Here is a 57,671-nt window from a genome sequence, read left to right on the forward strand (position 1 = left end):
ATATCGCCCCTGGCGAAGAATACCAGTACACCAGCGGTGCGATTATTGAAACGCCGCTGGGCACCATGCAGGGTCACTACGAAATGATCGATGAAAACGGCGTTCCGTTCCGCATCGATATTCCCGTATTCCGACTCTCCGTTCCAATACTCATTCATTAAAATAATATGGCGACATACCTTATTGGCGATGTTCATGGCTGTTACGATGAACTGGCAGCATTGCTACACAAAATAGAATTTACCCCTGGGAAAGATACCCTCTGGCTGACGGGTGACCTGGTCGCGCGCGGCCCTGGTTCGCTGGAGGTCCTGCGCTACGTGAAATCCTTAGGCGATAGCGTGCGTCTGGTACTGGGCAATCACGATTTACATCTTCTGGCGGTATTCGCCGGAATCAGCCGCAACAAACCGAAAGATCGCCTGACTGCGCTACTGGAAGCGCCTGATGCCGATGAGCTGCTTAACTGGCTGCGCCGTCAGCCTTTGCTGCAAATCGATGAAGAAAAAAAACTGGTGATGACCCACGCGGGGATCACGCCGCAGTGGGACTTAGAGACTGCCAAAGAGTGTGCTCACGACGTAGAAGCGGTGTTGTCGAGTGACTCCTATCCTTTCTTCCTTGACGCCATGTACGGCGACATGCCGAATAACTGGACGCCAGAGTTACGTGGTCTGGCGCGACTGCGTTTTATCACCAATGCCTTTACCCGTATGCGCTTTTGCTTTCCGAACGGCCAACTGGATATGTACAGCAAAGAGTCGCCGGAAGAAGCCCCTGCCCCACTGAAACCGTGGTTTGCGATTCCTGGCCCTGTCGCTGAAGAATACAGCATCGCCTTTGGTCACTGGGCATCGCTGGAAGGCAAAGGTACGCCGGAAGGTATTTACGCGCTGGATACCGGCTGCTGCTGGGGTGGGTCATTAACCTGCCTGCGCTGGGAAGATAAGCAGTATTTTGTCCAGCCGTCGAACCGACATAAGGATTTGGGTGAGGGAGAGGCGGTCGCGTCTTAACTAATTACCATTCAGGGAGGAATAATGGCTGACTATTTTGAAATATGTGCTGATTACAATCAGCACACCATCACGGTTTATCAGGCTTACAATGATGCAATCGCTGACGTCGCCGTACGTAACGGGCGATTTGGCGCACCTTTTTCATTCAACCGCATGACCTGGATTAAACCCTCTTTTATGTGGATGATGGAGCGTAGCAACTGGGGACTGAAAAAAGATCAACAACGCATTCTCGCAATCCGAATCAAACGCACCTTCTTTGATACATTGCTGGAACAATCGGTGCTAACCACGCCGGAAGCCCATGTCTATCCACATGCAGGAATTTGGGAAACGTTATTTGCACAAGCAAATGTGTATGTTCAGTGGGATCCAGAACGCAGCATAAATGGTAAAAAACTGGAGCACCGATCATTACAGCTTGGTATTTCTCGTAACTTGATCAGTCAATTTAACGAAGACGCGATTGTTGCCATTGATGATCTGACGCCGCTGGTGCGAAAGTGTCATAACCTTTTGATAAACGGCAAAACAACACAGGCGAAATCCTTCCTGCCGCCAGAAAAAATTTACCCTGTTAGTGCAGCTGCGAGAAAGGCTTTGGGAATGAAAAATTCCTGAGACAAATACGCGCCTATTTAGCGGAAAATATCTAAGTGCGAGAAATCAACAGCGGGCTTAATACCAGAGAAATTATTCTGGCAATGATTGACGAAGCAGATGAACCCCCATTTGCTGAGCAGCGGACCTGGCATCGCAGGCGAATCGCTTTTCTATGTGATTGCATCAGCGTTGCAGTCGACTACGGCTTCTTCTGTTCTGTCTCTCAGCAGTCAATAATGAACATAACCAGGATGGCTGACGATGTATGGATAACAGAAAGTAAAACGACCCAACTCATTGATATTTGGCAACAACTTAAGCAGCTTTATCCGCCAGAAACTATTCCCTACGCCCAGAAGTTACCCACTAAAGAATTGCTTGAACTGCTACTTTCGAGTCCTGATGATCTTCGAATAATTGAAATTCCTGACATCATCGGTGATGTTTTTGATGACCAAACCTGGATTCGGTTATTCAAAAAACACTTTGCTGATGTTATTCAACTACGATGTGATCTGTAACAATCCAAAATACATCGCCAGACGATAGACCAAAAAGTAAGTATTTAGCAGATACTCAACATTCTGACCTCTTTACAGAAATAGCAGAGTTTAAAAACTTAAAACTTCCGGTACTCATCAGAGAAACATCCTGTTTCTTCTGCAAGTTCATTTAATGCCGAGATGGCATCCTCGTTTACTTCATTCCACTGTAGAGTGGCTTGAGGGTTTAGACCTACGCAATGAGCGCGACTCACAAAATCGCGCTCACTGGTAAAATCAAACGTCTTATCGTTCAATTTGTAGTCCTGGCAAAAACTTACCGCCGCTCCAGAATCTCAAAGCAATAACTATGAGAGTTCTGCGCATCGGCGTCGTGGAATTCGCTGAATACCGATTCCCAGTCATCCGGCTCGTAATCCGGGAAATGGGTGTCGCCTTCCACTTCCGCGTCGATATGCGTCAGATACAGTTTTTGCGCTTTCGGCAGGAACTGCTCATAAACGCGACCGCCACCAATCACCATAATTTCCGGAACATCACCGCATGCCGCGATGGCTTCATCAACTGACGTCACCCACGTTACGCGATCGTCCGTCCCCGGCTGGCTGCTAATGACAATATTCTTGCGTCCAGGTAGCGGGCGGCCGATGGATTCCCAGGTATGGCGGCCCATAATCACAGGTTTATTTAAGGTGTTACGTTTAAACCAGGCGAGATCGGCAGGCAGATTCCAGGGCATGGCGTTTTCCATGCCGATAACGCGATCTACCGCTAGCGCCGCAATCAAACTGATCATTGAAATTTCCCGATATAAAAAATTGTCGTCACTATACGTAAAGCGTAAACCTTCGTCGACTGGCGAGAGGATGATGTTGAGGAAAATTTTTATTTTGCTGGCGAGTCCATAATCTGTTCGTGGACTCGCCGCATTACAATGAAATAAAAACAAATAGTTAGCTGTAAAGCGTGATTTACGTCACTCTTTATTAGGATAAGGGTTTAGTTTCCGGTTCATCCGCCATATTACCGGTATGTTTCCCTTCTTCGGTTCCCTGCCAGCCATGCCGTTGAATTAATGACAGATGTTCGCGATCCTCAGTGATGATTTCGCTCAACATCGCGCTGGTGCGTTTATAAACCGCCGCGCGGGCTTTGGTGTCGTTTTCGCCCATCGCCATCTCTTCCACCATCTGAATATTAAAGCGGCGGAACACATCCGCACGTTCTCGCGCTTCATATGGCCCCAGCCCTAAACTTTCCAACGCCAGGCGCCCGGTTTTCAACGCGCCTTCAAAGGTTTCACGCTCCGGCTTTTCAACACCAGCCTGGCGCAAACGGATGTAGTGGTCGACATCGCGGGCGCGGGCAATAATCTGCAAATGCGGGAAATGCTCCTTCACCATCTCGGTCAGTTGCAGGTTAGTTTGCGGATCGTCAATGGCGTTAATCAGCACTTCCGCTTTCGCCGCACCCGCAGATTCCAGTAAATCCATCCGCGTGGCATCGCCGTAAAACACTTTCATGCCAAATTTACGCAAGGTTTCTATATGGTCCGGGTCGTGATCGAGTACCACCATTTTCACCCCGCTGGAGAGCAGTAAACGTCCGGTGATCTGCCCAAAACGCCCGAATCCGGCAATGATTACCCGCGGCTGTTCTTCGTCGATCTCATCGGCTTCGCGCTCCTCTTCAGTAGAAGATTGCTCAAGGCGATTGAGGATCACCAGCAGAATCGGTGTTGCCGCCATCGACAGCGCCACCGCCAGAGTCAGTGATTTCGCCCACTCCGGCTCCAGCACATTCGCCATCTGCGCCGCACCAAATACCACAAAGGCAAACTCACTGCCCTGCCCTAACAACACTGCAAACCAGCGACGCTGTTTATTCGGCACCTGCAACGGTCGGGCAATCAGCCACAACATGGCGATTTTGATGATGAGGAAGCCGAGCAAAAGAATCACAATACGCAACGGATTTTCAATCAGCGTACCAAAGTCTATCGACATGCCAACGCCAATGAAAAACAGTCCCAGCAGCAAGCCCTTGAACGGTTCAATATCGCTTTCCAGTGCATGACGATATTCCGAGCTTGCCAGCAATACGCCCGCCAGAAACGCGCCCATCGCCATCGACAGGCCGACCTCTTCCAGCAGCAAACCAAAGCCAAACACGAGGAATAATGCCACGGCGCTGAACACTTCCCGCAAGCCAGAGCGCGCGACAAAGCGCAGCGCCGGACGCGTGACATAACGCCCCAGCAATACCACCAGCACCAGCGCGCCCACCACTTTTAATGCCGACAGGGCAAATGCGCCCAGCGTGGTCGAGGCACTGCTCGCCGCCAGTAGCGGGATCATCGCCACCAGCGGGATCGCGGCGATATCCTGGAACAGCAGCACCGCAAAGGCGCTGCGGCCCATCTGTGTTACCGTCAGGTTGCGCTCATTCATCGCCTGCATGGCAATCGCTGTTGAGGAGAGCGCCAGGGTCATGCCAATCAGTTCCGCTATCTGCCAGCGCATGCCGAGGAACATGCAGAACAGCCCCAGCAGGCCACCGCAAATCAGCATCTGCAATGCGCCACCGCCGAACACTGCCGCACGCAGCTTCCACAACCTTTGTGGATCGAGTTCGAGGCCGATAATAAACAGCATCAGCACCACGCCGATTTCGGCAAAGTGGAGGATAGATTCGGCATCAGTCACCAGCCGCAGCCCCCACGGGCCAATAATGCAGCCTGCAATCAGGTAGCCAAGTACCGAGCCAAGCCCAAGGCGTACCGCAATGGGTACAATCAGCGCCGCCGAACCGAGATAAATCAGCGCCTGAATAAGCGTATGGCTATCCATGATGTGCCTCCTGCCATTCCAGCAGACGTTGCTTATAGTGGCGCGCCTGCCCTTCGAGAGTTTCGTCGTCATAAATAAAGGTGCAGTGCATGGCAAACGGTGGCAGCCAGTTCAGGCCGCAGTAGATTGCCGTCGCCTGTAGTGGCTGTGACAGCACATCAAAACCCGGATGCGCGCCAATCTCAAAATGGCTTTCCCCACCGCCGGTCGTCACCGCCCACAGCAAATGTTTGCCATGCAGCGCCGTGCCACCGTGACCGTAAGCCCAGCCGTGCGAGAAAACTTTATCGATCCACAATTTGAGGAGCGGTGGAATGCTGTACCACTGCATCGGGTGTTGCCAGACAATCAGATCGGCGCGAGACAGCGCCTCCTGCTCGGCGGCAATATCGATATTGAAGTCAGGATAGAGTTGATAAAGAGAGCGAATTTCGACGCCTTCCAGCGTCCTTGCCTGTTCAAGCATCCGTCTATTCGCATGGGAATGATGCGGATACGGATGCGCATAAATTATTAGGATCATAGTTAGCCTGCGCAATTACGCCTTTGTTTTCCCACAAAGTGTAGTCACATATTCACGCGGCTTATAGTCAATAATATTGATTCAGAAAAGAGAGAAATCTGAATAAATTACCCCGCTCGCTGCCTGCGAATCGTCATATTGCTGGTCTGCGCCAGTGACATCCCACGCGTTTCCGGGGCAAATGCTATAGAAATCAGCAGGCCAAATAGCGAGATACCCGCGCCCATCAGCATCGTGTTACTGATGCCGTAATTATTGATAAAGATCGGCAGCGCCCAGGTCGAAATAATCGTACCGATACGGCTCAGAGACATAATCACGCCCACGGCAGAGGCGCGGATATCCGTCGGGAAGAGTTCATTAGGATAGAGCCACTGCAAATTACCCGGCCCGCCGGAGAAAAAGGCGTACACCGCAAAGGCCATCACTACCAGCCAGATCCCCATATCCGGGATCAGCCCCAAAACCGCCAGCGCCAGCGTCATCATGGCAAAGCTGCCAATCAACAATGGACGCCGTCCGGCAGTGTTAAGCCACAGCATCGGCGGAATACAGCCGAGCATAAAGAACAGGCTAATCACCACGTTTCCCAGCGCCGCGTTTTTGCCGACGCCCAGCCCCAGAAGACCGACGATTTGCGGACCAAAGGTGTAAATGGCGAACATCGGAATCACCTGGCAGGTCCAGATGGCGGCAACAAACAGGACAAACGGAAAGTGGCGGCGATTAAACAGATCGCGAAAACGAGTTTGCTGCGGTTGCTCTTCATCGAAAGCCACCGGTTCGCCAAACAGTTTGATCATCATCTCTTCGCACTCTTTCACTCGCCCTTTGCGTAGCAACCAGCGGGGAGATTCAGGCAGTTCAAATCGACCAATCAAAATCAACAAACACGGGATTGCCGCGCTACCCAGCATCCAGCGCCAGCCGCCTTCCACGTCATACAGCCAGTAACCGACCAGATCGGCGCAGGTCGCGCCGACATACCACATAGCGGCGATAAAGCTGATAGAGAACGCCCGCTGACGGGTACTGGAGAATTCGGTGATCATTGAGGTGGCGATGGGATAATCCGCACCGATAACAATGCCGATGAGTACCCGCATCACCAGCAGTTCGACGGGGGATGAGACAAACATCGTCGCTACCGATATCACGCCGATGGCGATGATATCGATGAGAAACATTTTACGCCGTCCGACTTTATCGGAGATATAGCCAAACAGCGATGTGCCAACGAAAAGCCCGGCGAGCGTTCCCGCGCCCAGCAGGCCAATCCAGTCAGCGTCCAGTTTCAGCGCCGGAGTCAGTTGCTCCAGCGCCACGCCAATCATTACCAGTACATAACCATCCAGAAACGGACCACCGCTTCCCCACAGCAAAATGCGGCGGTGAATAGAGGAGAATTTGAGATCGTCAAAGTTTCTGGACGGTTGCATGGGTTATTCCTGTTTTTGCAATGAGAGTCAGTACGGCGTTACTTATCAAACCAACATCAGCCGTAACGAAACTCCACACCAAAGGTGCCGCGCGGGTATTCCCACTGCTCCAGCGCTGACCCCAGTCCCAGAATGCGACAGGTGCCGCACTCCAGACATCCGGCGTAATCGAAGCGTACGCTGCCGTCATCCTGCTTCTTGTACAGACCTGCGGGGCACGCTTTCACCAGCAGCTCCAGCGCCTGTTTATCGGCATCGGCCTTCACAACAATGTGCGGATGCTCTTCATCGACATTGAATTTATTGACGCCCAGTTTGACGTCCACATTGACGGGAGAAGTCATAAAACGGTCACTCCTTTCATGCCATCCTTGAGCAGATTGATGAAACCTACTTTCTTGCCGTGGCGGAGGATTTTCTTGCGCATCAGTTCCGGCGCACTGCCGTTAATGGTGAACAGGTCACGCGCCACACCCACCGCCAGTTCCGGGTAGCCGCTAAACATGCGTGGGTTATCAAGGAACGCCGGTAGTTTTTGGTACATGCGCATATCGCGCAGCGGGCCACTCTCCAGATGCTGACGATATTCCGCCAGTTTCTGCTTACTGAAATCGTCGCTTTTCATCGCTGAAAGCACAGTTTTTGCTGCCGCTTCCCCGGCGGCAATCGCCAGATCCATACCGCGAATGGTAAAACCGAGGTTCATACACATTCCGGCGGCATCACCGGCAATCAGCACGCCGTCACCGACCAGCTCCGGCAGCATGTTGATGCCTGCTTCCGGCACTACGTGAGCGGAATATTCCACCAGCTTGCCGCCCGCGATCAGCGGTGCAACTGCCGGATGCTGTTTGAAATCTTCCAGCATTTGCGGCACCGATTTTTTCGCGTCATGCAGATGATGCAGACCACAAACCAGCCCCAGCGACAGGGTATTTTCATTGGTATAAAGGAAGCCGCCGCCCATCAGGCCATCGGTGGGAGAACCCGCAAACAGGCAAGCCGCGCCCTGATTACCCTGCAACTGAAAACGGTCTTCGATAACTGACTTCGGTAACTCAATCAATTCCTTCACGCCAACCGCTACATCCGTCGGTTTAACGCGTTTTGCCATCCCCAGCTTTTCGGCAAGAATAGAGTTCACCCCGTCGGCAAGGATCACCGTTTTCGCTTCAATCACATCGCCATCGGCTTCTACGCCGACAACTTTGCCATCACGCTGCACGAGGTTATCGACGCGAATCCCGGTAATTACCTGCGCGCCGGCCTCTTCGGCCTGCTCCATCAGCCAGGCATCAAATTTACTGCGCAAAACAGAGTAAGAACGCTGGGATGGTGAGGTTTCGTCGCCATTGCAGTAGTCCATGGTCATCGCTGACTTTTCCGTCATAAACGCGAGTTTTTCATGAGTGATCAGGCGTTCAACAGGCGCGCTTTCGGCGAAACCAGGAATAATGTGTTCCAGACTGTGGGCATAGAGACGCCCGCCAGTAACGTTCTTGGCACCTGCGGAATTGCCTCGCTCGATAACTAACACTTGCGCCCCTTCGCGGGCGAGCACCAGTGCGGCAACCGAACCGGCAAGCCCAGCACCGACGATGATGGCGTCAAAGATATCTTCGGACATAAGAGCTCCCTGTCAGCGGCAGGGCCGAAATACAGCCCTGCCAGAGTGGATCAACGCGCTAAAGCTGCGGTCAGCGCCGGAAGGATCTTCACGGCGTCGCCAACAATGCCGTAATCCGCGTACTGGAAGATCGGCGCATTTTTATCTTTATTGATGGCGAAAATGGTTTGCGACGCGTTAGCGCCCACCATGTGCTGGATCTGCCCGGAGATCCCCACCGCCAGGTACAGCTCAGGTTTCAACATCAGGTTGGAGATACCGACATAGCGTTCGTGCTCCATCCATTTTTCGTTTTCCGCCACCGGTCGAGAACAGGCCAGCTCCGCGCCTATCGCCTGGCAAAGTTGCTCTGCCAGCGCAATGTTTTCTTTGCTGCCAATACCGCGACCGACGCTGACCACCAGACGGGCTTTGTCGAGATCGACACTGTTGCTCTGGCGCGCCTGCGTTGCCGTGCGGGTAACCGCCACAGCCGGAGCCTGCCACTCAACGGTGTGCGTTTCGCCAGTACGTGATGCATCCGGCTGAGTCGCATCGAACGTGCCGCTGCTAATGGTCAGTACCGCATACGGTGTGGCAATCCGCTCTTCGCCAATCGCCAGACCGCCGTAAACCATGTGTTTCACCGTCGCTTTACCATCCTGCACGCTGACGGTGCTGGCATCGTTAGAAACCGCCGCTTTAAGGCGATAACCCAGTTTCGCCGCCAGTAATTTGCCACGACGAGTGTTCGGTAGCAGCACCAGGCCGTCCGCGCCGTTCTGGCGAATGGTGTCCGCCATCACTCCTGCGTAATCTTCGATCATCCGATCGTCCGGCTTACCGCTTAATTTCCAGACATGATTAGCGCCGAGCTGGATTGCCAGTGCGCCGTCGGCATCACTCAGGACAAAAGTATTGATTTGATTAGCTAAAGCCTGCGCACCGTTCATCAGTTCCGGCAGACGAGAAGGGGTATCGCTGAATACCCAGACTTGAGAAAACGTGTTCATAGCATCCCCTGTAATTAAATGACTTTGCGAAGATTTTCAGCAAATGCGGCGATCTGTTCTTCGCCGTCGCCTTCAATCACGATGCGCTGACGCTCGCGCTGTTTCGGTGCGGCAACCTGTTGTTCTGACCAGGCTGCCTGCGCGTTAAAACCGATATCCGCCGCCGACCACACCTGGACTGGCTTTTTCGCCGCACCGAGAATGGCTTTCATCGAAGGAATTTGTGGGGAGTTGATATCAGTGGAAACAGCAACAACCGCAGGCAGCGGAATGCTTAAAGTTTCTGTTTCATCTTCCAGTTCGCGCTCAACGGTGAGGGTATCTGCCGTCAGGGCGAGAATTTTGCTGACACCGTTAACTGCTGGAATGTTGAGGATTTCGCCCACCAGCAAACTAACCTGCTGGGCATAAAGGTCAGAAGAACCATCGCCGCAGAGGATCAGATCAAAGCCTGCTTTCTGGGCAGCCGCAGCCAGTGCGGTCGCAGTTTGTTGCGGCAGTGCCTGCTCGAACTGATCATCAATCACTACAATCAGTTCATCCGGGCCGCGCGACAACACATCTTTACGCCCTTTGGCGTTGGTCAGAGCTTTACCGCCCACACTTAAGGCCGTCACCTGCGCCTCTGCCGCCTGCTGTTTTAACTGGCAAGCCGCTTCAATAGCGTTCAGATCGTATTGGCTTATTTTCGCATCGGCTTTGCTGAAGTCTAATGAACCATCAGCATTATTGATCGCAATATCCTGTTCATCAGGCACGCACTTATAGCAAGTAATAATCTTCATTGCATCTCCAGAAATCATGAAGGAAACGTCGTTCATATCGGTGGTGTTAATTACAGATATCACGTCCTTTAATTCGGGAATAAAACTTTAATCACCAATATTGAAAATGTCACACGCAGATAAATTCAACTTTCAATATTGTTAAGTTCCTCACCAATATTGAAAACACGACGTAGCAAAAAGAAATTTTCAATATTGTTTTATGGATCACCAATATTGAAAGTCAGATGCTATTTTTTTACTCAAAAATAGCGATATTCAATTGATTAATAATGAATATTCACATCGATATTCGCTATTTTCAGCCAATAACAAAACGTGATAGGCATCACAGAACACAGCCAATTGAATACCCATTATGAGTTAGCCATTAACGCGTCAACGAGGTTAATAATAATTATATTAAATGTTAACAAAAATAAAACAAACGGGAACGCAAAATAAATATTCGTTTTCACAGTGGAATTAACTCATGAAGAATGAAAAGAGAAAAACGGGAATAGAACCGAAGGTATTCTTTCCGCCGTTAATAATTGTTGGCATACTCTGTTGGCTTACAGTCAGAGATCTGGATGCGGCTAATGTCGTTATTAATGCCGTATTCAGTTACGTCACCAATGTATGGGGATGGGCGTTTGAATGGTATATGGTGGTGATGCTTTTCGGCTGGTTCTGGCTGGTGTTTGGCCCGTATGCCAAAAAGCGTTTAGGTAACGAACCACCCGAGTTCAGCACCGCCAGTTGGATCTTTATGATGTTCGCCTCCTGTACGTCTGCTGCCGTACTGTTCTGGGGATCAATTGAGATCTACTACTACATCTCCACGCCGCCATTTGCTTTAGAACCAAACTCTACTGGTGCAAAAGAACTGGGGCTGGCTTACAGCTTGTTCCACTGGGGACCTCTGCCGTGGGCCACTTACAGCTTCCTTTCAGTCGCCTTCGCTTACTTCTTCTTTGTCCGCAAAATGGATGTGATTCGCCCCAGCTCTACCCTCGTACCACTGGTTGGCGAAAAACACGCCAAAGGGCTGTTTGGTACTATCGTCGATAACTTCTATCTGGTGGCGCTGATCTTCGCAATGGGCACCAGCCTGGGTCTTGCCACACCGCTGGTAACCGAGTGTATGCAGTATCTGTTTGGTATTCCGCATACTCTGCAACTGGACGCCATCATCATTACCTGCTGGATCATCCTCAACGCTATCTGCGTAGCCTGTGGTCTGCAAAAAGGGGTAAAAATCGCCAGCGACGTGCGCAGCTATCTGAGTTTCCTGATGCTCGGCTGGGTATTCATCGTCAGCGGTGCCAGCTTCATCATGAACTACTTCACCGACTCGGTGGGGATGTTGCTGATGTATCTGCCGCGCATGTTGTTCTATACCGATGCCGTTGGCAAAGGTGGCTTCCCGCAGGGTTGGACCGTGTTCTACTGGGCGTGGTGGGTAATTTACGCCATCCAGATGAGTATTTTCCTGGCCCGTATTTCCCGTGGACGTACCGTGCGTGAACTGTGCTTTGGTATGGTGATGGGCCTGACAGCATCCACCTGGATCCTGTGGACCGTGCTCGGCAGTAACACTCTGCTGTTGATGGATAAAAACATCATCAACATTCCAAACCTGATCGAACAGTACGGTGTGGCGCGCGCCATCATCGAAACCTGGGCCGCTCTCCCACTCAGCACCGCCACCATGTGGGGCTTCTTTATTCTCTGCTTTATTGCCACCGTTACCCTGATTAACGCCTGCTCTTACACCCTGGCGATGTCTACCTGTCGCGAAGTGCGCGACGGTGAAGAACCGCCGCTGCTGGTGCGTATCGGCTGGTCAATTCTGGTAGGCATTATCGGCATTGTTCTACTGGCGCTCGGCGGCCTGAAACCGATTCAAACCGCCATTATCGCCGGAGGATGCCCGCTGTTCTTCGTCAACATTATGGTGACGCTCTCCTTTATTAAAGACGCGAAACAGAACTGGAAAGATTAATTAACCCCCAAAATATCAAGAGGTTGAAAGATGGATTTTAATTTGAATGATGAGCAGGAACTGTTTGTCGCCGGTATCCGCGAGTTGATGGCCAGCGAAAACTGGGAAGCCTATTTTGCCCAGTGCGACCGTGACAGCGTCTACCCGGAACGTTTTGTCAAAGCACTGGCAGATATGGGTATCGATAGCCTGCTGATCCCGGAAGAGCACGGTGGTCTGGATGCGGGATTCGTCACTCTTGCCGCTGTGTGGATGGAACTGGGTCGTTTGGGGGCGCCAACCTACGTGCTGTACCAGCTGCCGGGCGGGTTTAACACCTTCCTGCGTGAAGGCACCCAAGAGCAGATCGACAAGATTATGGCGTTTCGCGGCACCGGTAAGCAGATGTGGAACTCAGCGATTACCGAACCGGGCGCGGGCTCCGACGTGGGTAGCCTGAAAACGACTTATACCCGTAGAGATGGTAAGATTTACCTCAATGGTAGTAAGTGTTTTATTACCAGTAGCGCCTACACCCCGTACATCGTGGTGATGGCGCGCGACGGGGCTTCTCCGGACAAACCTGTCTACACCGAATGGTTTGTTGATATGAGCAAACCGGGCATCAAAGTGACCAAACTTGAGAAGCTCGGCCTGCGTATGGATAGCTGCTGTGAAATCACCTTTGACGACGTGGAACTGGACGAGAAAGACATGTTCGGTCGGGAAGGTAATGGCTTTAACCGCGTCAAAGAAGAGTTCGACCACGAACGTTTCCTGGTAGCCCTCACCAACTACGGTACTGCGATGTGCGCCTTTGAAGATGCGGCGCGCTACGCCAACCAGCGTGTGCAGTTTGGCGAGGCTATTGGCCGTTTCCAGTTGATTCAGGAAAAATTCGCCCATATGGCGATCAAATTAAACTCCATGAAAAACATGCTGTATGAAGCAGCGTGGAAAGCAGACAACGGCACCATCACCTCTGGCGATGCGGCGATGTGTAAATACTTCTGCGCCAACGCGGCGTTTGAAGTGGTGGACAGCGCAATGCAGGTGTTGGGCGGTGTCGGGATTGCGGGCAACCACCGCATCAGCCGCTTCTGGCGTGACCTGCGTGTAGACCGCGTCTCCGGGGGATCTGACGAAATGCAGATCCTGACGTTGGGTCGCGCGGTGCTGAAGCAATACCGCTAAGTCCGTGCGCTGCCTGATGCGCTTCGCTTATCAGGCCTACAGGACCATGCGTATTTTCACGCAAGGTGCGGTGTTCGTAGGCCGGATAAGGTGTTTATACCGCATCCGGCAACCGTGCGCCGCTGCCTGATGCGACGCATGCCGCGTCTTATCAGGCCTACGGGACCATGCGTATTTTCACGCAAGGTGCGGTGTTCGTAGGACGGATAAGGTGTTTACACCGCATCCGGCAACCGTGCGCCGCTACCTGATGCGACGCTTGTCGCGTCTTATCAGGCCTACAGGGCCATGCGTATTTTCACGCAAGGTGCGGTGTTCGTAGGCCGGATAAGGCGTTTACGCCGCATCCGGCAATCATGCGCTACATAAATTTTTCAGGAGCTAATATGGATCATCTACCGATGCCGAAATTCGGACCGCTGGCTGGATTACGGGTTGTCTTCTCCGGTATTGAAATCGCCGGGCCGTTCGCCGGGCAAATGTTCGCAGAATGGGGGGCGGAAGTTATCTGGATCGAAAACGTCGCCTGGGCCGACACCATTCGTGTTCAACCGAACTACCCACAGCTTTCCCGCCGCAATTTGCACGCACTGTCGTTAAATATCTTCAAAGATGAAGGCCGCGAAGCGTTTCTGAAACTCATGGAAACCACCGATATCTTCATCGAAGCCAGTAAAGGTCCGGCCTTTGCCCGTCGTGGCATTACCGATGAAGTCCTGTGGCAGCACAACCCGAAACTGGTTATTGCTCACCTGTCCGGTTTTGGTCAGTACGGCACCGAGGAGTACACCAATCTTCCGGCCTATAACACCATCGCCCAGGCCTTTAGTGGTTACCTGATTCAGAACGGTGATGTTGATCAGCCAATGCCAGCTTTCCCGTATACCGCCGATTACTTTTCTGGCCTGACCGCTACCACTGCGGCGCTGGCAGCACTGCATAAAGTGCGTGAAACCGGTAAAGGCGAAAGTATCGACATCGCCATGTACGAAGTGATGTTGCGTATGGGTCAGTACTTCATGATGGATTACTTCAACGGCGGCGAAATGTGTCCGCGCATGACCAAAGGTAAAGATCCCTACTATGCAGGTTGCGGTCTGTACAAATGTGCCGACGGCTACATCGTAATGGAACTGGTGGGCATTACTCAGATTGCAGAGTGCTTTAAAGATATTGGCCTCGCGCATCTGCTTGGTACGCCGGAAATCCCGGAGGGCACCCAGCTTATCCACCGTATCGAATGCCCTTACGGTCCGCTGGTAGAAGAGAAACTCGATGCCTGGCTGGCGGTACACACCATCGCGGAAGTAAAAGAACGCTTTGCCGAGCTGAATATCGCCTGCGCCAAAGTGCTGACTGTACCGGAACTGGAAAGCAATCCACAGTACATCGCCCGTGAATCAATCACCCAGTGGCAAACGATGGATGGTCGCACCTGCAAAGGCCCGAACGTGATGCCAAAATTCAAAAATAACCCTGGCCAAATCTGGCGCGGAATGCCGTCGCACGGCATGGACACGGCGGCCATTTTGAAAACCATCGGCTACAGCGAAAACGACATTCAGGAGTTGGTCAGCAAAGGTCTGGCCAAAGTTGAGGACTAAACGCGTGGCGCCAGTCGGCTTGCCTGACTAGCGCCCGCCCAATTACAAACGAACAAAATGGATAGAGGTGCAATGGATATCATTGGCGGACAACATCTACGTCAAATGTGGGACGATCTGGCGGACGTTTACGGTCATAAAACGGCGCTGATTTGTGAATCCAGCGGTGGAGTCGTTAACCAGTACAGTTATCTTGAGCTAAATCAGGAAATTAACCGTACCGCAAACCTGTTTTATGCGCTGGGGATCCGCAAAGGCGACAAGGTCGCGCTACATCTCGACAACTGCCCGGAATTTATCTTTTGCTGGTTCGGGCTGGCGAAAATTGGCGCGATTATGGTGCCGATTAACGCCCGCCTGCTGCGCGAAGAGAGCGCGTGGATCCTGCAAAATAGCCAGGCGTGCCTGCTGGTAACCAGTGCGCAATTTTATCCTATGTATCGACAGATTCAGCAGGAAGATGTCACGCAGCTGCGACATATTTGCCTGACAGATGTGGCGCTTCCCGCTGAAGATGGCACGAGTTCGTTTATTCAACTAAAAGATCAACAACCTGCCACTTTGTGCTATGCACCGCCGCTATCAACCGACGATACGGCGGAAATCCTCTTTACCTCCGGCACCACCTCCCGACCGAAAGGGGTGGTGATTACCCATTACAACCTGCGCTTCGCCGGATACTACTCAGCCTGGCAGTGCGCCCTGCGTGACGATGACGTCTACCTGACGGTGATGCCTGCGTTTCATATCGATTGCCAGTGTACTGCGGCGATGGCGGCGTTTTCTGCCGGAGCCACCTTTGTGCTGGTCGAGAAATACAGCGCCCGCGCCTTCTGGGGACAGGTACAGAAGTACCGTGCCACCGTCACCGAATGTATTCCGATGATGATCCGTACGTTGATGGTGCAGCCGCCTTCTGCGAACGATCGACAACACTGCCTGCGGGAAGTGATGTTTTATCTCAACCTGTCGGAGCAGGAAAAAGACGCCTTTTGTGAACGCTTCGGCGTTCGCTTGCTGACGTCTTATGGGATGACGGAAACCATTGTTGGCATTATCGGCGATCGCCCCGGCGATAAGCGTCGCTGGCCGTCAATTGGTCGTGCAGGTTTTTGCTACGAAGCGGAGATCCGCGACGATCACAATCATCCGCTCCCGGCGGGAGAGATCGGCGAAATCTGCATTAAAGGCGAACCGGGGAAAACCATCTTCAAAGAGTACTTTCTCAACCCGCAAGCCACAGCCAGAGTCCTGGAAGCCGATGGCTGGCTGCATACTGGCGATACAGGATACCGCGACGAAGAGGGCTTTTTTTACTTCGTCGATCGTCGCTGCAATATGATTAAACGCGGTGGGGAGAATGTCTCCTGCGTGGAGCTGGAAAATATTATCTCCGCCCATCCGAAAATTCAGGACATTGTGGTTGTTGGTATTAAAGATTCTATTCGCGATGAAGCTATCAAGGCCTTTGTGGTGCTGAATGAAGGTGAAACATTGAGTGAGGAAGAATTTTTCTGCTTCTGTGAACAAAATATGGCGAAATTTAAAGTGCCATCTTATCTGGAGATCAGAAAAGATCTGCCACGTAATTGCTCGGGGAAAATAATCAGAAAGAATCTGAAATAAACATAATGGCAGGGAATTATCCTGTCAGACAATAATCACGCTCTAAAATAATATGCATTTTTTTGCAGGGATGTCGTCGTCCCTGAAAAAGTAAAAATGGAGAAAAGGAATGAGTGAATCATTACATCTGACCCGCAATGGATCAATTCTGGAAATTACCCTTGATCGCCCAAAAGCGAATGCTATTGATGCAAAAACCAGCTTTGAGATGGGCGAAGTATTTCTTAATTTCCGTGACGATCCGCAATTGCGTGTCGCTATTATTACCGGAGCCGGAGAGAAATTCTTCTCTGCCGGCTGGGATTTAAAAGCGGCAGCAGAAGGCGAAGCGCCGGATGCTGACTTTGGGCCTGGCGGTTTTGCAGGATTAACCGAAATTTTCAATCTGGATAAACCGGTCATCGCTGCCGTGAACGGCTACGCTTTTGGCGGCGGCTTTGAACTGGCGTTGGCGGCAGATTTTATTGTCTGTGCGGAGAACGCCAGCTTCGCCCTGCCGGAAGCCAAACTGGGTATTGTCCCGGACAGCGGCGGCGTGCTGCGCCTGCCGAAGATCCTGCCGCCTGCCATTGTCAATGAAATGGTGATGACCGGCAGACGGATGAGCGCAGAAGAGGCGCTGCGCTGGGGGGTAGTCAACCGCGTGGTTAGCCAGGCGGAACTGATGGACAACGCCCGTGAACTGGCACAGCAGCTGGTTGACAGCGCCCCACTGGCGATTGCGGCACTGAAAGAGATTTATCGCACTACCAGCGAAATGGCGGTAGAAGAAGCGTATCGCTATATTCGCAGCGGCGTGTTGAAACACTATCCATCGGTTCTGCATTCGGAAGATGCCATTGAAGGGCCGCTGGCGTTTGCCGAGAAGCGTAATCCGGTGTGGAAAGGACGTTAATAACCGTGAGCTATTACGCCTTTGAGGGATTAATTCCGGTGGTTCACCCGACGGCGTTTGTCCATCCCAGCGCGGTGTTAATTGGCGATGTGATTGTGGGAGCCGGTGTTTACATCGGTCCCCTCGCCTCACTGCGCGGTGATTACGGACGGTTGATTGTGCAAGCGGGAGCCAATATTCAGGACGGCTGCATCATGCACGGCTACTGCGCCACAGACACCATTGTGGGGGAAAACGGTCATATCGGTCATGGTGCAATCCTGCATGGCTGCGTGATTGGTCGTGATGCATTGGTCGGGATGAACAGCGTGATTATGGATGGCGCGGTCATTGGCGAAGAGAGCATTGTTGCCGCCATGAGCTTTGTCAAAGCGGGCTTTAGTGGCGAGAAACGCCAGTTGTTGATGGGTACGCCAGCCCGCGCGGTGCGCAGTGTTAGTGACGACGAGCTACACTGGAAACGGTTGAATACCAAAGAGTATCAGGATCTAGTTGGGCGCTGCCATACAGCGTTACATGAAACGCAGCCATTGAGGCAAATGGAGGAAAATCGCCCCCGTTTGCAGGGGACGACGGATGTGACGCCAAAGCGATAGCTGTCGGATGCGGCGTAAACGCCTTATCCAACCTGGCTGGAAAACACCCCGTAGGCCGGATAAGATGCGCCAGCATCGCATCCGGCGAACTGGCCGCGCGGTATCAAGGAGATTAAATTAACGACGCATGCTCTTCGACAACATCATCTGCCACTTCTGCTCGCGGTTAAGTTCCGTGAGCGGAACAGCTGGAATACGCGGCGTCTTTCTTACACCGACTAATTTTTCCCGACTGTTATTGCGCAGGCGCGCGTAAATTTGCTCATCGATATCGACCACTTTTACCAGTCGCTGACACTGGCATCCCCGTCCTTCCAGCTTATTAGGGATCATCTTAACTTCGCAGCTTATTTCTGTGACTTCCGACAGAATATAAGTCAGGGTATTAATCGCCTTGCTGTGTTCAATATCGAAATGAATAGAGATCTCTCTTGCTATCACCCAACGATTTTCAGCCATCATCCATTCGGCGATTAACAAATAGAGTGGTTTTTCAACACATCCTTCACACATACGAACTCCAGTTTCACAAATTAAAAGACTGGCTATGACTCGTTTTGAAGCAATTAAACAAAGCCATATTAAAATTGTGGATATATCGATAGTATGCAACCTAACGAAGGATTAGTGTGAGCAAAATCCTGCTTACGCCATCAAAAATATGAATTCCAACAAAGTTTTGCTTTACAGGTAAAAAAAACGGTCCTCTTTCGAGAACCGTATTAGTTATTCGATCAAAATGGCGGATAAAACATATCCGCCATCACACGCTATTATTTGATCTGTGCGTGCATTTCCTGCACCGAAATAACTTTTTCGGTCGCATCGGCATTCAGCGCCATCGCGGTGGCGAAACCGCCGTTCAGCGTGGTGTCGTAATGCACTTTATATTGCAGCGCACTGCGACGAATCACGCGGGAGTCTTCTATCGCGCGGCGACCTGAAGTGGTGTTGATGATGTAGGTGTATTCGCCATTCTTAATACGGTCCTGAATGTGCGGACGACCTTCATGCACTTTGTTTACCAGACGCGGATTGATACCCGCTTCGCCCAGCACAATCGCCGTACCGTGGGTTGCATCCAGCTCGAAGCCCTGTTTCAACAGTTTTGCTGCCAGATCCACCACGCGCTCTTTGTCGCCTTCACGCACAGAGAGCAGCGCACGGCCCTGTTTCTTCATGGTGGAGTTGCTGCCCAGCTGCGCTTTGGCAAACGCTTCAGCGAAAGTGCGACCGACGCCCATCACTTCCCCGGTAGAGCGCATTTCTGGCCCTAACAGCGGGTCAACGCCCGGGAATTTGTTGAACGGCAGCACCACTTCTTTCACCGAGTAATACGGCGGGATGACTTCTTTGGTCACGCCCTGCTCGGCCAGCGTTTTGCCTGCCATTACGCGCGCTGCCACTTTCGCCAGCGGTACGCCGGTGGCTTTGGAGACGAACGGAACGGTACGCGCCGCACGCGGGTTAACTTCAATCAGGTAGACTTCGTTGTTTTTCACCGCAAACTGCACGTTCATCAGGCCGCGCACCTGCAATTCGAAGGCCAGTTTCTGCACCTGTTGGCGCATCACATCCTGAATTTCCTGACTTAAGGTGTAGGCTGGCAGAGAACATGCAGAGTCACCGGAGTGCACGCCCGCCTGCTCGATGTGTTCCATTATGCCGCCAATCAACACCATTTCGCCGTCGCAGATGGCGTCCACGTCCACTTCTACCGCGTCATCAAGGAAGTGGTCCAGCAGTACCGGAGCATCGTTAGACACGCTCACCGCCGTCTGGAAGTAGCGACGCAGGTCGGCTTCATCGTAGACGATTTCCATCGCCCGACCGCCGAGAACGTAAGACGGGCGCACCACCAGCGGGTAGCCAATCTCTTTCGCCTTCTCTACTGCCATCTCAATAGCGGTAACGGTAGCGTTAGCTGGTTGCTTCAGTTTCAGACGGTCAACCGCATGCTGGAAGCGTTCACGGTCTTCTGCACGGTCGATAGCATCCGGGCTGGTGCCAATAACCGGCACGCCAGCGGCTTCCAGCGCGCGTGCCAGTTTCAGCGGGGTCTGACCGCCGTACTGGACGATAACGCCTTTCGGCTTCTCGATACGCACGATTTCCAGCACATCTTCCAGGGTTACCGGCTCGAAGTAGAGACGGTCTGAAGTGTCGTAGTCGGTAGAAACGGTTTCCGGGTTACAGTTAACCATAATGGTCTCAAAACCGTCTTCACGCAGCGCCAGCGAGGCGTGTACGCAGCAGTAGTCGAATTCGATACCCTGACCGATACGGTTCGGGCCGCCGCCAAGGACCATGATTTTGTCACGGGTGGACGGGTTGGATTCGCACTCATCTTCGTACGTGGAGTACATGTATGCCGTGTCGGTGGCGAATTCTGCCGCGCAGGTATCCACACGTTTGTAGACCGGGTGCAGGTTGTACTGGTCACGAAGCTTGCGGATTTCCGCTTCGCGCACGCCCGCCAGTTTAGCCAGACGCGCATCGGCAAAGCCTTTGCGTTTTAGCTGGCGCAGGAAGTCCGCGTCGAGGCCGTTGATACCAACTTCCGCCACTTTCTCTTCCAGGCGCACCAGTTCTTCAATTTGTACCAGGAACCAGCGGTCAATGTTGGTCAGGTTAAAGACGCCATCGACAGACAGGCCCGCGCGGAAAGCATCGGCGATGTACCAGATACGCTCTGCGCCTGCATCTTTCAGTTCGCGGCGGATTTTGGTCAGGGCTTCCGGATCATCAAGGCTCACTTTCGGATCGAAACCAGTCGCACCGACTTCCAGACCGCGCAGGGCTTTTTGCAGGGATTCCTGTTGCGTGCGACCAATCGCCATCACTTCACCAACCGATTTCATCTGGGTGGTCAGACGGTCGTTCGCACCTGCGAATTTCTCGAAGTTGAAGCGAGGAATTTTGGTCACCACGTAGTCGATGGACGGCTCGAAGGAGGCCGGAGTACGCCCGCCAGTGATGTCGTTCATCAGTTCGTCGAGGGTGTAACCAACCGCCAGTTTCGCCGCCACTTTGGCAATCGGGAAGCCGGTCGCTTTTGAAGCCAGCGCCGAAGAACGCGACACACGCGGGTTCATTTCGATAACAATCAGACGACCGTTTTTCGGGTTAACCGCAAACTGGACGTTGGACCCGCCAGTTTCAACGCCGATTTCACGCAGCACCGCCATCGAGGCGTTACGCATGATTTGATATTCTTTGTCAGTCAGCGTCTGGGCTGGTGCCACGGTGATGGAGTCACCAGTGTGGATGCCCATCGCATCGAAGTTTTCGATAGAGCAGACGATGATGCAGTTGTCGTTTTTATCACGCACAACTTCCATCTCGTACTCTTTCCAGCCGATCAGCGACTCATCAATCAGCAGCTCTTTGGTTGGGGAGAGATCCAGACCGCGGGCGCAAATTTCTTCAAATTCTTCGCGGTTATAGGCGATACCGCCACCGCTACCGCCCATGGTAAAGGATGGGCGAATAATGCACGGGAAGCCAACGTCAGCGGCAACCGCCAGGGCTTCTTCCATCGTGTGTGCGATACCAGAACGCGCGGTTTCGAGGCCGATTTTCTTCATCGCAACATCGAAACGGCGGCGGTCTTCTGCTTTATCAATCGCGTCGGCGGTAGCACCAATCATGGTGACGCCGAACTCTTCCAGCACGCCCTGACGCTCAAGTTCCAGCGCGCAGTTCAGCGCCGTTTGGCCGCCCATCGTCGGCAGCACCGCGTCCGGACGCTCTTTTTCAATAATCTTGCGTACCACTTCCCAGTGAATCGGCTCGATGTAGGTCGCATCGGCCATTTCCGGGTCGGTCATGATGGTCGCAGGGTTGGAGTTCACCAGAATGACGCGGTACCCCTCTTCGCGCAGGGCTTTACATGCTTGTGCGCCAGAGTAGTCAAACTCACACGCCTGACCGATAACAATCGGGCCCGCACCCAGAATCAGGATACTTTTTATATCTGTACGTTTTGGCATGGCTCTTTTACTCCTGATTACTTAGCGGTTTTACGGTACTGCTCAATTAACTCGATAAAGTGGTCGAACAACGGCGCTGCGTCGTGCGGCCCCGGGCTGGCTTCAGGGTGGCCCTGGAAGCTGAACGCCGGTTTATCGGTGCGATGAATCCCCTGTAACGTACCGTCGAACAGGGATTTATGCGTAACACGCAGGTTTGTAGGTAATGTTGCTTCGTCCACCGCAAAACCGTGGTTCTGGGCGGTAATCATCACCACGTTTTTCTCCACATCTTTAACCGGATGGTTGCCGCCGTGGTGACCAAATTTCATTTTGATGGTCTTCGCACCGCTCGCCAGCGCCAGCAGCTGATGACCGAGGCAAATGCCAAATACCGGAATATCGGTTTCGAGGAATTTCTGGATGGCGGTAATAGCGTAATCGCACGGGGCCGGGTCGCCAGGACCGTTGGAGAGGAAGATGCCGTCCGGATTCATTTTCAGCACATCTTCCGCAGAGGTTTGCGCCGGAACGATGGTCAGGCGACAGCCTCTGTCCACCAGCATCCGCAGGATGTTGCGTTTGGCGCCGAAATCATAAGCCACGACGTGGAACGGCAACTCGTCTTCTTTTTTCGCTTCTGGCAGACCGCCGGTCAGCGTCCAGCTCCCTTGTGTCCAGCTATAGGTTTCTGCGGTGGTCACTTCTTTTGCCAGATCCATGCCGTTCAGACCTGGGAACGCGCGGGCTTTTTCTAACGCCAGCGCCGCATCCGGGTTATCGCCCGCGATAATGCAGCCATTCTGTGCGCCTTTCTCGCGCAGTAAACGCGTCAGCTTACGGGTATCGATATCGGCAATCGCCACGATGTTATGGCGTTTCAGGTAAGAAGAGAGGTCTTCGGTATTACGGAAGTTGCTGGCAATCAACGGCAGGTCGCGAATCACCAGACCTTGTGCATGTACCTGAGAAGATTCTTCATCGGCGTCATTAGTGCCGACATTGCCAATATGGGGATAAGTAAGAGTAACGATTTGACGAGAATAGGAAGGATCAGTGAGGATTTCTTGATAACCGGTCATTGAAGTATTGAAAACGACTTCCCCAACCGCCGAACCTGTTGCCCCTATGGCCCGACCGTGAAACTGGGTTCCGTCTTCCAGAACCAATAGCGCTGACTTAATCAAAACACCCTCCAGAGAATATTCACTCACTTTATTTGCATATTAATTCACAGTAATGACGTAAATCAATGCAAATCTGCTTACCGACGAATTTCTGGCAAACGGCGGCATTCTGGATATAAGTGCGCTAAAAGTCAACTTAATGGCGGGATTTTTTATGTTATTTTATTGCTCATGCATGTTTTAATGGCATTAACCGACAAAAAGATCAGCTAACTCTGTCTGGAAAACGCTTGCGCAGTGAGAAGAATGCATTCAACAGATGCGGCACGATAAAAAGTGGACCAAATGGTCAAAATTTACATTAAAACAACAAAAACAAACGACAAAAGATCTATTTTTTACCACTTTTCATTAAAACATGATTAAAATAATCAAAATAAAAGGCCTTAAAAATAAAGACCTTTAAAATCATAAAATTAAATGAGTTATTTTTGCATCAATAGCAATGTTTAATTGCTACAAATTAGTGAGATTTAGCACATCTCGCATGTCAAAAAGACCATTTTGCTTGCCATTCAGCCACAGTGCCGACCTTACTGCGCCGTTAGCAAAGGTCATGCGGCTGGAAGCCTTATGAGTAATCTCCAGCCGTTCGCCAATATCAGCAAACATGGCGGTATGTTCGCCAACGATGTCACCGGCACGGACGGTAGCAAAACCAATGCTGCCTGGCACTCGTTCACCGGTATGGCCTTCACGACTGTAAACTGCGCAATCTTTGAGATCTTTGTCCAGCGCATGAGCAATCGCTTCCCCCATCGCCAGCGCGGTGCCTGACGGCGCATCCACTTTATGTCGATGATGTGCTTCGATAATTTCGATGTCAGTGTAGTCACCCATTACCTGAGCGGCTTTCTCCAGCAGCTTAAGCATGACATTGACACCGACGCTAAAGTTAGCGGCAAAGACAATCGCAATATCCTTGGCGGCATCACGAATAGCCTGTTTGCCTGCTTCGTCAAACCCCGTCGTGCCGATCACCATCCCTTTGCCATGCTGGCGACAAAAGGCCAGATGATTCAGCGTGCCTTCCGGACGAGTAAAATCGATAAATACGTCAAAATCATCTTTTACCGCATCAAGGCTGCTTTGTACGGTAACACCGGTTTTGCCAGCGCCCGCCAGTTCACCCGCGTCACTGCCTAATAATGAAGAACCTTCGCGCTCCAGCGCCGCACCAAGTTCTACACCTGCCAGCGCCAGCGCCGCCTGAATCAACTGCCGCCCCATGCGACCACCCGCTCCCGCGATGGCCACGCGAATGTTTGCATTATGCATAGCTATTCTCTCTTGTTAATTTTGCGTAAACCGTTTCAGAGTACCCAGCGTATCGCGACGCTGCCAGCGAAAAACGGCGATAATTAGAATTAAATGTAAAACAGGAGGTGTCATCAGCAAAACCGTTGAAATCAGCGAAAACCGCATGATTCTCTGACCACTAATGCCGGTGGCAAAATGATCCGTTTTGGTGGTTCATCATTACCCTGAATGCGGCTGTAGAGCAGTTCCCCGGCCTTGCGACCAATCTCTTTTGCCGCCACCGAAACGGTGGTAAGCGCTGGCTGTACCAGCGCGGCTTCGGTGATATCGTCAAATCCCACCAGCGCAAAATCCCGCCCTGGTTCCCGCCCCATTTTCCGTAATGCCTGCATGACGCCCAATGCGACAATATCCTGATAGCAAACAGCAGCGGTAATGTGCGGATAGCGCGCCAATAGCGATTCAGCCACTTTTGCACCGTCTGACTGGTTAGCCTGCGCGGCAACAATCCATTGTGGATTAGGTGATATCCCATGTTCCAGTAAGGTGCTGGTAAAACCGCCAATACGTTGCGCACGGCTACCGGAGTGCGGGCTGCCGCCAATAAAGGCAATGTTCTTATGCCCCATTTTCACTAAGTGCGTCGTCGCCATTTGCGTACCGAGAAAATTATCGGTACCGACAAAGTCAAAGTCAGGATCGCTTAACGGGCGCACCACCATGATGGCAGGAATATTGCGCCGCTTTAACGCCTCAAAAAAGGAGGCTGGCGTTTCCCGCGCCGCACACAACACCATGCCACAGGCGTTATTGCGCATCAGAGAATCAACAAACTTTTGCTGCCGCTCGCCAGATTCTTCACTATTCGCCAGAAAGAGCAGCAGATCATGACGCTCCATTTCGTGACTCAGTCCGGCGGTCATCTCGCCGTAAAATGGGTTAGTAATATCGTGCAGCAATAACCCGACCAGATTACTACTGCGATTGCGTAAATTCGCCGCTGTCTGGTTATAGACATAACCGGCATCATCCAGAGCTTTTAATACTCTCTCGCGCGTTGCCTGCGAGATCCGCCCCCGATTACGCAACACCATCGAGACTGTCGCTGTAGAAACTCCCGCTCGCTCTGCAACCTGCGCCAGCGTTACTGTTGTCATTTTTTCTCCTGAGCACTATCGAAGGTTAATCGGTTAATCTTTTTGCTCAAATTTCCTTGTGACACTTCTCACATAACAATGCCATTTTCGCTATCTGTTATCGAATATGCCGGGTTAATCGCGTTAACCACGCTGTCATAACAAGGTTAATCGATTAATCTCTGTTTAGAAAACACGGAGGCCGAAAATGCGATCAACCTATAACAAATTCCCGGAAGTTGCCGTTCGGGGATACGACAATCAGGCCTGGAGCGGCTGGGCGTCGATCTGCAACGAAATTAACGCCAGGGCTTCGGCATCAGCCAAAACGGTGGTCGTTATTGACTGCTACCCCGGTGTGCAACTGGCTGAATTTGAGCAGCATTTTTTGCCAATACTCAATGCAGTAAAGGTACTGAATGTCGAATCGGCGCGCCGCACGCCGCAGGCGCTGCATGAACTGCTGGCGCGAAATCTTACTGATGATCGCGTGTTCGGCGTGCTTTCCTGCCATCAGCTTGCTGAGTTTTATGATGCAGAAAAACTGAAGCAACTGCGCCAGCAAGTTGAAGATATTCAGAACGGCGTAGTCGTTCTCTACGGTTCCGGTGCCGCACTGGCGCATGAAGGCGATGTGTTGATTTATGCCGATATGCCGCGTTGGGAAATTCAGCAACGGATGCGTCACGACGGGCTGGGAAACTGGGGGGCTGAAAACCCGGATGAAGACCTGCTGCGCCGCTATAAACGAGCATTTTTTATTGAGTGGCGCGTGTTCGATAAACACAAAGCCCCACTTCTGAAACGCGCTGATTATCTGCTGGATACCACCATAAAAGCGTCTCCCGCGATGGTTAGCGGTGAAGCGCTACGTTACGCGTTGCAGCACACCACCACGCGACCGTTTCGCGTCGTGCCATTCTTTGATCCCGGCGTGTGGGGCGGTCAATGGATGAAACAACAATTCGATCTCGATCCCTCCGCGCCAAATTACGCATGGTGTTTTGATTGCGTGCCCGAGGAAAACAGCCTGTTACTGCGTTTTGGCAACGTGCGGATCGAGATCCCCTCACAGGATCTGGTGCTTCTCTACCCGCGCCCTTTGCTGGGTGAAAAAGTCCACGCCCGCTTTGGCGCGGAGTTTCCGATTCGTTTTGACTTTCTCGATACCATTGGCGGGCAGAACCTGAGTTTTCAGGTACATCCGGTGACGGAATACATTCAGCAGCAGTTCGGGATGCACTACACCCAGGATGAAAGTTACTACATTCTGGAAGCAGAACCTGACGCGGTGGTTTATTTAGGAACCAAAACCGGTACACAGCCACAAGAGATGCTGGCCGATCTTCAGGCGGCAGAATGTGGCGAAAAAGCCTTTGATGATGCCCGCTTTGTGAATCAGATCCCGACATGTAAACACGACCACTTTTTGATTCCCGCCGGAACTGTGCACTGCTCTGGTGCGGGTACGATGGTGCTGGAGATCAGCGCAACGCCCTATATTTTCACCTTCAAGTTGTGGGACTGGGGACGTCTGGGGCTCGATGGATTACCGCGCCCTGTCCATCTGGAACACGGCGAGCAGGTAATTGACTGGCAGCGCGATACGCAGTGGGTGCATGAAAATCTGGTGAATCGGATTGAACCACTCGCCGAAGGTCACGGCTGGCGAGAAGAGCGTACCGGAATGCATGAACGGGAGTTTATCGAAACCCGCCGCCACTGGTTTACCGCGCCAGTGATGCATCACACCCACGGCTGCGTCAACGTGCTGAATCTGGTGGAAGGTGCCGAAGCTATCGTTGAAAGCCCCACCGACGCCTTCGAATCGTTCGTTATCCACTATGCCGAGACGTTTATTATCCCTGCCGCGGTCGGGGAATATCGCATCGCCCCCTTTGGCAAAGGCATCGGGCAACAACTGGCGACCATGAAAGCCTGGGTCAGAGGATAAGCTGATGATTAACCTTATTGTTGCGACCCACGGCCCACTTGCCGGAGCGTTACTGACCAGTAGCCGGATGGTCTACGGTGAGCTACTCCACGTTTTTACCGTCACCTTAAGTGAAGAAGCGGGCATAGAAGGTTTTAAACGTGATTTCGCCCTGACGCTGGAGCACGCCGGGCGAGATAGCGACGGCGTTCTGGTGCTGTGTGACCTACAAAGCGGCACACCGTGGAATGTGGCCTGCCAACATGCTTTTTCACCCTCAACCAAACCGCCTGTCGCCGTAGTCGCGGGCGTCAATTTCCCTATGCTCTTACTTAGTGAAGAGATCCGCCATTTAACCGATGTTCACGCCGCCGCCATAGAACTGTTGGCATTGACCGCACCGACGCTTGTCAAAGCCGCCCCGGTGTTATCCGTTCAGCCAGATGATTTTTAAAGGAATATGTTATGAGCATTTCGTTTGTACGCATTGACGATCGCGTGATCCACGGACAACTGGTAACACGCTGGGCAAAAGAACTTCCCTGCGATGGCATTGTTGCCATTGATGATGCCGTTGCCGCCGATGCATTGCTTTCGTCGGTGATGAAAGGCGCAGTTCAGGACACGAAAGTCTGGTTGTTCGATACCGCCACGGCAATTGAAAAACTGCCGAAAGTGATTGCCAGTGAGAAGCGTTATTTCGTGATAGGTAAATCCCCCGTCACCCTGAAACGCATTGAAGAAGCAGGGATCAGCCTGCAAAACGCCAATGGAAAAATTAACGTTGGTCCGATGAGCGCCCGCGCCGATACCACCACCATTGGCCCAAACCAGTCAGTGAATGCCGACGAAATCGCCGCTTTTGACTGGCTGACACAACACGGGCATCTGGTTGAGTTTCGCCTCGTACCGGATGCCAGTTGTTATAGCTGGCAGGATGCTCGCCAGAAGCTGAAATAAGGAGCACACCATGATTTTTGAAGCTGCATTGATTGGCATTCTATGTTACCTGGGCGCCCTCAGTAGCCCATGGCTTTTGGGGCTAACGGGCGGATGGTATCTGATCACACGTCCGCTCGTTTCCGGGATGTTAGTTGGGCTGATTCTTGGCGATGTGAAAACAGGGATCATGATTGGTGTCGCCGTGCAGGCCGTGTATATCGCCATGGTCACCCCCGGCGGCTCTATGCCGGCCGATCTGAACTTCGTGGCTTATCCGGCGATTGCTTTAGGCATTCTCTCTGGCCAGGGGCCGGAAGTGGCCGTGGCGCTGGCGGCGACGATTGGTATTGCCGGAACAGTATTATTCAACGCCATGATGGTATTGAACTCTTTCTGGAACCATCGCGCCGATGTGGCGTTAGAGCTCGGTGATGAACGCGGCATATACCTGAATACGGCTATCTGGCCGCAAGTAACTAATTTTATTTTACGTTTTGTACCCACGTTTATTGCTGTCTATTTTGGCGCACAGTACATCAGCGGATTTATGGATAGCCTGCCGAAAATCGTGCTATCGACGATGAACGTGCTGGGCGGGATTTTACCTGCCGTGGGGATCGCTATTCTGCTCAAGCAGATCATCAAAAATTACACCATGTTGATTTATTTCCTTGTTGGCTTTGTTTGCATCGTTTTTCTGAAACTGAACATGGTGGCGTTGGTGATTGTCGGGGCGCTGCTGGCGTTCATTCACTACAACTACAAACCGGAAGCGCCGCAGCCAGCGGCTGCCAGTCGGGCCATTGATGACGAGGATGAATTCTGATGGAAGCGCGTAAACTCGACCGAAAAGATCTACGCCGCTGCTGGCGGGCGTGGATGATGCATAACTTGTCTTCAATGAGCTTTGAGCGACTGCAATCATTTGGCTTCTGTCTGAGTATGCTGCCAGTGGCGAAAAAGCTCTATCCTGACGCCGTACAGCGTACTGAAATGCTGCGCCGCCATGCTTCTTTTTATAATACGGAACCTCAGATTGGGGCGATCGTTAATGGCATGGCGCTGGGTCTGGAAGAGAAGAAAGCCAACGGCGAACCGATCGACGGTGAAACCATCAATACCCTGAAAGTGGGTCTGATGGGACCGATTGCCGGTATCGGTGATTCGATGATCCCAGGCATGTTGATCCCTATCCTGCTCAGTATCGGGATGGCGCTGGCGGCTGGCGGTAATATTCTTGGCCCGCTGTTTTATACCGTTGCCTGGCTGGCGATCATTATTCCCGGCTCATGGTTCTTGTTCCTGAAAGGCTACAAGATGGGGTCCGGTTCGGTTGAGATGCTGGTGAGCAGTAAATCAACGAAATTACGCGAAGCCTTGTCGCTGTTAGGAGTGTTTGTGATGGGGGGCGTGGCGGCAAGCTACGTGAAGCTGGGAACCGGGCTGGAATTTATCACTAAAGACGGGGTGAATATTCATGTTCAGCAAATGCTGGACGGTATTTTCCCGCAACTGCTGCCGCTGGTTGTAGTGCTCGGCACCTGGTATTTAATGGCCAAACGCGGCGTCTCGCCAGTTAAAGCGATGGTGCTGTTGCTTATCCTCGCGGCAATCGGCGTGGCAAGCGGTTTGTTTGCGGGTTAACGCACAACAGAATTGCCGGGGGTCTGTCTGCCCCCGGCTTTTTCATGGATGGAAGTTTTGCCACAGTTCAGCGGCTTTTTCTGGTCGCGAAATAAACTGAAAGCGTGCCGGATCGTCAATAAATTGTTGATAAACTGGCGCTTCTGTTATGCCAAACTCTGGATAATTCCGCGCGGTGACCACCTGTAAGCGCCCCGGTATATAGCTTGAGTTGTGCTGCCAGATAATATTGTTGCCCTGCAACAACGGATACCACGCCAGACCTTTATGCGCCCGTACCGCCTCATACTCAAAACCATATTCCCGATCGCACCAGGCGCCGAAGGTTAACGGAGTATTGGGATCTGCCGAAATGGTCGCGTGTCCCCAGCCTGGCGGCACTAACACCTTTTCTCCTGGACCTGCAATCACTGCAAAACAGCGGCCTGGGTCGTCGTCAACATACTCCTGCATGTAGATAATCGCTTTCCCCTGCCAGATCTCATAAAGCTCCGGTGGCGACCAGCCGCTGTGCTGGCTGATACGGTGAATATGCCCCTGACTGCGAACAGGTTCCTCACCCAGTCTGCCCGCCGCATAGGTGACAACGCCAAACAGCAACATGCGCTTATTCAGTTCTTCGCGATCCTGCATCCGCGCCACATCCATCGCAATGGCATAAACGTCTTCTGGCCCCTCACAGTCCGGATCACGCAGAGAAGCGCGGATGTCGTTGAGATGACGAATTTCCGGCATCGGCCCGGTAACATCTTCACCATAGCTAAACCCCAGCGGCTGGTGATGAATCGCCATATCCAGGCCGTAGATCTGTCGGGAATCAGCCATTCTGCACCTCTTTCCCCATGATCTCGCCATTTTCCTCAACCACACGTAGCGCAAAGCCCTGCGGTAATGCTGCATAATCATGCCCCGCCACACCCGGCCATACCGCCAGTGCAGAAAGGATTTCATCTCCAGTATTAATTAAGCGATGAGCGGTAAATCCCGGAATAATATGCACTGAACCGGGAAACACCTCTTCCAGACGAGCTTCACCCGCTTCGTTTTGCAATAACAGCAGACCGCGACCGCGCAAGCCAAAGTAAACTTCACCCTGTTCCCGCCGTGCATGGAAATGGCCTCTGGTCATGAAAAACTCGTTGCCGACTTTTCCCGGATTAAGGTGCGTAACACCGGTATAGAACTCACCTTCAGCGGGAGAGCTATCAATCATTTCAACGCAATACACGACCTGGTCGGCAGGTAAGGCATGCCAGGCGCGTTCGTCAGCAAAAATGTCCGGCAGATCCTGAATACAGGTTGATTTTTGAACAAGAGGAGTCGAGGAAAAAGCGCCGCTTTCCCACAACAACTGCGGTGGTTGGATAAAAGAAGGTTTCATATGTATCTCCGGCCCGAGGAGAACAACACTGAAAGCATAGCAGATTAATCGATTAACCCTATACGATACGACGTTGTTTCGCCGGCCTCGTCACAACTTTATGGAACCAATAAATACGTATCGCGTCTCCTGACACGGGCTGACCGTGCCAGGATTAATCAATGCATTTTCTCTGGTTTTGATGGCAAGCAGCAAAGCACAAAAAGAATAATCCCAACATAGGGGAGTAAGACCCCAATAGCAAACCACCAGCCTGGATGCCCGATGTCATGCATCCGTCTAAAGCCCAATGCCATCGCCGGAACGGCAAAAATCAATGCCAGCAGACCAGAAAGGGGGAGTGCATAAAATATGAAAACACCATAATCACGGTCAATTGTTGTCGCCAACCACCAGCATATAAGCGGCAGCAGGCAGATAGCTGCACTTCCACTAATAAACGACCAGAACTCAAAACGAGTGGCGACACCTTTATAATCGAAAATGTGTTGCCATCCTTTCAACCACGCCTCTCCATATGTCATTGAGTACATCCCTGTTAAATCGTTAGTTCGCCAGTGCCAGTACTTCCGCGACCCACTGCTGAAAACCTTTCACATCCAGATCCAGCGCCACCTGCACGTTTGCAGGTTTACTCAAGCAACCATCAATATCAACGACCGTAGTACCTGAAGTAAATTCGCCCTGAGTTTCCACCGCGACAAAGCACGGTTTGAGAGTGAACAAGTCCGGACGCACCAGCCAGGCGATGGCACAGAGATCGTGCATACGCAGGCCGCTTTGCATACTGCCGCTGCGGTAGTGGCTAAACAAGGCGTGCAACATTTTTCCGGTACGATTCAACTCCGGCAACGTGGCAAGATAATCAGGAGTTAACACCGCCTGATTGGTGACATCCAGACCGCACATGACGATTTCGATGCCACTGCGGAAAATACATGCAGCAGCTTCTGGATCGGCAGCAATATTAAACTCGGCGTTTGGCGTGCAGTTGCCGCGCCCGGCAGAACCGCCCATGATCACCAGACGGCGAACATGCGGCTTGCATTCCGGACATTGTGAAAGTAATAACGCAATATTGGTTAACGGGCCGATGGCTACCAAAGTAACAGGCTCTGGCGCACGCATCAGAGCATCCCGAATAGCCAGAAATGCTGGTTTATCCAGTGGGCTTCTGTTGTGCTCGACAAAGTCATACCCTGCCATTCCCGATTCACCGTGCACAGATGCCGCATTACGCGGTGCGCGAACCAGTGGCACAGCAGCTCCCTGAGCAAGCGGAATATCGGCATTCCAGAAATGCAGCAGTTGCAGGGCGTTGCGGGTGGTTTTCTCAACCGAGACATTACCCGCGACGGTGGTCATCAGTTGCAGGTCGAGTTCGGGGGCAAAAATCGCAGCAGCAATGGCGACAGCATCGTCAATGCCGGGGTCAGTATCGAGGAAAATAGGTAAACGCATGTTTTCTCCATAAAAAATGCCGGTAACAAGACCGGCATTTTCGCATAACTTAGGCTGCTAATGACTTAATCGACTTCACGAATATCGACACGTAGTTCTTTTGGTACTTCAAAAACAATGTTTTCTTCGCGACCTTCCAGCGAGATGGCTTCGCCGCCTCCAAGCTGTTGCAAACGAGCGACGACGTTCTGCACCAGAATATCCGGCGCTGATGCGCCCGCAGTCACACCGACACATTTCGCCTCTTTCACCCACTCTTCCTGGATGTCTGTCGCATCGTCAATTAAAAACGCGCGTTTACCCATACGCTGCGCCAGTTCTGCCAGACGGTTGGAGTTGGAGGAGTTTTTTGACCCGACCACCAGTACGACTTCCGCCTGTTCTGCCAGGGCGCGTACCGCTTCCTGACGGTTGGTGGTGGCGTAACAAATGTCATCTTTGCGCGGACCGACAATTTTCGGGAAGCGTTTACGCAGCGCGTCGATAACATCAGACGTGTCATCCACCGATAGCGTGGTCTGGGTCATAAAGGAGAGTTTCTCTTCATTTTTGACCGTCAGTTTCCACACATCGTCCGGCGATTCGACCAGATACATTCCCCCTTCCGGGTTGCTGTACTGGCCCATCGTGCCTTCCACTTCCGGATGCCCGGCGTGACCGATGAGAATCGACTCTTCGCCACGACGACTGGCGCGGGCGACTTCCATATGCACTTTGGTCACCAGCGGACAGGTCGCGTCGAATACCGTGAGGTCGCGGCTTTTCGCTTCGTTACGTACCGCCTGAGAAACACCATGTGCGGAGAAGATCAGGATCGCGCCGTCTGGCACTTCGCTGATCTGCTCAATAAAAATAGCCCCACGCTCGCGCAGGCTATCGACCACGTAGCGGTTATGCACAACTTCGTGGCGGACATAAATCGGTGCGCCGTAAATGGCCAGCGCGTTTTCAACAATGCTGATAGCGCGGTCTACCCCGGCACAAAAACCACGTGGGTTGGCCAACAGGATCTGCATGTTACGCCTCCAGTGCCGGATCGATTTCCAGCACTTCTATATCAAAATGAACGGTCTGCCCGGCCAGCGGATGGTTGAAATCAACGGTAATCGAATCACCGTTAATTTCGCGGATCACACCAGGCATCTCACTGCCATCCATTGCGGTAAAAAGCATTATTGCGCCAATTTCTGGCTCGCCTGCATCCATAAACTCACGGCGGGAGAAGTACTGAATCAGGTCCGGTGACGGCACGCCAAACGCCGCATCTGGCTCCAGCGAGAAGGTGGTTTTGTCGCCCACTTTCAGCCCGAGCAGGTGTTGCTCCAGCCCTTCTGACAGGGAAGCATCGCCCAGGCGGAACAGCGCCGGTTTACCGTTGTTGCGAGTGGACTCGGCGGTGGTGCCATCGTCGAGTTTTAGCGTGAAGTGCACCAGGACGGCGCTATTGCTCTGTACAGATTCAGACATGCAGGTTTGCTCTTGTATTTTGAGGATTTTTGCCGGATGCGGCCTACGATTTCGCAGTAATCAGTAGGCCGCATCCGGCAGGGTTTATTATTGTTTTTTCGCTTTAGAAGGCAAAAAACCTTCCAGCACAATCAATGCCGCACCGACACAGATAGCAGTATCGGCAAGGTTGAAGGTGGCAAAGTGCCAGTCGCCGACGTAGAAGTCGATCATATCGACAACGAAGCCGTGCCACAGGCGGTCGAACAGGTTGCCCAGCGCACCGCCAATAATCAGCGCGTAAGCGATATTGTTTAGCTTTTGCGAGGCCTTCGAGCGATACATCATCACCACAAGGATCACGCTAATACCAATCGCAATACCGGCAAAGAACCAACGCTGCCAGCCGCCGCTATCGGCAAGGAAACTAAACGCTGCGCCATAGTTACGCGCATAATGCAGATTAAGCGACGGGAACAGCGGTACCGTATCCCCCAGAGCAAAGTTCTGGAGGATCAGGTATTTGCTGCCCAGATCGATAATCAGCACGACTACCACCAGCCACAGCCAGCGTAGCCCTGTTGAACAGATCGATTGACTCATCAGGCAAACTTACGTTTTTCACCGTCACCGGCGACGTTGCTGACACAGCGGCCGCAGATTTCTGCGTGTTCCGCCACCTTGCCGACGTCCTGGGTGTAGTGCCAGCAGCGTGGACACTTCTCACCTTCGGCTTTACTCAACGCGACTTTCAGCCCTTTGAGTACTTCGCTCTGCTGGGCATCAGCAGGTGCGTCGTTATAGTCTGCAACGGTAGCGCCGGAGGTCAACAGGACAAATCGTAATTCATCGCCCAGCGCGGTCAGTTTCGCCGCCAGTTCCGGTTCTGCATACAGCGTCACTGCAGCTTCCAGCGAGCCGCCCACTTTCTTGTCGGCACGCGCTTGCTCAATGACTTTGTTCACTTCGCCACGCACTTTCAGCAGCTCGTCCCAGAACGCATCGTTCATCGCTTCGCTGTCTGCCAGACCAAACAGGCCTTCGTACCATTCGCCAGTGAAGACGTATTTTTCACGTTCGCCCGGCAGGTAGCCCCACACTTCATCAGCGGTGAAGGAGAGGATTGGTGCCATCCAGCGCACCAGCGCTTCTGCGATGTGATACAGCGCCGTCTGGCAGCTACGACGCGCCCGGCTTTCCGCTTTCGCGGTGTACTGACGGTCTTTGATGATGTCGAGGTAGAAGGAGCCCATCTCAACGGAGCAGAAGCGCATCAGACGCTGTACCACTTCGTGGAAATCGTACGCTTCGTAAGCCTTGAGGATGTCTTCCTGTGCCGCTTTCGCACAACCTACGGCCCAGCGGTCCAGTACCACCATCTCTTCCGGTTTCACCATATCTTTTGCCGGATCGAAACCATTCAGGTTTGCCAGCAGGAAGCGCGCGGTGTTACGGATACGACGATAGCTGTCAGCAGCACGTTTCAGGATCTCGTCAGAAACGGCCATTTCACCGGTGTAGTCGGTTGATGCCACCCACAGACGCAGAATATCCGCGCCAAGTTTGTTCATCACATCCTGCGGCGAAACGGTGTTGCCGATGGATTTAGACATCTTGCGGCCCTGACCATCTACGGTAAAGCCGTGGGTCAGTACCTGACGATACGGCGCTTTGCCTTTCATCGCGGTGGAGATCATCAGAGAAGACATGAACCAGCCACGGTGCTGGTCAGAACCTTCCAGATACATGTCCGCAGCGTGACCGGCAAATTCCGGGCGCACATCAACAACAGAAGAGTGGGTAGAGCCGGAGTCAAACCATACATCCAGCGTATCCGGCACTTTCACGTACTGGTCAGCTTCGTCGCCGAGGAGCTCTTTCGCATCGAGATCCCACCACGCCTGGATACCGTCAACTTCAACGCGTTTTGCCACTTCTTCCATCAGTTCAAGGGTACGCGGATGCAGCTCTTCCGTGTCTTTGTGCACGAACAGTGACATCGGTACGCCCCAGGTGCGCTGACGGGAGATACACCAGTCTGGACGGTTAGCAACCATCGATTCGATACGCGCCTGACCCCAGTCCGGGATCCACTGCACGCCTTTGATCTCTTTCAGCGACTGCGCGCGCAGACCTTTCTGATCCATGCTGACGAACCACTGCGGCGTTGCGCGGAAGATGATCGGCGTTTTGTGACGCCAGCAGCACGGATAGCTGTGCTGCATTTTCTCAACGTGCAGCAGCGCGCCTTTTTCCTGTAGCAGCGCAACGACGATGTCGTTCGCTTTGAAGACGTTAACGCCATCCAGCGTCGGGTAAGTACCCGGCAGATAAGTGCCGTCCGGGCCTACCGGGTTAGCGGTTTCCAGACCATATTTCTGACCGATTACATAGTCGTCCGGGCCGTGGCCAGGCGCGGTGTGAACGGCACCGGTACCGGCATCCAGCGTAACGTGATCGCCAAGGATTGCCGGGACGTCGAAGCCCATAAACGGATGGGTAAAGCGCAGCAGTTCCAGCTCTGCACCTTTTACCGTGCCGAGGATGGTGTAATCGCTAACGCCGATGCGCTGCATCACGCTTTCAACCAGATCTTTCGCCAGAATCACGGCCTGACCGTCGATCTGTACCAGCGCATAGTCGAAATCAGGTGCAATAGAGATTGCGCGGTTCGCAGGCAGTGTCCACGGCGTGGTAGTCCAGATAACCAGCGAGATTGGGCCGTTAACGTTGCTTACGCCAAATTTCGCTTTCAGCGCATCCTGATCGACCGCCTGGAAAGCGACGTCGATGGACGGAGAAGTTTTGTCGTAATACTCAACTTCCGCTTCTGCCAGTGCAGAACGGCAGTCAACGCACCAGTGTACCGGCTTCGCACCTTTGTGCAGATGGCCGTTGCCGATGATTTTGCCCAGCGCGCGGATGATGTTGGCTTCAGTTTTGAAGTCCATGGTCAGGTACGGGCGCGACCAGTCGCCCAGCACGCCCAGACGGATAAAGTCTTTGCGCTGGCCGTCAACCTGGGTCGCAGCGTATTCACGGCACTTGGCGCGGAACTCGGCGGCGGTGAATTTCTCACCCGGCTTACCGTATTCTTGCTCTACCTTCAGCTCGATCGGCAGACCGTGGCAGTCCCAGCCAGGCACATACGGCGAGTCATAACCGGAAAGCCCTTTGGACTTCACGATAATGTCTTTCAGAATCTTGTTAACCGAGTGACCAATATGAATGCTGCCATTCGCATAAGGAGGGCCATCATGCAGAATGAAGGTTTTTTTGCCTTTTTTAGCCGCACGAATGATGCCGTACAGGTCATCATCAGTCCAACGCGCCAGCATTCCCGGTTCGCGCTTGGCGAGATCGCCACGCATCGGGAACCCTGTTTCCGGCAAATTCAGGGTTGATTTATAGTCACTCATCAGATTCTCGGTTCCGTATTTCGGTTTGATTACATAACAGGCTTAAGCCGGTTTTGTTAGCCCAAAAAATTCGCGGGCGGTTAATTCATCACGCGCAATCTGCGCTTTCAGTTCGTCCAGCGACGCAAATCGCTGCTCATTGCGTATTTTTTTACGCAGCACTACTTGTATATGGCGACCGTACAGGTCCATTACAACATCTAACAAATGCACTTCCAGCTGCTGGCGAATACCTGCAACCGTTGGGCGTGTTCCGATGTTTGCAACGCCGGGTAACGGCTTTTCACCGAGGCCCAGCACTTCTACCGCATAAACCCCTTTCACCGGGGAAACCTGACGGCGCAGCGGTACATTCGCCGTCGGGAAACCTATAGTGCGCCCTAATTCATCACCGTGGACCACACGCCCGGAGATGGCAAACGGGTGCCCCAGTAAACTTTCTGCCAGAGCCAGATTGTCATCCGCCAGTGCCTGACGCACGGCGGTACTGCTGATACGCACGCCACCTTCGCAAAAAGTTTGCGTACTGGTGATATCGAAGCCGTATTCCGCGCCAGCTTTCTGTAATAACAAGAAATCGCCTTCACGACCAGCGCCAAAGCGGAAATCATCACCCACGGCGAGGAATTTTACCCGCAAATGCTTCACCAGAAGATCACTGATGAAATTTTGCGCGGTTAACGCCGCAAAACGCCTGTCAAAACGCACGCAGAGCACGTAATCTACGCCGCACTCTGCAAGGTAACGCAGTTTTTCCCGCAACCGGGTCAGTCGCGCCGGGGCTTTATCAGTGGCAAACAGTTCCAGCGGTTGAGGCTCGAAAATCATCACCATCACCGGTAAGTTTCGCTTGCGCCCTTCTTCCCGTAAGCCCTGTAACAACGCACGATGACCGCGATGCACGCCGTCGAAATTACCAATAGTCAGCACACACCCTTCTTGCGGGGCCTGGCTGAGATTATGTATGCCGCGTATCAGCTTCATGTCTGGCTCAAAACAGTGAAAATCGTCCGAGTATACCTTGTACAGCGGTCAAGGTTAACCGGCGATTGAGTACCGAAATCAGAAAGAAGTGGCTTTTCATTGCCATGGCGCAAATCACGGGAAGAAACTCACGGCCTGATGCAATTTTTATCGCGGAAAAGCTGTATTCACACCCCGCAAGCTGGTAGAATCCTGCGCCATCACTACGTAACGAGCGCCGGCACATTAACGGCGCTTATTTGCACAAATCCATTGACAAAAGAAGGCTAAAAGGGCATATTCCTCGGCCTTTGAATTGTCCATATAGAACACATTTGGGAGTTGGACCTTGGCTAATATCAAATCAGCTAAGAAGCGCGCCATTCAGTCTGAAAAGGCTCGTAAGCACAACGCAAGCCGTCGCTCTATGATGCGTACTTTCATCAAGAAAGTATACGCAGCTATCGAAGCTGGCGACAAAGCTGCTGCACTGAAAGCATTTAACGAAATGCAACCGATCGTGGACCGTCAGGCTGCTAAAGGTCTGATCCACAAAAACAAAGCTGCACGTCATAAGGCTAACCTGACTGCACAGATCAACAAACTGGCTTAATCGCCTTTTGTTGTCAGCTTTGTAAAAAAGCCCGCGCAAGCGGGTTTTTTTATGCCTGCGCGCCTGAAAGTTTCAAATGAAAGACATCTCTCTTTTACTTAGTCCTGCCGCCATATATTTCCCCAAGGATAAAACATTTAACATTTCATCATGAAAATGAAAATGTTTTATTCTCTGATAAAACGTGAACTGTATAACAAAATACAGATAAACAAAGCCAAAAACGAATTAACGCAAACTTAAAACGAAAAATTATAATTGTCGCCACCACTCTCCTTAACTAATCTCATCCCCACAACGTTGTTTAAATCATTAATAAATATGCATTAAGGAAAGTCAGTATGTATTTGCTTAGAAAATAAAAGCTGTATTTCTGAGACAGGCATTCTTGTTCTGGAGAGAATATAATGAGTTCCGTCATTGAAACCACTCAATCAACTTCATCCGATTCCTTACCTTTAATACAGCGGATTAGCTACGGCTCACTGGATGTTGCCGGTAATCTGCTCTACTGTTTTGGCTCTACCTACATTCTTTATTTCTACACCGACGTAGCAGGGATTAGCCTGGCGGTTGCAGGCATCATCCTACTGCTGGCGCGCATTGTAGACGGTATCGATGCGCCAGTGTGGGGGATCATTATCGATAAAACCCATTCGCGTTATGGAAAATGCCGTCCATGGTTTTTATGGTTACCATTACCTTTTGCTGTATTTAGTGCGCTTTCTTTCTGGTCACCCGATATCAGCATGACAGGAAAAGCTGTTTATGCAGCAATATCGTACATGTTAGCCAGCATTCTGTTTACTGGGTTGAATACACCATTAAGCGCCATATTACCGCTGATGACGCTGTCACCAAAAGAACGCCTGGTATTAAACTCATATCGCATGACTGGTGGGCAAATTGGCGTACTATTAATGAATGCGACAGCACTGCCATTGGTCGCATTCCTTGGTAAGGGTAACGATAAAGCAGGCTTTATTTATACTGCCATTGTCTTTGCTGTAATATCCTGTGCCTTAACGTTGTTTGCCTTTAAAAATATTCGCGAACTGGATACCGATAAAATACAGCAAGAACCACGACTGCCGATGAAAAAGAGTTTTTCGGCAATGAAAGGGAACTGGCCGTGGATCCTGATGGTAGTAGCGAACCTCATCTTCTGGATTGCCCTACAGCAGCGCAACACCACTATTGTTTACTATTTAACCTACAACCTGGATCGCAAAGACTTGGTCCCGCTGGTCAACAGCCTCGCCACCATTCAGATCCTGTTTATCATTGCCATTCCGTTCTTCAGTCGCTATCTCACCAAAACCTGGATTTGGATTACCGGGCTGCTGGTCGCGATGTCAGGCGGGGGCCTCATGTGGCTGGCCGCCGACAGCATCCCTTTGATGATCGCCGCCTGGGTATTCGCCAATATCGGCAGCGGCATCGCCTGCTCTATGCCTTTCGCGATGCTCGGTTTCGCCGTTGACTTTGGTCGCTGGAAAACCGGCATTAAAGCGACCGGCATTCTGATCGCCTTCGGCAGCACCTTCTGCATCAAGATGGGCAGTGGTATCGGTACAGCTTTCGCTGCCTTGATTATGGACAGCTTTGGTTATATCCCCAACCAACAACAGACGGCTGCAGGGTTGGAAGGTATCAGTCTGGCATTTATCTGGGTCCCCGCACTGCTCTTTGCTCTCGCGGCTGTACCACTGCTCTTCTTTCGCCAGTATGAAGCGATGGAAGGTCGTATCCAACACGATCTGCAAGTCCACAATCGTTGAGTTTATCAACATGCCATTTGCTCCTGGGAGGAACAATTATGTCGTTTATTAAGCAAGATCCCCACCGTCTGGTCTGGCAACAAGACGATCGTTATCTCTGGATTGAGGCCTGGGGAGAAAACAGTTTACGCGTGCGAAGCGGCCGCCATTTACCGGTAATGCGCAATGAAAACTGGGCGTTAACTCAGGAGCCTGGCGATGCTGTCGCTCATATCACCTGGGATGAAAAACAGGCAACGCTGAGAAATGGTAAAATCACTGCCATCGTAAATCTTCAGGGGCAGCTCTCTTTCTGGCGTAATGACGATAAATGCCTGCTACAGGAGTTCTGGCGTCAACGTGGCGAAATTGGTGAAGATGAGTCAGCACACGGCCAATATGTGAGCGCTCTTAATCTACAGGCCCGTGAATTCAAGCCTATTCCTGGCGGGAAATTTACGATTAAGGCACGATTTGAAGCCAACGATGGCGAGAAACTGTTTGGCATGGGTCAGTATCAGCAACCAAATCTGGATTTAAAAGGTTGCATGCTGGAACTGGCACAACGTAACTCGCAGGCTTCTGTTCCCTTCCTGCTATCAAATCAGGGTTATGGTTTTCTGTGGAATAACCCAGCAATTGGCCGCGTCACCTTCGCGCAAAACGGCACGGAATGGGTAGCAGAGGTCAGTGAACAACTGGACTACTGGATCACCGCGGGCGATACACCGGCAGAAATCAGTGAAGCCTATGCACGAGTCACCGGTACGCCACCGATGATGCCTGATTACGCAATGGGGTTCTGGCAATGCAAGCTTCGCTATCGTAATCAACAAGAATTGTTAGAGGTCGCACGCGGCTACAAGCAACGCAATCTTCCGATCTCGGTGATTGTCATCGATTTCTTCCATTGGCCTAATCAGGGCGACTGGATGTTCGATCTGCGTGACTGGCCCGATCCCGACGCGATGATCGCCGAATTAAAAGAAATGGGCATCGAACTGATGGTTTCATTCTGGCCTACCGTAGATAACCGTACCGAGAGTTATCGGGAGATGAAAGAAAACGGCTGGCTGGTCCATACCGAGCGTGGTTTGCCGATCAATATGGATTTCCTTGGCAACACCACATTCTTTGATGCGACCCATCCTGGCGCACGGGAATATGTCTGGAACAAAGCCAAACGCAATTATTACGATAAAGGCGTGAAGCTGTTCTGGCTGGATGAAGCCGAGCCGGAGTTCGGTGTTTACGATTACGACAACTATCGTTACTACGCAGGGCCGGTGCTGGAAGTCGGTAATATCTATCCGCGTATGTACGCCAAAACTTTCTTCGATGGCATGCAGGCTGCCGGAGAGAAGCAGGTGATCAACCTGCTACGTTGCGCCTGGGCCGGTAGTCAGAAATATGGTGCTCTGGTGTGGTCAGGCGATATCCACTCTTCCTTCCGATCTCTGCGCAATCAGTTTGCTGCGGGGCTGAACATGGGAATTGCCGGGATCCCGTGGTGGACGACGGATATTGGCGGTTTCCACGGTGGCAACATACATGATCCAAAATTCCATGAACTGCTTATTCGCTGGTTCCAGTGGGGGGTATTCAGCCCAGTAATGCGTTTACATGGCAACCGCGACCCGCAAGTTTTGCCAGAACAAACCTATCGTGATGGCATCGCACAATGTCCGACCGGCGCGCCGAATGAAGTCTGGAGCTACGGTGAAGAAACCGGTGAAATTCTCACTGCCTGCCTGCAGTTGCGTGAGAAGCTGAAACCTTATATCAGTAAAATTATGGCTGAGACGCACGAGAAGAACAGCCCGGTAATGCGCACGATGTTCTTTGAATTTCCTGACCAGGCAGAAAGCTGGAATATTTATGATCAGTACTGCTTTGGCCCGGACCTTCTCATTGCTCCTGTAATGCACGAAGGTGCTCGCTCACGTGATGTCTGGTTGCCAGCCGGAGAAACGTGGATCGATTTTTATACCCATGAACACTACGCGGGTGGGCAAACGCTTCATCAGTGCACGCCGCTGCACCAGATACCGGTATTCGTTCGTGAGAAAGGGAAATATCGCCAGCTATTACCCGTTTAAAAGACATCGTTTGTTCGTTAGCACGCCCCGTATGTAGCGGGGCGTGGATTCTGATATCTATCGTGAAGCGGGAGAAAACAACGCAGAATAATCCGTATTACAGATACGCTGTACTGCCGGATGCTGAATCATGCGTTCAGCAAAAATGGCATGATACTCTTCCATCACATTCTCAACGCGGCCAATTTCCACGACAGTTTTATCAGCATAAAAATCATATGCATAAAGCGTCGGCGCGACAAAAATAGCATTGTGCATCGCGCCAAAAGCTTTCATCAACGCGGCATCATCAAACTCACCAAGAATCTCGACGTTTAATCCCTGGGAATTAAACCAGTTAAGCAATTTGCGCCCTAACATGGAGCGACGCCCAGGAATCAGTAGCCGCCGTTCTTCCAGACAAGCCGGGAAGGTTTTTTCCGGCGGCGGATTCGTGCACCAGAAGCTCACGCCGCATTCTCCAATCCTCACGGAGAACAGGCCTTCCTGCTGCGTAGAATCTATCGGGCAATCGGAAATGATCATGTCCAGTTTATGCTGACTTAGCTGCTCGAGGAGCATTTCGTGAGTAGACTCAAAGCAACGTAGATGAATCGGCTCCCCTTCTACCACTGCGGCATTCAGTACGCTACTGACCAGACGTTTGGAAAGCGCATCAGCCACGCCAACATCAAACAATAAATTGGACTCTTTGCGATAGTTCACGATATCCAGCATTTCCTGACTTAAAGTGAACATTTTATCGGCATAGCGATAGACCAGTTCACCCAGTTCACTGGGTTCCAGACCACGTCCTTTACGCTTAAATAATTTCCCTTGCAGACGCTCTTCCAGAGCCCTGATCTGCCCGGTAATCGTTTGTGGTGTTAAATAGAGCGCCTCCGCTGCGCCAACCACAGAACCTTCTTTGTAGACATGCCAGAAGTAGTATAAGTGGTTGTAATTGATATGAGACATGCTCATTTCTCTCCCTGATAACAATGAAAAGGGAGCCGTTTATGGCTCCCCGGTAAACCGCCCTGTCAAACTACTGGACGTAAACGAACGCGTAACCAGCTGTATCCAATTACCGCCGAAGAAATTGAACCGACAAGGATGCCTAATTTTGCCCAGTTAATCAGTTCTGGATCTACGCTACCAAACGCCAGGCTGGCAATAAAGATAGACATAGTAAAACCGATACCGCACAGAATACCAACCGCCATAATTTGCTGATAAGTCGTTCCCTCTGGCAAATGCGCCAGTTTCAAACGCAACGCCAACCAGCAGAAAAGACTAATACCCAGTGGCTTGCCAATCAGCAAACCAGCGATGATCCCTAATGGCAGAATGGAGGTCAGGCCATCCAGCGTCACGCCTTGCAGAGATACGCCCGCATTGGCAAACGCAAACAGCGGCAAAATCAGATATGCCACCCACGGATGCAAAACATGCTCCAGACGTTTAGCCGGGGATCGCCCATGCTTCTCTTTTAACGGAATAAAGAAGCCGACAATGACGCCAGCCAGCGTTGCATGGACACCTGATTTCAACACCGCTGTCCACAGCACCACACCAACCAGAATATAAACGCCCGTGCGACGAACTCCACAGATATTCAGTACCGCGAGTACGGCAATCGCTACTGCCGCAACGCCGAGAGAGGCCATCGACAAGTCGTTAGTGTAGAACAAGGCGATGATAATGATGGCTCCAAGGTCATCAATAATAGCCAGAGCCATCAAAAAGATCTTCAGCGCCAAAGGCACACGACTGCCTAACAGGGCCAACACGCCCAGAGCAAAGGCAATATCAGTTGCCGCCGGGATCGCCCAGCCTTCACGAGTGATAGGATCGGCATAGTTAAAAGCCAGATAGAGCAATGCCGGAACAATCATCCCACCGATTGCGGCAATAACAGGAAATGCCGCCTGGCGCAAACTGGCCAGCGAACCTTGCATCAGCTCGCGTTTAACTTCCAGACCAACCAACAGGAAAAATACCGCCATCAGAGCGTCATTGATCCATAGCAGCATGTTCTTGTTGATCTCAAGTGACCCAACCCGGAGCTGAACCGGTGTCTCAAGAAAGTCGTGATACCATCCACTGGTTGCACCGCTGTTGGCCATAATCATCGCTAATACAGCGGCAATAATGAGAATAATGCCTCCCGAGGCATCACTGCTAAAGAATCGATGCAGATGTTTCACTTTTTATTTCTCTTCAGGTGAATAGATCGTTTTTACGATTTTACCCCGCACGAATCATCGTTAAAATCAGATTATAGTGTAGGAATAGTTCGTTTTTTACGATCTATTAAAAGAATTGCGCCATCAGCGAGAGATGAGTTTTTGATGCCCGAAAGCGGTGGCTGATGACCTTAAGCCCTATTAATCATAGTCTAAGGTCAAGATTTATGAAGAATTTATTCGGAAAAGTAATAATTAAATCGCTCCATGCTCTAGTGTTTTATTCCACAAATGTTTGAGGATATCTAATGCAGAGACGACATTCGCAGGAGACATTCGGTTCAATGATGCCAGGAAAGGATGGTTCTCCACAAAGTGGATAAAACGCGTCGCACTGTTCAATGTCGCATGCCGCATCTCGCGGACTTTCTTACTGCCAGTGAGATTACATACAGCCATTGAATAATTGCGGTTAGAAAATGCACGCCAGACATTGTTTCGTACCCCACCACTAAGGAATAATCTCGGTGGAAAATCAATCCTGCCTGGTGCCACACCGCGCTCTTTGACAAAGGAAATATGGCACCGACCTTGATGAATATGCTGCAAATTAGCCATCAGACAGCCGCCCAATATAAAGCATTCGTGATCAAGGTAATGCTGAACGTTGATGGAATGCTCATCGGTCAGTATTCTGACCAGTTCAAAATGACGATATGCCGGAAGAACCGGTTTCACCAGCATTCCTGGATCGTTTTGATGTAAAACTGCCGGGCCGTAATCAATATCAAATAAGGTATCCCGCCGCATAGTGAGTAACTCTTTGCGCTGGACATGATGTGCCAGCGTCCCTGGAGACATACGCTCTTCATAGCTTGATGTGTATTGATAATGTTGCTCTACGGCAGATGGGGAGTAATTGGTTGAGATGGCAACCACCCTACCGCTTTGTTCTTCTGCGGTAACAAGGGCATAAAGATAGTTATTGCTACCATTATACTTGACACGAAAAGCACGGGTACTCAGAGTAATATCAGTGGCAGAGAAACGCTGTCGGCTTTCTTTATAATTTGCTTCACGCGCTAATTTTAACAGTTCACGGCTAAGTCCAGTGCTGTTAAGAAGTAACGACTTTCTGATATCCGCAAGTGCCTCCCCTTGTTCAATCATCAATGCTAACTGGGCTCCTCGTGGTGTGGTATTTACATGTTCCAGAGTGATAAATGTTTTCTCACAATGATGGCAATACATTCTTCTCTGGCCTTGTGCTGAGTATCCATATTTTTTGAGAGATGTACTTCCGCAAGTTGAACATTGGCAAATTAAACCTCTCCAGGAGTGATTAACAATATTACGATAAATATTGAGCGACTGTTCAGAGATCACTGGAAACAAGTAACCACATTCACGGCATAAAATATTTTTCCCCTGAGCAACATAATCCTGGCTATTCAGCAACCCCAGGTTTTTACATCCTGGTGTTTTGCAACAATCAACATTTACGTTGGTAAACATATCCACTCCCTGCGAATAGCCGTATCTTGATATTGTTCAGCATAAAAAGAACCTGATTCAATGCGTAGCACTGAATCAGGCGGGCATAGCCCTGAATGGCATACATTACATTTATTATGATTATCAGGTTAGCCCCAGGTCACTGCTTCTGGTTTATCGCCTCTGGCTTTCATTAGAGAATCATTATCAATATCAGTTTTATATTTTAAAAACTTACCATACATCTGTTTTTCAATATCTGGTTTTTTACCGATCAGATTAAATGTTTCAAAACGATCAGATTTAAGATTGTAGAGATATTTCGGTTTATTATTGCGATCGATAATCATCTTCCAGTCACCATCACGTATCGCCCATTCGTCGGTTGGATCATCCTGGAATGGCATATCAATCCCGAAAATTAATGGTTTTTCACGCTTCAATGCTTTTTGCTCAAGAACAGGAACCAGCGATTCACCATCGAAAGTACGATCTGTAGGTAATTTGAAATTCATCATTTTCGCCAAAGTAGGCATCCAGTCCAGACCATAAACGGGTGTATCTGAAACCATTCCCTGTGGTAGATGTTTACCATATTTAATAATGGCTGGAACACGAATTCCGCCTTCCCAAAGATTATCCTTGCGACCGCGTAATCCGTCCGTTTCCCCTGCCAGATTCAGCTCATACACTTTGCGCGCTTCACGCGTTACCGGACCGTTATCACTGGTAAAAATAACGATGGTGTTATCTTCTTCACCCATCATTTTGATTTTATCCAGCACTTTTCCAACCTGTGCATCCAGATAGCTGATATTGGCATAATATTCCCCTACACCACGCCAGGGTTTGTCCGCCCAGTCGCCATAAAATAAATCAGGATGCTGCTTCTGATACGCGCTCATATATTGTGAGTACATGTCGAGATATTTTTTGGGCGAAGCCAGGGGGCTATGCACTTCGGTAAAAGCGACATAAAGGAAGAAAGGCTTGCTGTCCTTTTTGTGATCCAGCCAGTTGACGACTTCCGAACTGACATACTCACCGCTCATTTTATCGGCTCGCGGAGTGGGTTGCCCGTTACGTAGCCAGCCTGTTGGGTAAACCATGCCATAACGCGGGCGTTCTTTAGCGTTATCCAGCGTGGCGTCGGTAACAAAGCCCGCCGTATTAACCAGTGAATAATCAAAGCCCATATCTTGTGCCTGTGGCTGATCGGTGCGATCGCCGCCTGCATTCAGATGCAGCTTACCCATCATTGCCGTGTCGTACCCTTGCGCTTTGAGTAGATTAGCAATCGTGAGTTCGTTACGCCCTAAGGCAACATCTTTGCCCGAGGGGATCCATGAGCGAATTCCAGTACGAAATGGCATCCGGCCTGTTAATAGCCCAGCGCGTGAAGGTGAACTTAAGGGGGCGGGAGCATAGTAGTCAGTAAATTTGACACCTTCCTGGGCAAGCCTGTCGATATTAGGTGTTTTAACGATCTGATGACCATATGTTGCCAAATCACCATAGCCTAAATCATCAGCCATAATAATGACTAAATTAGGTTGTTTAGTCTCTGCGGCTAAGGCAGGAATAAAAGCATTCCCTGTGCAAACTGCAAGGCCGATCAAACTGGCCATTAATGTTTTCTGCATAATTATTTCCTGATAAAAAATTAGAAATCATAACCAAGCATATAAATCATTTGATCGCCAAAACCATCGTAGCCCAACTTATTATCGAAATAACGCCACGTCACACTGGCTTTCCAGCGAGGATAGAACTTCCAGGCAATAGTTAAACCGCCATTTAACCCGTTCCGGCCAAATTGCTGCTCCGCGTAAGCATCGTTCCTGTCCAGTTCTATTTCATTCCAGTTAGATAAAACAAATTTTTCGTCAAATAAGGTAAATGGCAATACTGCAGTCCAGCCAACAACATAACCGTTCCAGCCATTCGTTTGACCATATTTAGCTGATACGTAGTCGCCAGATTGATTATGCAATCCAATATACGGTTTAAAAAAGCCCCACTCACCATTCCAGCCGAGGTAACCGAATCCATAAAACATGTCCAGATCGTCACCCCATGAGTTATCCCATTGGCCATAAATTTTGCCAAAGAATGTCATATCAGAGTCAAAGAGTCTGACATGCGTCATTGCTGAAACCGTATGATTTCGCCCTGCTACAGCATGATTGAGTACATTACTTTCATAAAATGAGTAAAACTCTGCTTCTTTAAAATTTACTCCAAAGTCCGCAGTCACTTTCCATACTTCACCACGGTGAGTGTTTACAAATCCGCTATTCCAGTCAGCATAACCCGCATTTATTGAACCAAAGGATCCTTTATATTCTAATGAAGAATATGCAGGGAAATGATAGATAGCTGTTATCAGGGTACACGCAATAAGAAGTCGTCTTTTGGCAGACATATAATATGTTCTCCATTCATTGTTTTTATGATTCCATCGGAATTAATACACCAGACAATTCATTTTTATTAAGAATGACCAGGCCAGTATATTTAAAGATGACTATCGAAGCGTGATGAAGATCGCAGATTACTTTTGCAAACAGCCGGAGGGATATCGTGTTTCAGAAAATGTGTCTGTTTTAAATATCACCCTTTGATTTATAGGCATTTTTCATGATGAACTTAGCATTGGCTGCTGAACGTATTTCTTTGTCTCTCTATAGTATTACACTAACCTTTAATAATTAATTTCCTTTAGCTATTCACTTTTGATAGAGGAAAACACCTTTTTTTGTGAATCTTTGGATGTATTTAAGTTAAATAAATTGATGTATTGAAATATTATTCCGCAAAAATGCGAGACGTCTTCAGAAAAAGAATTGATAAAACAGAAGTGAATTAAAAGCGCAGTATAATAACGGCGGGTGCTTGAGGCTATCTGTCTCAGGCATTAGCTAGATGGCAGATAGAGAAAAGCCCCGAGTGATATTTTACCATCAACCCGAGGCCCCCCTATATGCAGACTCATGTAGAGTGCCTCTTACTGACCGTAAGGTCAAGGAGAAGAGAGCAATGAAGCAGCATAAGGCGATGATTGTCGCCCTGATCGTCATCTGTATCACCGCCGTAGTGGCGGCACTGGTAACGAGAAAAGACCTCTGTGAGGTTCACATCCGAACTGGCCAGACGGAGGTTGCTGTTTTCACGGCTTACGAATCCGAGTAAGAGCAACGGCGGGGAGTGATCCCCGCCACTTTACAGGTGCTTGCATATCTTCAACGCACCCTATTTTTACCCTGGCCTGCCCACGGGCAGGCTTTTCAGGGCGTTAGCGAGTCAGGTCGTCAAAAAACTTCTTCACGCCATCGAAGAAGCTCTTCGAGCGCGGGCTGTTGTGCTCGCCGGTTGGGCCACCGAAGCTTTCTTGCAGCTCTTGCAGCAGCTGTTTCTGCTTCTCGTTCAGACCTACCGGTGTTTCGACAACAACGCGGCACAGCAAGTCACCTTGCGCACCGCCGCGAACAGACTTGACGCCTTTACCGCGCATACGGAACAGCTTACCGGTCTGGGTTTCGCCAGGCACTTTCAGTTTAACGCGCCCATCAAGGGTCGGCACTTCGATTTCGCCACCCAGAGCTGCCATAGCGAAGTTGATCGGCACTTCGCAATACAGGTTGTTGCCTTCACGCTCGAAAATCGGGTGCTGTTTAACCTGTACCTGAACGTACAGATCGCCTGCCGGTGCGCCGTGTTCGCCCGCTTCACCTTCGCCCGCAAGACGGATGCGATCTCCAGTGTCCACCCCTGCCGGGATTTTAACGGACAGCGTTTTGCTGCGCTCAACGCGACCATGACCATGACACTTGTTGCATGGATCTTTGATAAGCGTACCGCGCCCCTGACAGTGCGGACAGGTCTGCTGTACAGCGAAGAAGCCCTGGCGCATCTGCACCTGACCAGAACCATGACAGGTCGGACAGGTCTGCGGCTGCGTGCCTGGTTTTGCACCGCTACCGTGGCAAACGTCACACTCTTCCAGAGTCGGAATGCGGATCTCTTTGGTCACGCCACGTACAGCTTCTTCGAGGGTGAGCTCCATGTTATAGCGTAAATCAGCACCACGCGCCGCACGTTGACGACCACGTCCGCCGCCAAAAATATCGCCGAAAACGTCACCAAAAATATCGCTGAAGTCTGCGCCGCCGCCAAAACCGCCGCCGCCCATGCCGCCTTGCTCAAACGCCGCATGACCATACTGATCATATGCCGCGCGTTTTTGCGAGTCGGTCAGAACTTCATAAGCTTCCTTGATCTCTTTAAATTTCGCCTCGGCCTCTTTGTCACCCTGGTTACGGTCCGGGTGATATTTCATGGCCAGGCGTTTGTAGGCCTTTTTGATTTCACGCTCTTCCGCTGTTCTGGAAACGCCTAAAATCTCGTAATAATCAAGCTTCGCCATCTTTTTTTAATTGCCCCTAGATGAATGCACGGGCGGAGAGGAAAATCCCCTTCGCCCGTGTCAGTATAATTACCCGTTTATAGGGCGATTATTTTTTGTCTTTGACTTCTTCAAACTCGGCGTCGACAACATCGTCATCTTTTGCGTTGTTTGCAGAAGCATCAGCACCGGCAGTCTGCTGCTGGGCATGTTGCTGCTGGGCGATTTCCATCAGTTTCTGGGAAACCTGTGCCAGCTCCTGCATTTTCGCTTCGATAGCGGCTTTGTCTTCACCTTTCAGAGCAGTTTCCAGTGCAGTCAGCGCAGACTCGATAGCAGTTTTGTCGTCAGCCGGCAGTTTGTCGCCTGCTTCTTCAACCTGCTTACGGGTACTGTGCAGCAGATGGTCGCCCTGGTTGCGGGTCTGTACCAGCTCTTCAAACTTACGGTCTGCTTCGGCGTTAGCTTCAGCGTCGCGTACCATTTTCTGGATTTCATCTTCGTTCAGACCAGAAGAAGCCTTGATGGTGATCTTCTGCTCTTTACCGCTGTTTTTGTCTTTCGCGGAAACGTGCAGGATACCGTCAGCATCGATATCGAAGGTAACTTCGATCTGCGGCATGCCGCGCGGTGCCGGGTTGATGCCATCCAGGTTGAACTGACCCAGAGATTTGTTATCAGCCGCACGTTTACGTTCACCCTGCAGCACGTGGATGGTTACCGCAGACTGGTTGTCTTCAGCGGTAGAGAACACCTGGCTGTGCTTGGTCGGGATAGTCGTGTTTTTCGCGATAAGCGTAGTCATTACACCGCCCATGGTTTCGATACCCAGAGACAGCGGGGTAACGTCCAGCAGCAGTACGTCTTTCACGTCGCCAGTCAGTACACCACCCTGAACGGCAGCACCGATTGCCACAGCTTCGTCCGGGTTAACGTCTTTACGCGGCTCTTTACCAAAGAACTCAGCAACTTTCTTCTGAACCATTGGCATACGAGTCTGACCACCAACGAGGATAACATCGTCGATATCAGATACGGACAGGCCAGCGTCCTGCAGAGCAACTTTCAGCGGCTCGATGGAACGGTTCACCAGGTCTTCCACCAGGCTTTCCAGTTTCGCACGAGTCACTTTGATGTTCATGTGTTTCGGACCGGTCGCATCTGCAGTGATGTACGGCAGGTTAACGTCGGTCTGTTGAGCGGAAGACAGCTCGATTTTCGCTTTTTCTGCCGCTTCTTTCAGGCGCTGCATTGCCAGCGGGTCGTTACGCAGGTCAATACCCTGATCTTTCTTGAATTCTTCAACCAGATAGTTGATCAGACGGCTGTCGAAGTCTTCACCACCTAAGTGGGTATCACCGTTGGTTGCCAGAACTTCGAAGGTTTTTTCGCCGTCAACTTCGTCGATTTCGATAATGGAGATATCGAAAGTACCACCACCAAGGTCATAAACCGCGATAGTACGGTTACCAGTACCTTTGTCCAGACCGTAAGCCAGCGCAGCTGCGGTCGGTTCGTTGATGATACGTTTTACTTCCAGACCAGCGATACGGCCTGCGTCTTTAGTTGCCTGACGCTGTGCATCGTTAAAGTATGCCGGTACAGTGATAACAGCTTCAGTTACCGGTTCGCCCAGGTAATCTTCCGCGGTTTTCTTCATTTTTTTCAGCACTTCAGCAGAGATCTGCGGCGGTGCCATTTTCTGGCCTTTAACTTCGACCCATGCGTCGCCGTTATCAGCAGCAATAATTTTGAACGGCATGATGGAAACATCACGCTGTACTTCTTCGTCCTGGAAGCGGCGGCCAATCAGGCGTTTAATCGCAAACAGGGTGTTTTGCGGGTTCGTCACTGCCTGACGTTTAGCCGGCTGACCAACCAGAGTTTCACCATCCTGGGTATAGGCAATGATAGAAGGCGTGGTGCGATCGCCTTCGGCGTTCTCCAGCACACGAGGAGTGGTGCCATCCATAATCGCTACACAAGAGTTGGTAGTACCCAGGTCGATACCAATAATTTTACCCATCTAAACGTCTCCACTATATATTCGGTCATCATGTGGTATGAGTCTGTAATAGGGGCGAAACGTCTGGTTTCAACTGCCCAATTTCATTTTTTTGCAGACTCACTCACTGCGGTTGACTACTAAATGGGGTCGTAACCCACGTCATCAAGGGGGAGATGCAAAAATTTTTTGTGCTTTTGCGCAGAAATTTCGTGATATGCCGGAAGAAGACATGAAACAGACAGCCGTTTTATTCATATAAAGAATGAATTCAACACAAGGCATTCACCAAAAAATTGTAATAAAAAGAAAAGATTACATACCTGAATCTTCTTTTCGTCAGCAGTAAACTAGTAGCTATTCATCCCCTACTGCTCCCCGCTAAGAGAATCTTTATGAAATCCGTTTTTACGATTTCCGCCAGCCTGGTACTTGGCCTTATGCTGTGCTGCACGGCGCAAGCTAACGACCATAAAATCCTCGGCGTCATTGCGATGCCGCGTAACGAAACCAACGATCTGGCGCTGAAACTCCCCGTTTGCCGCATCGTAAAACGTATCCAACTCACCGCCGATCATGGCGATTTACAGTTGAGCGGCGCGTCGGTTTATTTCAAAGCCGCCCGTAGCGCCAGCCAAAGTCTGCATGTTCCCGCAGAAATTAAAGAAGGGCAAACCACCAGCTGGATCAACATTAACAGCGATAACGACAACAAACGCTGCGTGTCAAAAATCACCTTTTCCGGTCATACAGTGAACTCGTCCGATATGGCCACGCTGAAAATTATCGGCGACGACTAACGCTTGAACAGAGAATCCCCAATAAATGAATGTTAATTACCTGAGTGATTCAGATCTGGATTTTCTCCAGCATTGTAGTGAGGAGCAGCTGACCAATTTCGCCCGTTTGCTCACCCATAACGAAAAAGGCAAAACGCGACTCTCCAGCGTTCTGATGCGTAATGAACTGTTCAAATCGATGGAAGGGCATCCCGAGCAGCATCGCCGCAACTGGCAGCTGATTGCCGGAGAATTACAACATTTTGGCGGCGATAGTATCGCTAACAAACTTCGCGGACACGGCAAGCTGTATCGGGCTATTTTGCTCGACGTCTCAAAACGGCTGAAGCTGAAAGCCGATAAAGAGATGTCTACCTTTGAAATTGAGCAACAGTTACTGGAACAATTTCTGCGTAATACCTGGAAGAAAATGGACGAGGAACATAAGCAGGAATTTCTCCAGGCGGTCGATGCCAGAGTCAACGAGCTGGAAGAGCTATTACCGCTGCTGATGAAAGACAAATTGTTGGCAAAAGGTGTGTCGCATCTGCTTTCCAGCCAATTGACCCGCATTTTACGCACCCACGCAGCAATGAGCGTGCTTGGGCATGGTTTGCTGCGCGGCGCGGGGCTAGGTGGCCCTGTGGGCGCGGCATTAAACGGAGTTAAAGCCGTCAGCGGTAGCGCCTATCGCGTCACCATTCCGGCGGTACTGCAAATTGCCTGCCTGCGCCGGATGGTTAGCGCCACTCAGGTCTGATACCGGATACCGGGGAAAATTTTCATTTTCCCCTCAAAAGATCATAGACACTGCCCCACTGGCTGATTATTATGCCGCGCCCTGAAATCACTACAGTTATTCAGGGAAATTATTTCACCATTCATTCAATGATGATTTTTGAGGAATTATGGGCAACACTAAGTTGGCTAATCCGGCACCGCTGGGCCTGATGGGCTTCGGCATGACCACCATTCTGCTTAACCTGCACAACGTGGGTTATTTCGCTCTGGACGGTATTATTCTTGCCATGGGCATCTTCTACGGCGGCATCGCGCAAATTTTTGCTGGTCTGCTGGAGTATAAAAAAGGAAACACTTTCGGGTTAACCGCCTTCACCTCTTATGGTTCTTTCTGGCTGACGCTGGTTGCGATTCTGCTGATGCCGAAACTGGGCCTGACCGATGCACCCAACGCGCAGTTCCTCGGTGTCTACCTGGGTCTGTGGGGCGTGTTTACGCTGTTTATGTTCTTCGGCACGCTGAAAGGCGCACGTGTTCTGCAATTCGTATTCTTCAGCCTGACCGTGCTGTTTGCGCTGCTGGCTATCGGTAACATTGCCGGTAACGAAGCAATCATCCACTTCGCAGGCTGGATTGGCCTGATCTGCGGTGCCAGCGCAATTTATCTGGCAATGGGTGAAGTGCTGAACGAACAGTTTGGCCGTACCGTTCTGCCGATTGGTGAATCCCACTAATTGTTTGAGCTCCCCCGGACAGGGGGATATCAGCGTGCGCTTTATTCATGCCGGATGCGGCATGAACGCCTGATCCGGCCTACATAATGATGCAAATTCAATATATTGCAGGAAGATCGTAGGCCTGATAAGCGTAGCGCATCAGGCAGTTTTGCGTTTGTCATCAGTCTGATCCCCCCGCCTGGGGGGATTTTTTTATTCGCTAACTTCGCGTCTTGCGCTCTTCGGTCTGAATGCTGCAACGACTTCCGGTGCCGTTTCAACGTATGGTCCTTCCAGCAACTGAATGCAGTACGGCACGCTGGCGAAAATGCCATGTACTACGACCTTACCCTCAGCGTCCTTCACCCCTTCCAGTGTCTCTTTGATGGACTTCGGCTGACCGGGTAAATTAAGAATCAGTGCCTGCTTACGAATCACCCCTACCTGGCGCGAAAGGATCGCAGTTGGCACAAAATGCAGGCTAATCTGGCGCATCTGTTCACCAAAGCCCGGCATCTCGCGGTCAGCTACTGCCAGCGTTGCGTCGGGCGTTACGTCACGGCGCGCCGGGCCAGTACCGCCGGTTGTCAGCACCAGATGGCAACTCATTTCATCCACCAGCTCACACAACGTTTGCTCAATGATCGCCTGCTCATCGGGGATTAAGCGGGTTTCCAGTTCAAACGGCGTTGTCAGCGCCGATATCAGCCATTCTTCCAGCGCGGGGATGCCTTTATCCTGATAAACGCCGCTGGACGCGCGATCAGAGATGGAAACTAAGCCGATACGTAAAGTATTCATCAAGATTTTTCCGTTTAAACAGTCTCGTTAAACAGAATGATACACTGCGAAGGGAGTGACAGACAGGCTTCAGAAGAGGTAGCGTGACCGACTTCCCGGTCACGCTAAGAATGATTACAGCAGATCGCCGATCATTTTTTCCAGTTTTTCCTGGTCAACAGCAAACTTACGGATACCTTCCGCCAGTTTATCTACTGCCATTGGGTCCTGGTTGTGCTGCCACAGGAACTCGGACTCGGTGATACGCGCCGGACGCGCTTTCACTTCACCAGTGTAAGACAGTTTACGTTCGATAGCCCCTTCGCTCTCAGCCAGCTCTTTCAGCAGTGCCGGAGCGATGGTCAGACGGTCGCAGCCTGCCAGTTCCAGAATTTCGCCGATGTTACGGAAGCTTGCGCCCATAACCACGGTTTCATAACCGTGCTCTTTGTAGTACTGGTAGATTTCAGATACAGAAACCACACCCGGATCTTCTGCTGGAGCGTACTCTTTCTTATCGGTATTGGCTTTGTACCAGTCAAGAATACGGCCAACAAACGGAGAGATCAGGAACACACCCGCTTCCGCACAAGCACGCGCCTGAGCGAAGGAGAACAGCAGAGTCAGGTTACAGTTAATGCCTTCTTTTTCCAACTGTTCTGCAGCACGGATACCCTGCCAGGTAGACGCCAGTTTGATCAGAATACGATCGTTGCTGATGCCAGCATCGTTGTAGAGTTTGATCAGGCGTTTTGCTTTCGCAATGGATGCTTCAGTGTCATAGGAAAGACGCGCATCAACTTCAGTTGAGATACGGCCCGGAACCAGTTTCAGAATTTCCAGGCCAATGTTTACTGCCAGTTTGTCGGTCGCGTCCACTACCTGCTGCGCGCGATCGTTGCTCTGCTGTTTCGCCCATGCGACAGCATCATCAATCAACTTACGGTATTCCGGAATTTGCGCTGCGTTAAGAATGAGAGAAGGGTTGGTTGTGGCATCCTGCGGTTGATACAGCTTCATTGCCGCAATGTCCCCAGTGTCGGCCACTACAGTGGTGTACTGACGAAGGGAGGTCAATTTGTCCGTCATGATAGTATTTCTCTTTAAACAGCTTGTTAGGGGGATGTAACCGGTCTGCCCTGATGAT

55 protein-coding genes (1 of these 55 running past the window's edge) are annotated in these 57,671 nt (G+C 51.1%); 22 read left to right on the top strand and 33 right to left on the bottom strand.

Translation table 11 applies throughout. The features are described from left to right. The 4 genes in view from apaG to H9644_RS00785 are tightly spaced (at most 35 nt apart) and all read left to right on the top strand, a layout consistent with a single transcriptional unit that may run on beyond the window. A protein-coding gene (gene apaG, locus H9644_RS00770; RefSeq protein ID WP_064525278.1) for a Co2+/Mg2+ efflux protein ApaG crosses the window boundary here: on the top strand, positions 1-161 show its 3' portion. 217 nt of this gene lie to the left of the window's left edge; the window shows 161 of its 378 coding nt (coding positions 218-378); the start codon falls outside the window, past its left edge; its stop codon occupies positions 159-161. Between the two features lie 6 nt (positions 162-167). Next, positions 168-1,016, top strand: a complete 849-nt coding sequence (gene apaH, locus H9644_RS00775; RefSeq protein WP_064525282.1) for a bis(5'-nucleosyl)-tetraphosphatase (symmetrical) ApaH — start codon at positions 168-170, stop codon at positions 1,014-1,016. Between the two features lie 24 nt (positions 1,017-1,040). Beyond that, positions 1,041-1,640, top strand: a complete 600-nt coding sequence (locus tag H9644_RS00780; RefSeq protein WP_064525284.1) for a DUF4291 domain-containing protein — start codon at positions 1,041-1,043, stop codon at positions 1,638-1,640. Positions 1,641-1,675: 35 nt separating this feature from the next. Next, positions 1,676-2,143, top strand: a complete 468-nt coding sequence (locus H9644_RS00785; protein WP_001206978.1) for a hypothetical protein — start codon at positions 1,676-1,678, stop codon at positions 2,141-2,143. Positions 2,144-2,241: 98 nt separating this feature from the next. Here H9644_RS00785 and H9644_RS00790 read toward each other — a convergent pair whose 3' ends face one another. The 9 genes from H9644_RS00790 to H9644_RS00830 form a co-directional block, all read right to left on the bottom strand. Beyond that, positions 2,242-2,379 carry a type II toxin-antitoxin system CcdA family antitoxin gene (locus tag H9644_RS00790; protein ID WP_075331771.1) on the bottom strand — a complete coding sequence of 46 codons (138 nt, stop codon included), beginning with the start codon at positions 2,377-2,379 and terminating at the stop codon, positions 2,242-2,244. A gap of 62 nt (positions 2,380-2,441) precedes the next feature. Beyond that, positions 2,442-2,921 (bottom strand): type 3 dihydrofolate reductase, encoded by a 480-nt coding sequence (gene folA / locus H9644_RS00795; protein WP_064525288.1) that lies wholly within the window; start codon positions 2,919-2,921, stop codon positions 2,442-2,444. Between the two features lie 190 nt (positions 2,922-3,111). Further along, complete coding sequence (gene kefC / locus H9644_RS00800) at positions 3,112-4,974, bottom strand: glutathione-regulated potassium-efflux system protein KefC (protein ID WP_105289209.1); 1,863 nt, start codon at positions 4,972-4,974, stop codon at positions 3,112-3,114. Beyond that, a complete protein-coding gene (gene kefF / locus H9644_RS00805) occupies positions 4,967-5,497 on the bottom strand; it encodes a glutathione-regulated potassium-efflux system oxidoreductase KefF (protein WP_191772720.1) in 531 nt (176 codons plus the stop codon). The genes kefC and kefF overlap by 8 nt, the downstream gene beginning before the upstream one ends. Positions 5,498-5,604: 107 nt before the next feature. Further along, positions 5,605-6,936 (bottom strand): MFS transporter, encoded by a 1,332-nt coding sequence (locus tag H9644_RS00810; protein ID WP_191772723.1) that lies wholly within the window; start codon positions 6,934-6,936, stop codon positions 5,605-5,607. A gap of 56 nt (positions 6,937-6,992) precedes the next feature. Continuing rightward, a complete protein-coding gene (gene fixX, locus H9644_RS00815) occupies positions 6,993-7,280 on the bottom strand; it encodes a ferredoxin-like protein FixX (protein ID WP_000203741.1) in 288 nt (95 codons plus the stop codon). Then, a complete protein-coding gene (locus H9644_RS00820) occupies positions 7,277-8,563 on the bottom strand; it encodes an FAD-dependent oxidoreductase (protein WP_191772725.1) in 1,287 nt (428 codons plus the stop codon). The genes fixX and H9644_RS00820 overlap by 4 nt, the downstream gene beginning before the upstream one ends. A gap of 50 nt (positions 8,564-8,613) precedes the next feature. Then, positions 8,614-9,555 carry an electron transfer flavoprotein subunit alpha/FixB family protein gene (locus tag H9644_RS00825; RefSeq protein WP_191772727.1) on the bottom strand — a complete coding sequence of 314 codons (942 nt, stop codon included), beginning with the start codon at positions 9,553-9,555 and terminating at the stop codon, positions 8,614-8,616. 14 nt (positions 9,556-9,569) lie between these two features. Beyond that, positions 9,570-10,340 carry an electron transfer flavoprotein FixA gene (locus H9644_RS00830; RefSeq protein WP_064525310.1) on the bottom strand — a complete coding sequence of 257 codons (771 nt, stop codon included), beginning with the start codon at positions 10,338-10,340 and terminating at the stop codon, positions 9,570-9,572. Positions 10,341-10,812: 472 nt separating this feature from the next. Between H9644_RS00830 and caiT the strand changes: the two genes are divergently transcribed. The 6 genes from caiT (at position 10,813) to caiE (ending at position 18,221) form a co-directional block, all read left to right on the top strand. Continuing rightward, positions 10,813-12,327: an L-carnitine/gamma-butyrobetaine antiporter gene (caiT, locus tag H9644_RS00835; protein ID WP_064525315.1), complete on the top strand. Its 1,515-nt coding sequence runs from the start codon at positions 10,813-10,815 to the stop codon at positions 12,325-12,327. 30 nt (positions 12,328-12,357) lie between these two features. After that, entirely contained in the window at positions 12,358-13,500 is a 1,143-nt protein-coding gene (gene caiA, locus H9644_RS00840) for a crotonobetainyl-CoA dehydrogenase (RefSeq protein ID WP_191772729.1), read from the top strand. Between the two features lie 386 nt (positions 13,501-13,886). Continuing rightward, positions 13,887-15,104, top strand: a complete 1,218-nt coding sequence (gene caiB, locus H9644_RS00845) for an L-carnitine CoA-transferase (RefSeq protein WP_191772731.1) — start codon at positions 13,887-13,889, stop codon at positions 15,102-15,104. Between the two features lie 72 nt (positions 15,105-15,176). Further along, positions 15,177-16,730, top strand: coding sequence for a crotonobetaine/carnitine-CoA ligase (caiC, locus tag H9644_RS00850; RefSeq protein WP_191772733.1), 1,554 nt, complete (start codon positions 15,177-15,179; stop codon positions 16,728-16,730). 109 nt (positions 16,731-16,839) lie between these two features. Next, positions 16,840-17,625 carry a crotonobetainyl-CoA hydratase gene (gene caiD, locus H9644_RS00855; RefSeq protein WP_191772735.1) on the top strand — a complete coding sequence of 262 codons (786 nt, stop codon included), beginning with the start codon at positions 16,840-16,842 and terminating at the stop codon, positions 17,623-17,625. A 5-nt stretch (positions 17,626-17,630) separates the two neighbouring features. Further along, positions 17,631-18,221, top strand: a complete 591-nt coding sequence (caiE, locus tag H9644_RS00860) for a carnitine operon protein CaiE (protein WP_064525328.1) — start codon at positions 17,631-17,633, stop codon at positions 18,219-18,221. A gap of 117 nt (positions 18,222-18,338) precedes the next feature. Here caiE and caiF read toward each other — a convergent pair whose 3' ends face one another. The 5 genes from caiF to H9644_RS00885 form a co-directional block, all read right to left on the bottom strand. Then, positions 18,339-18,734 (bottom strand): carnitine metabolism transcriptional regulator CaiF, encoded by a 396-nt coding sequence (gene caiF / locus H9644_RS00865; protein WP_064525331.1) that lies wholly within the window; start codon positions 18,732-18,734, stop codon positions 18,339-18,341. 260 nt (positions 18,735-18,994) lie between these two features. Then, positions 18,995-22,213: a carbamoyl-phosphate synthase large subunit gene (carB, locus tag H9644_RS00870; RefSeq protein WP_191772742.1), complete on the bottom strand. Its 3,219-nt coding sequence runs from the start codon at positions 22,211-22,213 to the stop codon at positions 18,995-18,997. 17 nt (positions 22,214-22,230) lie between these two features. Next, positions 22,231-23,379: a glutamine-hydrolyzing carbamoyl-phosphate synthase small subunit gene (gene carA / locus H9644_RS00875; protein WP_064525337.1), complete on the bottom strand. Its 1,149-nt coding sequence runs from the start codon at positions 23,377-23,379 to the stop codon at positions 22,231-22,233. A gap of 456 nt (positions 23,380-23,835) precedes the next feature. Then, complete coding sequence (gene dapB / locus H9644_RS00880; protein WP_191772744.1) at positions 23,836-24,657, bottom strand: 4-hydroxy-tetrahydrodipicolinate reductase; 822 nt, start codon at positions 24,655-24,657, stop codon at positions 23,836-23,838. 131 nt (positions 24,658-24,788) lie between these two features. Continuing rightward, positions 24,789-25,796, bottom strand: a complete 1,008-nt coding sequence (locus tag H9644_RS00885) for a LacI family DNA-binding transcriptional regulator (RefSeq protein ID WP_191772746.1) — start codon at positions 25,794-25,796, stop codon at positions 24,789-24,791. A gap of 187 nt (positions 25,797-25,983) precedes the next feature. Here H9644_RS00885 and H9644_RS00890 point away from each other — a divergent pair, with 187 nt between their 5' ends. From H9644_RS00890 to H9644_RS00910, 5 genes are read left to right on the top strand one after another with little or no spacing between them, the layout of a single operon-like run. Next, on the top strand, positions 25,984-27,729 hold the full coding sequence (locus H9644_RS00890) for a class I mannose-6-phosphate isomerase (RefSeq protein WP_191772748.1): 1,746 nt from the start codon (positions 25,984-25,986) through the stop codon (positions 27,727-27,729). Between the two features lie 4 nt (positions 27,730-27,733). Further along, positions 27,734-28,162 carry a PTS sugar transporter subunit IIA gene (locus tag H9644_RS00895; protein WP_191772750.1) on the top strand — a complete coding sequence of 143 codons (429 nt, stop codon included), beginning with the start codon at positions 27,734-27,736 and terminating at the stop codon, positions 28,160-28,162. Between the two features lie 11 nt (positions 28,163-28,173). Further along, positions 28,174-28,668: a PTS system mannose/fructose/N-acetylgalactosamine-transporter subunit IIB gene (locus tag H9644_RS00900; RefSeq protein WP_064525353.1), complete on the top strand. Its 495-nt coding sequence runs from the start codon at positions 28,174-28,176 to the stop codon at positions 28,666-28,668. A 10-nt stretch (positions 28,669-28,678) separates the two neighbouring features. Beyond that, a complete protein-coding gene (locus H9644_RS00905; protein ID WP_191772752.1) occupies positions 28,679-29,476 on the top strand; it encodes a PTS mannose/fructose/sorbose/N-acetylgalactosamine transporter subunit IIC in 798 nt (265 codons plus the stop codon). Then, positions 29,476-30,294: a PTS system mannose/fructose/sorbose family transporter subunit IID gene (locus tag H9644_RS00910; protein WP_064525359.1), complete on the top strand. Its 819-nt coding sequence runs from the start codon at positions 29,476-29,478 to the stop codon at positions 30,292-30,294. The genes H9644_RS00905 and H9644_RS00910 overlap by 1 nt, the downstream gene beginning before the upstream one ends. 42 nt (positions 30,295-30,336) lie before the next feature. On the opposite strand, the gene H9644_RS00915 is transcribed toward H9644_RS00910, so the two are convergent. The 10 genes from H9644_RS00915 to H9644_RS00960 form a co-directional block, all read right to left on the bottom strand. Then, a complete protein-coding gene (locus H9644_RS00915) occupies positions 30,337-31,119 on the bottom strand; it encodes a glucose-6-phosphate isomerase family protein (RefSeq protein ID WP_191772753.1) in 783 nt (260 codons plus the stop codon). Continuing rightward, a complete protein-coding gene (locus H9644_RS00920) occupies positions 31,112-31,675 on the bottom strand; it encodes a glucose-6-phosphate isomerase family protein (protein ID WP_191772755.1) in 564 nt (187 codons plus the stop codon). Before H9644_RS00920 ends, H9644_RS00915 begins: the two co-directional genes overlap by 8 nt. Positions 31,676-31,833: 158 nt before the next feature. Next, a complete protein-coding gene (locus H9644_RS00925; RefSeq protein WP_191772757.1) occupies positions 31,834-32,199 on the bottom strand; it encodes a DUF805 domain-containing protein in 366 nt (121 codons plus the stop codon). A gap of 22 nt (positions 32,200-32,221) precedes the next feature. Next, on the bottom strand, positions 32,222-33,136 hold the full coding sequence (gene rihC, locus H9644_RS00930) for a ribonucleoside hydrolase RihC (RefSeq protein ID WP_191772759.1): 915 nt from the start codon (positions 33,134-33,136) through the stop codon (positions 32,222-32,224). A 65-nt stretch (positions 33,137-33,201) separates the two neighbouring features. Then, a complete protein-coding gene (gene ispH, locus H9644_RS00935; RefSeq protein ID WP_064525371.1) occupies positions 33,202-34,152 on the bottom strand; it encodes a 4-hydroxy-3-methylbut-2-enyl diphosphate reductase in 951 nt (316 codons plus the stop codon). Position 34,153: 1 nt separating this feature from the next. After that, positions 34,154-34,603, bottom strand: a complete 450-nt coding sequence (gene fkpB, locus H9644_RS00940) for an FKBP-type peptidyl-prolyl cis-trans isomerase (protein WP_000004655.1) — start codon at positions 34,601-34,603, stop codon at positions 34,154-34,156. Positions 34,604-34,690: 87 nt separating this feature from the next. After that, a complete protein-coding gene (gene lspA, locus H9644_RS00945; RefSeq protein ID WP_064525374.1) occupies positions 34,691-35,185 on the bottom strand; it encodes a signal peptidase II in 495 nt (164 codons plus the stop codon). Next, positions 35,185-38,001, bottom strand: coding sequence for an isoleucine--tRNA ligase (gene ileS / locus H9644_RS00950; RefSeq protein ID WP_105289207.1), 2,817 nt, complete (start codon positions 37,999-38,001; stop codon positions 35,185-35,187). The genes lspA and ileS overlap by 1 nt, the downstream gene beginning before the upstream one ends. 42 nt (positions 38,002-38,043) lie before the next feature. Continuing rightward, positions 38,044-38,985, bottom strand: coding sequence for a bifunctional riboflavin kinase/FAD synthetase (gene ribF, locus H9644_RS00955; RefSeq protein WP_064525378.1), 942 nt, complete (start codon positions 38,983-38,985; stop codon positions 38,044-38,046). A 7-nt stretch (positions 38,986-38,992) separates the two neighbouring features. Continuing rightward, a complete protein-coding gene (locus H9644_RS00960) occupies positions 38,993-39,211 on the bottom strand; it encodes a DUF2575 family protein (RefSeq protein WP_064525381.1) in 219 nt (72 codons plus the stop codon). 102 nt (positions 39,212-39,313) lie between these two features. On the opposite strand from H9644_RS00960, the gene rpsT reads away from it, so the two are divergent. From rpsT to H9644_RS00975, 3 genes are all read left to right on the top strand, one after another. After that, positions 39,314-39,577 (top strand): 30S ribosomal protein S20, encoded by a 264-nt coding sequence (rpsT, locus tag H9644_RS00965; RefSeq protein WP_001274019.1) that lies wholly within the window; start codon positions 39,314-39,316, stop codon positions 39,575-39,577. Positions 39,578-39,984: 407 nt separating this feature from the next. Beyond that, entirely contained in the window at positions 39,985-41,358 is a 1,374-nt protein-coding gene (locus H9644_RS00970; RefSeq protein ID WP_191772761.1) for an MFS transporter, read from the top strand. Positions 41,359-41,396: 38 nt separating this feature from the next. Further along, a complete protein-coding gene (locus H9644_RS00975) occupies positions 41,397-43,436 on the top strand; it encodes a glycoside hydrolase family 31 protein (RefSeq protein ID WP_191772763.1) in 2,040 nt (679 codons plus the stop codon). Positions 43,437-43,493: 57 nt separating this feature from the next. Here H9644_RS00975 and nhaR read toward each other — a convergent pair whose 3' ends face one another. The 5 genes from nhaR to H9644_RS01000 all read right to left on the bottom strand — a co-directional run bounded on the left by nhaR (position 43,494) and on the right by H9644_RS01000 (position 49,523). After that, complete coding sequence (nhaR, locus tag H9644_RS00980; protein WP_064525422.1) at positions 43,494-44,393, bottom strand: transcriptional activator NhaR; 900 nt, start codon at positions 44,391-44,393, stop codon at positions 43,494-43,496. A gap of 65 nt (positions 44,394-44,458) precedes the next feature. Further along, positions 44,459-45,625, bottom strand: coding sequence for a Na+/H+ antiporter NhaA (gene nhaA / locus H9644_RS00985; RefSeq protein ID WP_191772765.1), 1,167 nt, complete (start codon positions 45,623-45,625; stop codon positions 44,459-44,461). Positions 45,626-45,859: 234 nt separating this feature from the next. Further along, complete coding sequence (locus H9644_RS00990) at positions 45,860-47,119, bottom strand: IS1/IS1595 family N-terminal zinc-binding domain-containing protein (protein ID WP_191772767.1); 1,260 nt, start codon at positions 47,117-47,119, stop codon at positions 45,860-45,862. A 128-nt stretch (positions 47,120-47,247) separates the two neighbouring features. Beyond that, on the bottom strand, positions 47,248-48,741 hold the full coding sequence (locus tag H9644_RS00995; protein WP_064525398.1) for a sulfatase family protein: 1,494 nt from the start codon (positions 48,739-48,741) through the stop codon (positions 47,248-47,250). Positions 48,742-48,761: 20 nt separating this feature from the next. Further along, positions 48,762-49,523, bottom strand: coding sequence for an outer membrane protein OmpK (locus tag H9644_RS01000; protein ID WP_191772769.1), 762 nt, complete (start codon positions 49,521-49,523; stop codon positions 48,762-48,764). Positions 49,524-50,137: 614 nt separating this feature from the next. Here H9644_RS01000 and mokC point away from each other — a divergent pair. Then, positions 50,138-50,290 (top strand): type I toxin-antitoxin system toxin MokC, encoded by a 153-nt coding sequence (gene mokC, locus H9644_RS01005; protein WP_000809168.1) that lies wholly within the window; start codon positions 50,138-50,140, stop codon positions 50,288-50,290. A gap of 103 nt (positions 50,291-50,393) precedes the next feature. Here mokC and dnaJ read toward each other — a convergent pair whose 3' ends face one another. Continuing rightward, entirely contained in the window at positions 50,394-51,524 is a 1,131-nt protein-coding gene (gene dnaJ, locus H9644_RS01010; protein WP_064530363.1) for a molecular chaperone DnaJ, read from the bottom strand. An 88-nt stretch (positions 51,525-51,612) separates the two neighbouring features. Beyond that, positions 51,613-53,529 carry a molecular chaperone DnaK gene (dnaK, locus tag H9644_RS01015; RefSeq protein WP_000516135.1) on the bottom strand — a complete coding sequence of 639 codons (1,917 nt, stop codon included), beginning with the start codon at positions 53,527-53,529 and terminating at the stop codon, positions 51,613-51,615. 374 nt (positions 53,530-53,903) lie between these two features. Here dnaK and H9644_RS01020 point away from each other — a divergent pair, with 374 nt between their 5' ends. From H9644_RS01020 to satP, 3 genes are all read left to right on the top strand, one after another. Beyond that, a complete protein-coding gene (locus tag H9644_RS01020; protein WP_064530365.1) occupies positions 53,904-54,308 on the top strand; it encodes a DUF2541 family protein in 405 nt (134 codons plus the stop codon). Between the two features lie 25 nt (positions 54,309-54,333). After that, complete coding sequence (gene msyB, locus H9644_RS01025) at positions 54,334-55,047, top strand: acidic protein MsyB (RefSeq protein WP_064530366.1); 714 nt, start codon at positions 54,334-54,336, stop codon at positions 55,045-55,047. Positions 55,048-55,195: 148 nt separating this feature from the next. After that, complete coding sequence (gene satP / locus H9644_RS01030; RefSeq protein WP_064530367.1) at positions 55,196-55,762, top strand: acetate uptake transporter; 567 nt, start codon at positions 55,196-55,198, stop codon at positions 55,760-55,762. Between the two features lie 195 nt (positions 55,763-55,957). On the opposite strand, the gene mog is transcribed toward satP, so the two are convergent. Both mog and tal read right to left on the bottom strand, forming a co-directional pair. After that, positions 55,958-56,545: a molybdopterin adenylyltransferase gene (gene mog / locus H9644_RS01035; RefSeq protein ID WP_064530368.1), complete on the bottom strand. Its 588-nt coding sequence runs from the start codon at positions 56,543-56,545 to the stop codon at positions 55,958-55,960. A 114-nt stretch (positions 56,546-56,659) separates the two neighbouring features. After that, a complete protein-coding gene (gene tal / locus H9644_RS01040) occupies positions 56,660-57,613 on the bottom strand; it encodes a transaldolase (protein WP_064530369.1) in 954 nt (317 codons plus the stop codon). Positions 57,614-57,671 lie beyond the last annotated feature (58 nt).

The organism is Escherichia whittamii (assembly GCF_014836715.1).
GTDB lineage: Bacteria > Pseudomonadota > Gammaproteobacteria > Enterobacterales > Enterobacteriaceae > Escherichia > Escherichia whittamii.

Coding starts and splice junctions, on each gene's coding strand:
- H9644_RS00910 (WP_064525359.1), top strand. CDS start 29,476: ATGGAAGCGCGTAAACTCGACCGAAAAGATCTACGCCGCTGCTGGCGG.
- ribF (WP_064525378.1), bottom strand. CDS start 38,985: ATGAAGCTGATACGCGGCATACATAATCTCAGCCAGGCCCCGCAAGAA.
- msyB (WP_064530366.1), top strand. CDS start 54,334: ATGAATGTTAATTACCTGAGTGATTCAGATCTGGATTTTCTCCAGCAT.
- fixX (WP_000203741.1), bottom strand. CDS start 7,280: ATGACTTCTCCCGTCAATGTGGACGTCAAACTGGGCGTCAATAAATTC.
- H9644_RS00885 (WP_191772746.1), bottom strand. CDS start 25,796: ATGACAACAGTAACGCTGGCGCAGGTTGCAGAGCGAGCGGGAGTTTCT.
- H9644_RS00780 (WP_064525284.1), top strand. CDS start 1,041: ATGGCTGACTATTTTGAAATATGTGCTGATTACAATCAGCACACCATC.
- dapB (WP_191772744.1), bottom strand. CDS start 24,657: ATGCATAATGCAAACATTCGCGTGGCCATCGCGGGAGCGGGTGGTCGC.
- folA (WP_064525288.1), bottom strand. CDS start 2,921: ATGATCAGTTTGATTGCGGCGCTAGCGGTAGATCGCGTTATCGGCATG.
- ileS (WP_105289207.1), bottom strand. CDS start 38,001: ATGAGTGACTATAAATCAACCCTGAATTTGCCGGAAACAGGGTTCCCG.
- nhaR (WP_064525422.1), bottom strand. CDS start 44,393: ATGTCTCATATCAATTACAACCACTTATACTACTTCTGGCATGTCTAC.
- apaH (WP_064525282.1), top strand. CDS start 168: ATGGCGACATACCTTATTGGCGATGTTCATGGCTGTTACGATGAACTG.
- caiT (WP_064525315.1), top strand. CDS start 10,813: ATGAAGAATGAAAAGAGAAAAACGGGAATAGAACCGAAGGTATTCTTT.
- H9644_RS00995 (WP_064525398.1), bottom strand. CDS start 48,741: ATGCAGAAAACATTAATGGCCAGTTTGATCGGCCTTGCAGTTTGCACA.
- H9644_RS00920 (WP_191772755.1), bottom strand. CDS start 31,675: ATGAAACCTTCTTTTATCCAACCACCGCAGTTGTTGTGGGAAAGCGGC.
- H9644_RS00975 (WP_191772763.1), top strand. CDS start 41,397: ATGTCGTTTATTAAGCAAGATCCCCACCGTCTGGTCTGGCAACAAGAC.
- caiB (WP_191772731.1), top strand. CDS start 13,887: ATGGATCATCTACCGATGCCGAAATTCGGACCGCTGGCTGGATTACGG.
- kefC (WP_105289209.1), bottom strand. CDS start 4,974: ATGGATAGCCATACGCTTATTCAGGCGCTGATTTATCTCGGTTCGGCG.
- tal (WP_064530369.1), bottom strand. CDS start 57,613: ATGACGGACAAATTGACCTCCCTTCGTCAGTACACCACTGTAGTGGCC.
- mog (WP_064530368.1), bottom strand. CDS start 56,545: ATGAATACTTTACGTATCGGCTTAGTTTCCATCTCTGATCGCGCGTCC.
- mokC (WP_000809168.1), top strand. CDS start 50,138: ATGAAGCAGCATAAGGCGATGATTGTCGCCCTGATCGTCATCTGTATC.
- H9644_RS00990 (WP_191772767.1), bottom strand. CDS start 47,119: ATGTTTACCAACGTAAATGTTGATTGTTGCAAAACACCAGGATGTAAA.
- caiA (WP_191772729.1), top strand. CDS start 12,358: ATGGATTTTAATTTGAATGATGAGCAGGAACTGTTTGTCGCCGGTATC.
- H9644_RS00925 (WP_191772757.1), bottom strand. CDS start 32,199: ATGACATATGGAGAGGCGTGGTTGAAAGGATGGCAACACATTTTCGAT.
- H9644_RS00830 (WP_064525310.1), bottom strand. CDS start 10,340: ATGAAGATTATTACTTGCTATAAGTGCGTGCCTGATGAACAGGATATT.
- H9644_RS00895 (WP_191772750.1), top strand. CDS start 27,734: ATGATTAACCTTATTGTTGCGACCCACGGCCCACTTGCCGGAGCGTTA.
- H9644_RS00890 (WP_191772748.1), top strand. CDS start 25,984: ATGCGATCAACCTATAACAAATTCCCGGAAGTTGCCGTTCGGGGATAC.
- dnaJ (WP_064530363.1), bottom strand. CDS start 51,524: ATGGCGAAGCTTGATTATTACGAGATTTTAGGCGTTTCCAGAACAGCG.
- fkpB (WP_000004655.1), bottom strand. CDS start 34,603: ATGTCTGAATCTGTACAGAGCAATAGCGCCGTCCTGGTGCACTTCACG.
- caiC (WP_191772733.1), top strand. CDS start 15,177: ATGGATATCATTGGCGGACAACATCTACGTCAAATGTGGGACGATCTG.
- H9644_RS01020 (WP_064530365.1), top strand. CDS start 53,904: ATGAAATCCGTTTTTACGATTTCCGCCAGCCTGGTACTTGGCCTTATG.
- H9644_RS00820 (WP_191772725.1), bottom strand. CDS start 8,563: ATGTCCGAAGATATCTTTGACGCCATCATCGTCGGTGCTGGGCTTGCC.
- ispH (WP_064525371.1), bottom strand. CDS start 34,152: ATGCAGATCCTGTTGGCCAACCCACGTGGTTTTTGTGCCGGGGTAGAC.
- H9644_RS00905 (WP_191772752.1), top strand. CDS start 28,679: ATGATTTTTGAAGCTGCATTGATTGGCATTCTATGTTACCTGGGCGCC.
- dnaK (WP_000516135.1), bottom strand. CDS start 53,529: ATGGGTAAAATTATTGGTATCGACCTGGGTACTACCAACTCTTGTGTA.
- H9644_RS00970 (WP_191772761.1), top strand. CDS start 39,985: ATGAGTTCCGTCATTGAAACCACTCAATCAACTTCATCCGATTCCTTA.
- kefF (WP_191772720.1), bottom strand. CDS start 5,497: ATGATCCTAATAATTTATGCGCATCCGTATCCGCATCATTCCCATGCG.
- carB (WP_191772742.1), bottom strand. CDS start 22,213: ATGCCAAAACGTACAGATATAAAAAGTATCCTGATTCTGGGTGCGGGC.
- caiD (WP_191772735.1), top strand. CDS start 16,840: ATGAGTGAATCATTACATCTGACCCGCAATGGATCAATTCTGGAAATT.
- satP (WP_064530367.1), top strand. CDS start 55,196: ATGGGCAACACTAAGTTGGCTAATCCGGCACCGCTGGGCCTGATGGGC.
- H9644_RS00810 (WP_191772723.1), bottom strand. CDS start 6,936: ATGCAACCGTCCAGAAACTTTGACGATCTCAAATTCTCCTCTATTCAC.
- H9644_RS00900 (WP_064525353.1), top strand. CDS start 28,174: ATGAGCATTTCGTTTGTACGCATTGACGATCGCGTGATCCACGGACAA.
- H9644_RS00825 (WP_191772727.1), bottom strand. CDS start 9,555: ATGAACACGTTTTCTCAAGTCTGGGTATTCAGCGATACCCCTTCTCGT.
- H9644_RS00960 (WP_064525381.1), bottom strand. CDS start 39,211: ATGTGCCGGCGCTCGTTACGTAGTGATGGCGCAGGATTCTACCAGCTT.
- rihC (WP_191772759.1), bottom strand. CDS start 33,136: ATGCGTTTACCTATTTTCCTCGATACTGACCCCGGCATTGACGATGCT.
- lspA (WP_064525374.1), bottom strand. CDS start 35,185: ATGAGTCAATCGATCTGTTCAACAGGGCTACGCTGGCTGTGGCTGGTG.
- caiF (WP_064525331.1), bottom strand. CDS start 18,734: ATGTGTGAAGGATGTGTTGAAAAACCACTCTATTTGTTAATCGCCGAA.
- H9644_RS00915 (WP_191772753.1), bottom strand. CDS start 31,119: ATGGCTGATTCCCGACAGATCTACGGCCTGGATATGGCGATTCATCAC.
- H9644_RS01000 (WP_191772769.1), bottom strand. CDS start 49,523: ATGTCTGCCAAAAGACGACTTCTTATTGCGTGTACCCTGATAACAGCT.